This is a genomic window from Plantactinospora sp. B6F1 (assembly GCF_040120695.1).
GTDB lineage: Bacteria > Actinomycetota > Actinomycetes > Mycobacteriales > Micromonosporaceae > Plantactinospora.
In genome coordinates this window covers 1-57,671 of the sequence record NZ_JBEEAC010000011.1, presented here as the reverse complement: position 1 = coordinate 57,671, position 57,671 = coordinate 1, and the positions used below count along the sequence as shown (strand labels likewise).

General features: G+C 70.5%; 48 protein-coding genes and 1 pseudogene (1 of these 49 running past the window's edge). 21 read left to right on the top strand and 28 right to left on the bottom strand.

The features are described from left to right. The 5 genes from ABNF97_RS16455 to ABNF97_RS16435 all read left to right on the top strand — a co-directional run. Window positions 1-1,059 carry the 3' portion of an SGNH/GDSL hydrolase family protein gene (locus ABNF97_RS16455; RefSeq protein WP_349339038.1) on the top strand. Its footprint begins 222 nt before the window's first position, so only the last 1,059 of its 1,281 coding nucleotides appear in the window; its start codon lies beyond the left edge, outside the window; its stop codon occupies window positions 1,057-1,059. A 498-nt stretch (window positions 1,060-1,557) separates the two neighbouring features. Next, window positions 1,558-1,869, top strand: coding sequence for a hypothetical protein (locus ABNF97_RS16450; protein ID WP_349339037.1), 312 nt, complete (start codon window positions 1,558-1,560; stop codon window positions 1,867-1,869). A gap of 73 nt (window positions 1,870-1,942) precedes the next feature. Then, complete coding sequence (locus tag ABNF97_RS16445) at window positions 1,943-2,200, top strand: hypothetical protein (RefSeq protein WP_349339036.1); 258 nt, start codon at window positions 1,943-1,945, stop codon at window positions 2,198-2,200. A 24-nt stretch (window positions 2,201-2,224) separates the two neighbouring features. Then, window positions 2,225-3,037 (top strand): hypothetical protein, encoded by an 813-nt coding sequence (locus tag ABNF97_RS16440; protein ID WP_130463728.1) that lies wholly within the window; start codon window positions 2,225-2,227, stop codon window positions 3,035-3,037. Beyond that, complete coding sequence (locus ABNF97_RS16435) at window positions 3,034-3,804, top strand: hypothetical protein (protein WP_349339035.1); 771 nt, start codon at window positions 3,034-3,036, stop codon at window positions 3,802-3,804. The genes ABNF97_RS16440 and ABNF97_RS16435 overlap by 4 nt, the downstream gene beginning before the upstream one ends. 526 nt (window positions 3,805-4,330) lie before the next feature. On the opposite strand, the gene ABNF97_RS16430 is transcribed toward ABNF97_RS16435, so the two are convergent. Next, window positions 4,331-7,156, bottom strand: a complete 2,826-nt coding sequence (locus ABNF97_RS16430) for an AfsR/SARP family transcriptional regulator (protein WP_349339034.1) — start codon at window positions 7,154-7,156, stop codon at window positions 4,331-4,333. Between the two features lie 143 nt (window positions 7,157-7,299). On the opposite strand from ABNF97_RS16430, the gene ABNF97_RS16425 reads away from it, so the two are divergent. From ABNF97_RS16425 to ABNF97_RS16395, 6 genes are all read left to right on the top strand, one after another. Beyond that, window positions 7,300-7,491, top strand: a complete 192-nt coding sequence (locus ABNF97_RS16425) for a hypothetical protein (protein WP_349339033.1) — start codon at window positions 7,300-7,302, stop codon at window positions 7,489-7,491. 4 nt (window positions 7,492-7,495) lie between these two features. Beyond that, window positions 7,496-8,206 (top strand): MauE/DoxX family redox-associated membrane protein, encoded by a 711-nt coding sequence (locus ABNF97_RS16420; protein WP_130463724.1) that lies wholly within the window; start codon window positions 7,496-7,498, stop codon window positions 8,204-8,206. Continuing rightward, window positions 8,139-8,453 (top strand): hypothetical protein, encoded by a 315-nt coding sequence (locus tag ABNF97_RS16415; protein ID WP_349339032.1) that lies wholly within the window; start codon window positions 8,139-8,141, stop codon window positions 8,451-8,453. Before ABNF97_RS16420 ends, ABNF97_RS16415 begins: the two co-directional genes overlap by 68 nt. 547 nt (window positions 8,454-9,000) lie before the next feature. Then, a complete protein-coding gene (locus tag ABNF97_RS34175; RefSeq protein ID WP_502930494.1) occupies window positions 9,001-9,462 on the top strand; it encodes a transposase in 462 nt (153 codons plus the stop codon). Window positions 9,463-9,727: 265 nt separating this feature from the next. Beyond that, complete coding sequence (locus tag ABNF97_RS16400; RefSeq protein ID WP_349339031.1) at window positions 9,728-12,604, top strand: ATP-binding protein; 2,877 nt, start codon at window positions 9,728-9,730, stop codon at window positions 12,602-12,604. Window positions 12,605-12,936: 332 nt separating this feature from the next. Next, window positions 12,937-13,755 carry an AfsR/SARP family transcriptional regulator gene (locus tag ABNF97_RS16395; RefSeq protein WP_349339030.1) on the top strand — a complete coding sequence of 273 codons (819 nt, stop codon included), beginning with the start codon at window positions 12,937-12,939 and terminating at the stop codon, window positions 13,753-13,755. 16 nt (window positions 13,756-13,771) lie between these two features. Here the strand turns inward: ABNF97_RS16395 and ABNF97_RS16390 are convergent, their stop codons facing one another. The 9 genes from ABNF97_RS16390 to ABNF97_RS16350 all read right to left on the bottom strand — a co-directional run bounded on the left by ABNF97_RS16390 (window position 13,772) and on the right by ABNF97_RS16350 (window position 21,852). Further along, the gene (locus ABNF97_RS16390) at window positions 13,772-14,554 is read right to left on the bottom strand and encodes an NADase-type glycan-binding domain-containing protein (RefSeq protein ID WP_349339029.1); all 783 of its coding nucleotides are present in this window, start codon (window positions 14,552-14,554) and stop codon (window positions 13,772-13,774) included. Window positions 14,555-14,948: 394 nt separating this feature from the next. After that, complete coding sequence (locus ABNF97_RS16385; RefSeq protein WP_349339028.1) at window positions 14,949-15,527, bottom strand: phage tail protein; 579 nt, start codon at window positions 15,525-15,527, stop codon at window positions 14,949-14,951. A gap of 53 nt (window positions 15,528-15,580) precedes the next feature. Then, a complete protein-coding gene (locus tag ABNF97_RS16380; RefSeq protein WP_349339027.1) occupies window positions 15,581-17,530 on the bottom strand; it encodes a putative baseplate assembly protein in 1,950 nt (649 codons plus the stop codon). Then, a complete protein-coding gene (locus ABNF97_RS16375; RefSeq protein ID WP_130463715.1) occupies window positions 17,530-17,952 on the bottom strand; it encodes a GPW/gp25 family protein in 423 nt (140 codons plus the stop codon). The genes ABNF97_RS16380 and ABNF97_RS16375 overlap by 1 nt, the downstream gene beginning before the upstream one ends. Before the next feature lie 5 nt (window positions 17,953-17,957). Continuing rightward, window positions 17,958-18,302: a PAAR domain-containing protein gene (locus ABNF97_RS16370; protein WP_349339026.1), complete on the bottom strand. Its 345-nt coding sequence runs from the start codon at window positions 18,300-18,302 to the stop codon at window positions 17,958-17,960. A gap of 82 nt (window positions 18,303-18,384) precedes the next feature. After that, window positions 18,385-20,202 (bottom strand): VgrG-related protein, encoded by a 1,818-nt coding sequence (locus ABNF97_RS16365; RefSeq protein WP_349339025.1) that lies wholly within the window; start codon window positions 20,200-20,202, stop codon window positions 18,385-18,387. Window positions 20,203-20,207: 5 nt separating this feature from the next. Next, entirely contained in the window at window positions 20,208-20,975 is a 768-nt protein-coding gene (locus ABNF97_RS16360; RefSeq protein WP_349339024.1) for a CIS tube protein, read from the bottom strand. Between the two features lie 41 nt (window positions 20,976-21,016). Beyond that, window positions 21,017-21,445: a phage tail protein gene (locus ABNF97_RS16355; RefSeq protein ID WP_130463712.1), complete on the bottom strand. Its 429-nt coding sequence runs from the start codon at window positions 21,443-21,445 to the stop codon at window positions 21,017-21,019. Further along, complete coding sequence (locus tag ABNF97_RS16350; protein ID WP_349339023.1) at window positions 21,442-21,852, bottom strand: hypothetical protein; 411 nt, start codon at window positions 21,850-21,852, stop codon at window positions 21,442-21,444. The genes ABNF97_RS16355 and ABNF97_RS16350 overlap by 4 nt, the downstream gene beginning before the upstream one ends. Before the next feature lie 217 nt (window positions 21,853-22,069). On the opposite strand from ABNF97_RS16350, the gene ABNF97_RS16345 reads away from it, so the two are divergent. Beyond that, a complete protein-coding gene (locus tag ABNF97_RS16345; protein ID WP_349339022.1) occupies window positions 22,070-22,288 on the top strand; it encodes a hypothetical protein in 219 nt (72 codons plus the stop codon). Window positions 22,289-24,248: 1,960 nt separating this feature from the next. Here ABNF97_RS16345 and ABNF97_RS16340 read toward each other — a convergent pair. From ABNF97_RS16340 to ABNF97_RS16325, 4 genes are all read right to left on the bottom strand, one after another. Beyond that, entirely contained in the window at window positions 24,249-24,407 is a 159-nt protein-coding gene (locus ABNF97_RS16340; protein ID WP_165436801.1) for a DUF6760 family protein, read from the bottom strand. Continuing rightward, a complete protein-coding gene (locus ABNF97_RS16335) occupies window positions 24,404-24,874 on the bottom strand; it encodes a hypothetical protein (protein WP_349339021.1) in 471 nt (156 codons plus the stop codon). Before ABNF97_RS16335 ends, ABNF97_RS16340 begins: the two co-directional genes overlap by 4 nt. A gap of 109 nt (window positions 24,875-24,983) precedes the next feature. Beyond that, the gene (locus ABNF97_RS16330; protein WP_130463709.1) at window positions 24,984-25,427 is read right to left on the bottom strand and encodes a phage tail protein; all 444 of its coding nucleotides are present in this window, start codon (window positions 25,425-25,427) and stop codon (window positions 24,984-24,986) included. A 62-nt stretch (window positions 25,428-25,489) separates the two neighbouring features. Further along, window positions 25,490-27,037, bottom strand: coding sequence for a phage tail sheath subtilisin-like domain-containing protein (locus tag ABNF97_RS16325; RefSeq protein ID WP_130463708.1), 1,548 nt, complete (start codon window positions 27,035-27,037; stop codon window positions 25,490-25,492). A gap of 240 nt (window positions 27,038-27,277) precedes the next feature. Between ABNF97_RS16325 and ABNF97_RS16320 the strand changes: the two genes are divergently transcribed. Continuing rightward, the gene (locus ABNF97_RS16320) at window positions 27,278-28,222 is read left to right on the top strand and encodes an alpha/beta hydrolase fold domain-containing protein (RefSeq protein ID WP_130463707.1); all 945 of its coding nucleotides are present in this window, start codon (window positions 27,278-27,280) and stop codon (window positions 28,220-28,222) included. Window positions 28,223-28,495: 273 nt separating this feature from the next. Here the strand turns inward: ABNF97_RS16320 and ABNF97_RS16315 are convergent, their stop codons facing one another. The 5 genes from ABNF97_RS16315 to ABNF97_RS16295 all read right to left on the bottom strand — a co-directional run bounded on the left by ABNF97_RS16315 (window position 28,496) and on the right by ABNF97_RS16295 (window position 37,637). After that, the gene (locus tag ABNF97_RS16315) at window positions 28,496-30,937 is read right to left on the bottom strand and encodes an eCIS core domain-containing protein (protein WP_349339020.1); all 2,442 of its coding nucleotides are present in this window, start codon (window positions 30,935-30,937) and stop codon (window positions 28,496-28,498) included. After that, a complete protein-coding gene (locus ABNF97_RS16310; RefSeq protein WP_349339019.1) occupies window positions 30,938-33,088 on the bottom strand; it encodes an ATP-binding protein in 2,151 nt (716 codons plus the stop codon). Further along, window positions 33,085-33,768: a Pvc16 family protein gene (locus ABNF97_RS16305; protein ID WP_130463705.1), complete on the bottom strand. Its 684-nt coding sequence runs from the start codon at window positions 33,766-33,768 to the stop codon at window positions 33,085-33,087. Before ABNF97_RS16305 ends, ABNF97_RS16310 begins: the two co-directional genes overlap by 4 nt. A gap of 20 nt (window positions 33,769-33,788) precedes the next feature. Then, window positions 33,789-36,830: a hypothetical protein gene (locus ABNF97_RS16300; protein WP_349339018.1), complete on the bottom strand. Its 3,042-nt coding sequence runs from the start codon at window positions 36,828-36,830 to the stop codon at window positions 33,789-33,791. 183 nt (window positions 36,831-37,013) lie between these two features. Next, complete coding sequence (locus ABNF97_RS16295; RefSeq protein WP_349339017.1) at window positions 37,014-37,637, bottom strand: helix-turn-helix transcriptional regulator; 624 nt, start codon at window positions 37,635-37,637, stop codon at window positions 37,014-37,016. A 205-nt stretch (window positions 37,638-37,842) separates the two neighbouring features. On the opposite strand from ABNF97_RS16295, the gene ABNF97_RS16290 reads away from it, so the two are divergent. After that, window positions 37,843-39,135: a hydrolytic protein gene (locus ABNF97_RS16290; protein ID WP_130463702.1), complete on the top strand. Its 1,293-nt coding sequence runs from the start codon at window positions 37,843-37,845 to the stop codon at window positions 39,133-39,135. Window positions 39,136-39,328: 193 nt separating this feature from the next. Here the strand turns inward: ABNF97_RS16290 and ABNF97_RS16285 are convergent, their stop codons facing one another. After that, window positions 39,329-40,804, bottom strand: a complete 1,476-nt coding sequence (locus ABNF97_RS16285; protein WP_349339016.1) for an arabinofuranosidase catalytic domain-containing protein — start codon at window positions 40,802-40,804, stop codon at window positions 39,329-39,331. 274 nt (window positions 40,805-41,078) lie between these two features. Between ABNF97_RS16285 and ABNF97_RS16280 the strand changes: the two genes are divergently transcribed. Beyond that, on the top strand, window positions 41,079-42,116 hold the full coding sequence (locus tag ABNF97_RS16280; protein WP_130463700.1) for a substrate-binding domain-containing protein: 1,038 nt from the start codon (window positions 41,079-41,081) through the stop codon (window positions 42,114-42,116). On the opposite strand, the gene ABNF97_RS16275 is transcribed toward ABNF97_RS16280, so the two are convergent. The 4 genes from ABNF97_RS16275 to ABNF97_RS16260 form a co-directional block, all read right to left on the bottom strand. Then, window positions 42,103-43,815 (bottom strand): amylo-alpha-1,6-glucosidase, encoded by a 1,713-nt coding sequence (locus ABNF97_RS16275; RefSeq protein WP_349339015.1) that lies wholly within the window; start codon window positions 43,813-43,815, stop codon window positions 42,103-42,105. The two genes, ABNF97_RS16280 and ABNF97_RS16275, sit on opposite strands and share 14 nt — an antisense overlap. 32 nt (window positions 43,816-43,847) lie before the next feature. Further along, on the bottom strand, window positions 43,848-44,672 hold the full coding sequence (locus tag ABNF97_RS16270) for an ABC transporter permease subunit (protein ID WP_130463698.1): 825 nt from the start codon (window positions 44,670-44,672) through the stop codon (window positions 43,848-43,850). Then, window positions 44,669-45,508: a carbohydrate ABC transporter permease gene (locus ABNF97_RS16265; protein WP_349339014.1), complete on the bottom strand. Its 840-nt coding sequence runs from the start codon at window positions 45,506-45,508 to the stop codon at window positions 44,669-44,671. Before ABNF97_RS16265 ends, ABNF97_RS16270 begins: the two co-directional genes overlap by 4 nt. A 146-nt stretch (window positions 45,509-45,654) precedes the next feature. Then, a complete protein-coding gene (locus tag ABNF97_RS16260) occupies window positions 45,655-46,893 on the bottom strand; it encodes a sugar ABC transporter substrate-binding protein (protein WP_349339013.1) in 1,239 nt (412 codons plus the stop codon). Window positions 46,894-47,195: 302 nt separating this feature from the next. Here ABNF97_RS16260 and ABNF97_RS16255 point away from each other — a divergent pair, with 302 nt between their 5' ends. The 5 genes from ABNF97_RS16255 to ABNF97_RS16235 all read left to right on the top strand — a co-directional run bounded on the left by ABNF97_RS16255 (window position 47,196) and on the right by ABNF97_RS16235 (window position 54,334). Further along, window positions 47,196-49,028 carry an RICIN domain-containing protein gene (locus ABNF97_RS16255; protein WP_349339012.1) on the top strand — a complete coding sequence of 611 codons (1,833 nt, stop codon included), beginning with the start codon at window positions 47,196-47,198 and terminating at the stop codon, window positions 49,026-49,028. 178 nt (window positions 49,029-49,206) lie between these two features. Further along, complete coding sequence (locus tag ABNF97_RS16250) at window positions 49,207-50,763, top strand: arabinofuranosidase catalytic domain-containing protein (protein WP_207230572.1); 1,557 nt, start codon at window positions 49,207-49,209, stop codon at window positions 50,761-50,763. Window positions 50,764-51,414: 651 nt separating this feature from the next. Then, window positions 51,415-53,424 (top strand): DUF8224 domain-containing phage-derived protein, encoded by a 2,010-nt coding sequence (locus tag ABNF97_RS16245; RefSeq protein ID WP_130463696.1) that lies wholly within the window; start codon window positions 51,415-51,417, stop codon window positions 53,422-53,424. A 32-nt stretch (window positions 53,425-53,456) separates the two neighbouring features. Next, a complete protein-coding gene (locus ABNF97_RS16240; protein WP_130463695.1) occupies window positions 53,457-53,852 on the top strand; it encodes a hypothetical protein in 396 nt (131 codons plus the stop codon). Window positions 53,853-54,022: 170 nt separating this feature from the next. Continuing rightward, window positions 54,023-54,334: a Rossmann-fold NAD(P)-binding domain-containing protein gene (locus ABNF97_RS16235; protein WP_130463694.1), complete on the top strand. Its 312-nt coding sequence runs from the start codon at window positions 54,023-54,025 to the stop codon at window positions 54,332-54,334. Window positions 54,335-54,616: 282 nt separating this feature from the next. On the opposite strand, the gene ABNF97_RS16230 is transcribed toward ABNF97_RS16235, so the two are convergent. Genes ABNF97_RS16230 through ABNF97_RS16220 form a run of 3 tightly spaced genes read right to left on the bottom strand, consistent with a single transcriptional unit; the run spans window position 54,617 to window position 56,438 of the window. Then, window positions 54,617-55,306 carry a class I SAM-dependent methyltransferase gene (locus tag ABNF97_RS16230; protein WP_349339011.1) on the bottom strand — a complete coding sequence of 230 codons (690 nt, stop codon included), beginning with the start codon at window positions 55,304-55,306 and terminating at the stop codon, window positions 54,617-54,619. Continuing rightward, window positions 55,303-55,983, bottom strand: a complete 681-nt coding sequence (locus tag ABNF97_RS16225; protein ID WP_130463692.1) for a UCP032817 domain-containing protein — start codon at window positions 55,981-55,983, stop codon at window positions 55,303-55,305. The genes ABNF97_RS16230 and ABNF97_RS16225 overlap by 4 nt, the downstream gene beginning before the upstream one ends. After that, a complete protein-coding gene (locus ABNF97_RS16220) occupies window positions 55,980-56,438 on the bottom strand; it encodes a hypothetical protein (RefSeq protein WP_130463691.1) in 459 nt (152 codons plus the stop codon). The genes ABNF97_RS16225 and ABNF97_RS16220 overlap by 4 nt, the downstream gene beginning before the upstream one ends. 251 nt (window positions 56,439-56,689) lie before the next feature. Between ABNF97_RS16220 and ABNF97_RS16215 the strand changes: the two genes are divergently transcribed. Next, complete coding sequence (locus ABNF97_RS16215; protein WP_130463690.1) at window positions 56,690-57,067, top strand: VOC family protein; 378 nt, start codon at window positions 56,690-56,692, stop codon at window positions 57,065-57,067. A 230-nt stretch (window positions 57,068-57,297) separates the two neighbouring features. On the opposite strand, the pseudogene ABNF97_RS16210 reads toward ABNF97_RS16215, so the two are convergent. Further along, window positions 57,298-57,394 (bottom strand): annotated as a pseudogene (locus ABNF97_RS16210) (IS5/IS1182 family transposase); the annotation flags it as partial. Window positions 57,395-57,671 lie beyond the last annotated feature (277 nt).

Genomic DNA, 57,671 nt, shown 5'->3' with positions numbered 1-57,671 from the left:
CAGGTCGTCCGGATCAGCGTCGGTGGGCCCGCGGTGCGGATCAGGATCTCCAACGTGTACGGCCAGGTGCCGCTCCGGCTGACCGGCGCGACGGTCGGCAGGGCCGCCGAGGGCGCGGCCGTGCAGCCCGGGACCCTGCGCCGGGTACGGTTCGACCACGCGTGGTCCACGGTCGTTCCGGTGGGGCGGGAGAGGTTCAGCGACGCGGTGCCGCTGCGGGTGGCACCGCTGGACAGGCTGGCGGTGACCCTGTACTTCGCCGAACCCACCGGACCGGCGACGTTCCACGAGTTCACCGCGGCGACGATGTACCGGGCCACCGGTGACCACCTCTTCGACGGGACCGCCGACGCCTACGCCCAGACGGGCCTGTCCTGGTACTACCTGTCCGGCATCGACGTGCCCCGGCGGAAGCGCCACGCCGAGCACGCCGTCGTCATCGCCGGTGACTCGATCACCGACGGGGTGGGTGCGAGTCGCGACACCGACAACCGGTGGCCGGACGAGCTGGCCGAACGCCTCGTCGCCGCCAACCGGCCGGTCGGTGTGCTCAACGCGGGCCTGTCCGGCAACCGGCTGCTGACCGACGCCGTCTGCTACGGCGAACGGCTTACGGCCCGCTTCGACCGGGATGTGCTCGACCAGTCCGGAGCGAGAACCGTCGTCGTGCTCATCGGCATCAACGACATCGGTGCCCCGCTCTGGGTCGACCCGTGCCTCGGATCCCGTCCGGTCGTCACCGCCGACCAGATGATCGAGGGGTACCGGACCCTGATCCGTGCCGCCCACGCCCGGAATATCAAGATCATCGGAGCGACCATTCTTCCGTTCAAGGGCGGCGGCTACTACAGCGACCAGGGAGAACAGACCCGGGTAGCGGTCAACCGGTGGATGCGGTCCAGTGGCGAGTTCGACGCGGTCGTCGATCTCGCCCAGGCGGTCGCCGACCCGGACGACCCGGCTCGGATGCGTACGGAGTACAACGGGGGCGACGGCATCCACCCGAACGACGCCGGCTTCCACGCGATGGCCGCGGCCTTCGACCTCGACACCCTGTAGCGGGCATCGCGGGTGGACCCGCCGATGGTCTGCTGGGTCAAGGAGTCGTCGGTTCGAATCCGGCCGTCCCGACAGGCAGAAAGCCCTGACCAGCAGAAACGCTGGTCAGGGCTTTTAATCTTTGTCCATGGAGTTTTGAACCTCCCCCTAGCCGAGAACCCGCTCCAACCGGTCACAAACCGCCAGACCTCGATGGTTGACACGGCCCCGCTCCTTCAGGGATGACACTCCCATCCCTTGGATGTGCTGGACAATGTCGCTGGACCCGGTCTACGCCGGGCCCAGCAGTGGCGTTTCCCGCCGCCACGTGTACCGCGCGCATCCGCCGATGCGCAATCGAGCAATGTTCGATAACGGGAAGATCACGGCCCGGCTCCTGAGGTGTGCCGTCGCTTGAATGGACCCGACTCGTCGACTGGGGAGTCGAAGGAGGTCCGGTGCACATGAGACTGAAATTGCTGTGTGCAATGGTGGCGGCGAGCTTGGCCCTGACGGTCGGTGTCGTCGCACCGGCCAAGCCGGCGGCTCGAAGCCGCCAAGCGGGAGATCATCAACGCGGGCGAAAACTCCAAGCAGGAGATCCTCAACCACATCGACGCCGTCGCCGCCCCCGATGTCGAAGCCTGCACCCAGGCCGCCGTCACCAAGTTCGCCCAGATCGACAGCATGCCGGGCAGCCTGCTCGGCCCGTTCATCAACGGGCCGTCGACTGCGCACACCTCTCCAGCCCCTACTTCAACACCGTGCAAAGCCTCCCGGCGGCTGACAACATCGGCAAGCTCATGGGAGTTATCTACGCGATCGCGATGACCGGCTTCGCCAAGTACGGCCTTTCCACCAAGGACTGCTCGACAACCTCATTACCGGGTACGACGCGGTCGCCGTGAAGACGAAACCGACGCATGGCGGCATGCAGGACGCGCTACAGGACAACGAGGTGCGCCCGCGACCCGGCGATCCCATGTACTGGATCGTCTGGTGCGACGCGTACAACGGCGCCTTCGGCAACATCGTCTACAACACGATCTTCCCCGTCGACCCCAGCGAGGCCGACTTCGACGCGGTACGGCTGCGAGCCGGCCGGAACACCTGCTACGCCACGACCGTCCGCGCCCTCCCGACGCTCCGCGCGGTGCGGTAGTCCACGAGATCCGAGGAGACGACAATGCGAAAAGCGGGACCACTGCGGCGCGGTATCACCGCCGCCCTGGTCGGCCTGGCCCTGACCGGGTCAGCCGTGGCCGTCAGACCGGCACCGGCACTGGCCGACGCCAACTACGAGGTGTTCGTCCAGTTCTTCATCAGCGCGTACGACAAGGGCCGCGACGGCAACTACTCGGTGGCCGAGGTCAACGAGTTGGTCCAGCAGGCGATCAGTGCCGTCAACGGGGCCAAGAGCGACGTGCTCATCCGTCTCGACCGGCAGCTCACCAGCGAACTGCGTGGCAAGGCCGAAGCCGCCGTCACGAAGGTCGAGCTGTTGAAGGTGCCGTGGCTCGCCGGCCCCGCGATCAACAGCACGCACGACGCGGCGTACTCGGCCAAGGCTCACATCGCCACGGTCGCCGGCCAAGACGCTGAACTGGACGCCGTGGGCCGGGCGATGATCGTGCTCTTCGCCGAGCTCAACGCCGCGTACATCATGGTGGACGCCGAGGAGGGCACCAACGCCGCGGCCGTCCAGCGTCCCTACCTTCGCCAGGGCCTCGAGCACCTCATCCGCGAGATGGAGCCCGAATGCGGCCGCAACACCCTCCCCAGCGCCGGCTACGTCTCGTACGTGTGCACCTTCAACGGGCGGACCGTACGGGCGGAGTACTGGTCGGGCAGCAACTCGTACCGCATCGACGGCGGCGACGAGATCCCCGGGCAGATCAACCAGGACCTGGTCCAGGACTATCTCATGGCCAACACCGTCCTGCCGAACGCGGAGCGACTGCTCGCCGAGCTGATCCGTCAAGGGGTGCGGCTCCCGTGAAACGCAGACTAACCACAAGCATCGTGTCGGCAGTCGCCGCGATCGTCATCACCGTCGGCGGCACCGCACGACCCGTCCAGGCGGCTGTCCCGGCGTGGGTGCCGGTGGCCGTAAACGTGGTGCAGGCGCTTTACGGCGGCGGCGGTGGCGGTGGTGGGCTCGACCAGGCGAAGCGGGAGATCATCGCCGCGGTCGAAAACTCCAAGCAGGAGATCCTCAACCACATCGACGCCATCGCCGCCGCCGATGTGGAAGCCTGCACCCAGGCCGCCGTCACGAAGATCGCACAGATCGACAGCATGCCGGGCAGCCTGCTGGGGCCGTTCGTCAACGGGGCGGTCGACTGCGCATACCTGTCTACGTCCTACTTCAACGCCGTGCAGGGCCTTCCGGCGGCCGACAACATCGGCAAGCTGATGGGGGTCATCTACTCCATCGCGATGGTGGGTTTCGCCAAGTACGGCCTCTCCACCACCGCACTGCTCGATAGCCTGATCGGCGGCTACAACGCGGTCGTGGCACGGCTGGTGCCGAGTTGCTCGCATGACTGGATGTTCGACGACAATCCGCGGCACATCTACGAAGTCACCGTCACCTGCCAGCTCTACCCGGGCGTCATCGGCACCGACACTATGCTCAAGGGTTGGCTGCCGGGGCGGCCCGAGCCTGCGATCCCGTACACCCGAGCGATTGCCAATGTGGACGCTCAGACCAGTCGCGGTGTGGCGATCGACGCGCTGCCACAGCTCCGGGCGGCTCGCGGCTGACCTCAACCCAACCATAAAAGGCACGGCCCGCCGCACGCCTCCGGTGCGGCGGGCCGTGTCGTGCAGTCAAGTTCAGTGCTCGCACAGCCGGGATCAACGGCTTCGCCTCGGCCTCAAACACCTGCTCACCCACCCCGACGCCGGCGGACCGACCTTGCCGCTGCTCTACGGCGGCGTCGCCCTTTACCTGGCCGCGCTCGTGGCCATCGAAGCCCGCGCCCTGCACCACCTCAACTGGGCTTGGGCGGGGCGGGAACGGGGGCACGACGTAGCCACGCGCCGGCAGCCCGGCCCAGCCGAGCACCAGCGCGGCGTCGACGGCCGCGACCGCCGCCCACACCTGCGCGCAGACACTCGCCGCCGAGACGCTGCTCCTCGCCGGCTTTGAGCCCCAAACCACCCGGCAACGCCGCCCCGCCACGTCAACCCCTTGGCGTTGTTGTCGAGCTGGAAGCTATGGCCGGGCTGCCAAGCCACAGCCACGCACCGACCGCCCCGACCAGGTGCGGTGTCGGGCCGCACCTGGTCAGGAGGTGAGACGAGGGCGTAGTGTCTCGGCGTCCGGGTGGTCGAGCTCGTCGAGGATCGCCACCGCCTGGGACCAGGCATCCCGCGCGTCGCGGGCCGCGCCGTGGGCATGTTGGGTGTCGCCGAGCTTGGTCAGGACCCCCGCCTCGTTGTAGCGGTCGCCGAGCTCGCGGCACAGGACGAGCGCCCGCCGATAGCACGCGACCGCCTGGTCGTACTGGCCAAGGTGTTGGTGGGCGTGGCCGAGGCTGTCCCAGCCCGCCGCCTCGCCATGCCGGTCGCCGATCTCCTGGTGCAGCGCGAGCGCCAGTTCGCAGTACGTCACCGCCTCGCCGTGCCGGCCCAGCAGTGAGTGGTACCAGCCGATCGTGGCCAGCGTGTTGGCCTGGCCGAGGCGGTGGCCGCTGGCCCGGCACAGCTCCAGTGACGCCTGCGCATGCCGGAGCGCCTCTTCGTATCGGCCGCGGCGTTCGGACACCTGGGCGCGGTTGTAGTGCACGCGCGCACGACCAGCGTCCTCACCGAGCTCACCGAAGATGTCGAGGGCCCGGCGCAGGTGCGCGTCGGCGTCGTCGTAACGGGTGAGCTTCTGGTAGACCCGGCCGAGGCTGGTGTGTGCGTGGGCCTGGCCGGGCAGATTGGCGAGCGACCGCGCGGCGGCGAGGGCCGTCTCCTGGCTGTTGGCCTGATCGGCCCAGTGGCCCCGGCGGTCCAGGAAGTCGTCGAGGGTCCAGGCGAGTTGCCAGGCGTGGGTGTCGAACCCGGCCCGCGCGGCGAATCGGATCATCGCCAGCAGCGCCGGTCGTTCGGCCGTGAGCCAACCGAGCGCCGCATCGTGGTCGGCCGGGGCGTCGAGGCTCGTACCGGACGCGGGCGGGCCGACGGCGATCGGGTCGCGTGGTGGGTTCAGGCGCAGCGCGGCGGCACGCGACGTGTGCAGGTAGTGGTCGAGCAGCCGCCGCAGCGCCGCCCGCCGTTCGTCGTCGGTGTCCTCCTTGTGTGTCAGTTCGATGGCATACACGTGCAGTAGGTCGTGTGTCGTGTACCGCCCGTGGTTCTGCACGGTGGCGAGGTTGGCCGTGGTCAACTCGGCCAGCAGCGGCCGGACCTGGTTGGCAGGCAGCCCGGCGAGGCTGGCGGCGGCCTGCGGGCCGACATGCGGGCCGGGATGCAGGCCCAGCAGTCGGAACAGTCGCGCCGCCTCGGCTCCGAGGAGGTGGTACGACCAGGAGAAGACCTCGCGGGCGTCGACCGCGCGGTCGTCGCCGGCCAGGGCGTCGAGCCGGTCGCGGGCGTCGCTGGTGTGCAGGTCGGCGGCGAGGCTGTCCAGCGACAGATGGGTACTCGTCGCCGCGCGTGCCGCCACGACCGAGAGCGCCAGCGGCAGGTGGGCGCAGCCGGCGATGATCATGTCGAGTGGCTGGCGGTCGGCGATCCGTTGCTCGCCGAGGCGCCCGGCGAGCAGCTCGCGGGCCTCCGAGTCGCTCATTACGTCCAGGACCAGCGCGTGCGCGCCCTCGGCGGCGACCAGGCTCGGCAGTTGGTTGCGACTGGTCACGACGACGACGCAGCCCGGCGCCCCGGGCAGCAGCGGGCGGACCTGCTCGGCGTCGCGGGCGTTGTCGAGCAGCACGAGCATCCGGCGGCCGGCCAGCAGGCTGCGGAACAACCCGGTACGGGCATCGAGGCGGGCCGGGACGCGGCGCGGCGCCACCCCCAGCGCATCGAGGAACCCGTGCAGGGCGTCCTCCGGCGAGACCGCGGCGCCACCCGGGTCGTAACCGCGCAGGTTCACGTAGAGCTGGCCGTCCGGGAAGGCACCGGCCATCCGGTGGGCCCAGTGCACGGCGAGGGCGGTCTTGCCGATGCCCGCGATGCCCGAGACGGCGGCGATCATCACCGCTGTGGGGTGACTGGTCGCGCCCGTCAGGAGCGCGTCGAGGCGGGCGATCTCGGTGGCGCGACCGCTGAACCCGTACACGTCCGGCGGTAGTTGGGCCGGAACCTCGATCGGTGGCGGTTGGGCCGGAACCTCGACCTCCGCTGCCGCCGCAGCAGCCGGCGCCGCGCGCGCCGCCGGCTGCGCCAGCTCGCCGCGGAGGATGGCGCCCTCCAGCTCGGTCAGCGCCGGCCCAGGATCCAGGCCATGCTGCTCAGCCAGGGCCGCGCGCAGGCGCCGGAACCGGTCCAGCGCCTCGGCGGTACGCCCCGCGCGGTGCAGCGCCCGCATGAGCAGGCCGCAGAACGCCTCGTGTAGCGGGTACTCGTCCATCGGCGGTGCGAGTTCGCTGAGGACCTCGATGTCGTTGCCGAGCGCCAACTCCGCCTCGGCCAAGGTCTCCAGGATGGCTCGGCGGCGCTCGTGCAGGTGTTCGCGGGCGGCCGGGACGAAGGCGCCCCGGGCGTCGCCGAGCGGCTCGCCCCGCCACAGTCGCAGGCCGGCTCGTGCGGTGCTGGCAGCGTCGGCGAATCGCCGCCCCGCCAGGTGTCCCTTCGCCTGCGCCAGGTGGCTGGCGAGGAGGGTGGCGTCGAGCTGACCCGGTTCGATGCGGACGGTATAGCCGCCGGCGGACCAGGGGATCGTTTCCTCGCAGCCGGCGTCGAGCAGCTGCGCGCGTAGCGCGTAGACGGCGGAGTGGATCTGCGCTCGCGCCGTCTTCGGCGCGGCTGGCCCCCACAGCGCCTCGGCGGCCGCGTCGGGGCTCACCGTGCGGTTGGCGTTGAGCAGCAACAGGGCGAGTAGCGCCCGCCGCTGCGGGCGGGCGATGACCACTGGCCGCCCGTGCGTTGACACCTCTACCGTGCCCAGGATCGTGTACCGCATGGTCCCGCCCTCGTGGATCTTGCGATCACCCGCCCCAACGCGTGTAGCAAATGTATCGCCGACGTGTAGCCGGTGTAACTGCCACCCCAGAAAAGATCGTTGACGGCCGGGACGCCCGTCCCGGTCGAGGAAGGGAGTTGCGCATGGCTCGATCATTGCGGGCGTTCGGCGACCGGATGCTCCAGGCGATGCTGCCCCGAGCCGAGGCCAGGGCGGCCGAGAGGTGCCGCATGGTCGGCGCGCAGTGCTGGGTGAACTGTCGGACCGGCTGCCAGGGCTGCAACTACAGCGGTGGCCCGTACTGCGGCTGCACCACCTGGGTCAGCAGCTGCTGATCGCATGCTCCGGCGGCGGCCGCCCCCCAATGGCCGTCGCCGGTTCACCTGCCGTCGAAGGTCACCTTTGTTGCCGTATCTGGTACTCGCCTGCCGGATCATGGTGGGCGGGGTGCTGCTCTACGCCGCCGCCGGCAAGGTGCGGCACCGGACCGCCTTCGCGGCGTTCACGGTCTCGGTGCGGCGCCTCAGCGGCGTACCGGCGCGGCTGGCCGGTCCGGTCGCGGCCGGTGTCGTGGCGACGGAGCTGGCCCTCGGCGGCGCGCTGCTGGTGGGAGTGAGACCGGTGGTGACGTTCTCGGCGGCGGCCGCGCTGCTGCTCGCGTTCACCGCTGTGCTCGTGCGCGCCATGCGGCGGCCGGCAGCTGCCTCGTGTGGCTGCCTGGGCGCGGGCACCGAGCCGGTGTCATGGCGGCATGTCGTCCGCAACGTCGCGCTTCTCGCCGTCACGGCGGTGGGCACGGCGGGCACGGCGACGGGGGATGCCGCCCCGATCAATCCGGCCGGTGCCGCGTTCAGCGTCGCGGGCGCGCTCTTCGCCGTACTGATGATCGTCATGCTCGACGACCTGGCGGCGGTGTTCCGCATGAGCGGGCGATGTGGAGGAAGTACACGTCATGAACGAGCCGCGGGAAGGACTGGCTGGCATGACCGCGGAGGAGGCCGCCGCGTACGCGATGGACCACGACCTCGGACCCATGTTCGATCAGGCTGAGGTGGTGCGGGAGCGCCGGCCGGCGAAGATGGTGACCGCGCTGCGCATCGACATGGACATCCATGCGGAGATCGAGGCAGCCGCGGCGGCTCGGGGTGTCGGCGCTTCGACGCTGATGCGGCAGATCATCGAGGAGTGGGTGGCGGCGCATCGGGATTCCGTCGCGCCCGATCAGCTCGGCGAGTTGGTGCGGCATCTGGACGCTGCCCGACGTGCCGCCGCGTCGCTGGCGCGGCCGGCCGCATGAGCCCGGACGGGCCGCCTGGAGCCGTCGGCGTATGACTCCTTTACTCGGCCGGTCTATGCTCTGGGCGACCTGGACAAACGTGCGTAAGCATGCCGCTGGGCCACCGGACTACTGGGGGTCAAGGGGTCGTCGGTTCGAATCCGGCCGTCCCGACGGACAAAGCCCTGACCAGCAGAAACGGCTGGCCTGGCTTTAATCTTTGTCTATGGAGTTCTGAACCTCCCCCCGACAACCCCCCATTTATCCCCGCAAGGGCGAGGTCCCCATCGCGCAGATCGCGAAGGACTTCGGATCTCCGAGGCGTGTCTGCGCCGCTGGCTCAAGCTCGTCGACGTTGAGGACGGCGTCCGACCGGGCGGTGCCGGCAGTAGCGAGTCGGCCGAACTGCGGGAGCTGCGCAGGCGCAACAAGGTCTTGGAGCGGGAGAACGAGATCCCGCGCCGGGCCGCGCGTACTACTTCGCTAAGTGAGCGTTTCAGATGTGTGTTGGTCGGGCGTGTCGCACAGTGGGTCCGATCGTTGAGGCCGGATGGCTCGGTAGTCGGGTATGGAGCGTGTGCGGCGGTACCCGTCCGACCTGACTGATGCCCAGTGGGAGATCGTGGAGGTGATGCTGCCTGGCCAGAAGTGGATGGGCAGGCCGGAGAAGCATCCTCGCAGGCGATCGTTGATGCGATCTTGTACGTGGTGCGGACCGGTTGTCTTCGCCGACCAGGGGTTCGCCAGCCGGTTCGTTGACTGGGCCAAGAACGTCTTGAACACCACGATTGAGATCGTGTGTAAGCCGGCTGACCAGCGGGGATTCGTCGTGCATCCGCGCAGGTGGGTGGTGGAGAGGACCCTGGGCTGGTTGATGCTGCACCGCCGCCTGGTCCGCGACTACGAAACCGACCCTGTCACCGCTGAACACATGATCCGCTGGGCCGCGATCACCGGCATGCTGAACCGCCTCACCCGCGGCGGACCCGCCACCCGCCAACCCCGCCGTACCTTCAACACACCCGAGTAACCCACATCTGAAACGCTCACTAAGGAGATCTCCCCACAATGACGTACCCGCTGATCGGCGACCTGGCCGCGGACGGGGACACCGCCGCTACCCGCGAATCATCGAGGTTGATGCGGAACGACTCCGAATAGTCGCGTACTACATCTCGGAACATCCATAACTGTTGATGGATGTGTTCGGGGTCGTCGGCTAACATGTGCTCGTGACTGTCGCTCCTATTTCCATTTTGGACGTGCGTCGTCGTCATGTTCCCAGTTGAGGCGTCATGTTCCCAGTTGAGCTGCCGACCGTCTGGGTCGGCCGGGAGAAGGAACTGGCGGCACTCCACACGGCCGTCGAGGCCACCCGTCAGGGGCGGGGATCGGTGCTCTGGGTGGAGGGCGAGGCCGGCATCGGCAAGTCCTCCCTGGTGGCCGCCGGGCTCACCAGCGCCGGGTTTCGGCCCCGCGAGCTGCTCTGGGGCACTGCGGACCAGTTGTCCTACCGTTTTCCGCTGCGGGTGATGCTGGACTGCCTCCAGGTGCGGCCGCGCTCACCAGACCCCCGCCGGGCGCGGATCGCCGATTTCCTGCAGGACCGCCGACCGGGGCTGTTCGCCGCGGACGACGTCGCCTACGCTGCCACCGAGATGCTCGTGTCGCTGGTCGACGAGCTCTCCACCGACACGCCCACCGTGCTGGTTCTCGACGATCTGCAATGGGCCGACGAAGCGTCGTTGATGTTGTGGCACCGGCTCGCCCTCGCCGCCGAGGAACTCCCGCTTCTGCTGGTCAGCGCTACCCGTCCGGTACCCGCACGTCAGGACGTGCAGACGCTGCGGGCGGCGACGCTGCGCCGTGGCGGCACCCTGCTTCCGCTCGCCGCGCTCGACGCGGACGACGTCCGTACCCTGGTCACCGGAATGCTCGGGGTGCCGCCGGGACCCGCACTCAACCGCCTGCTCGGGCGGGCCATGGGCAACCCGCTGTACCTGCGTGAACTGCTCGACGCTCTGACCCGGGAGCAGACGGCCGGCCCCGCGCTGGCCGAGGGTGAACTCTCCGACGACGCGTTCGAGCGGGTCCCGGCCTCCTTCACGGCCGCGCTGAGCGACCGGCTCAGTGCGGTCTCGGCGGCGACCGCCCAGATGCTGCGCACCGCATCACTGCTCGGCGGCGAGTTCGCGGTCACCGACCTCGCTGCGCTGCTGCGTCGCACGGCCTCTGACCTGGCAGAGGGCTTGCAGGACGCGGTCGCGGCCGGCATCGTCGTGGGCGTCGGCGATCAGCTCGCCTTCCGGCACCCGTTGATCCGGCAGGCCCTCTACGACAGCGTGCCGGCCGCGCTGCGGGCGGCGCTGCACTGCGAGGCGGCGAAGGCACTGGTGTCCGCCGGTGCCGAACCGCTGCGGGTGGCCCAGCAACTGCTGGCGGCCGGCCGCCCGGGTGACGAGTGGACACGTACCTGGGTTATCGAGGCGGCACCGGTACTGGCCGCCCGGGCCCCGGACATCGTGATGGAACTCCTGCACCGGGAACTGGAGGCGAGCCAACTCGACCGGACCGACCGGGCCGACCTGACCGTCGAACTCGCTCGGGTACTGCTCGGCGCCGGGCGCCATCCGGAGGCCGCCGAACGGGCCCGGCAGGCGCTCGCCGTGGCGACCCGGCCCGAGCACCGGGTCGAGATGTCCTCGATACTGGCCCGCACACTGTTCCACCAGGGCCGCAACGAGGAGGCCGTGGCCGTCGTCCGGGGTGCCCTCGGCCGCCCGGACGTACCGGCGGTGTGGCGAGCCCGCCTGCTGGCCTCGCTATCGATGTTCGAGCGGGCCAGCACCGGCGATCTTGACACCGCCGACGGCACCGCGCGTGAGGCGCTGCGGGTGGGGGAGGACGCCGGGGACGCCTTCGCCACCGCCTACGCGTTGACCGACCTGTGGCTGACGCACTCGATCCGGCGCGACCACGACGCCGCTCTCGGTTACGTCGACCGGGCGCTGATGGTGCTGGGCGACGCACCGGAGCACACCGACCTGCGAACCTTCGCCTTGGACGGCCGGATCTTCAGCCTGCAGAATCTCGATCGGTGGCCGGATGCGGAGGCGACCCTACGCCGGGCCCGCGACCTGGGTCAGCAGGCCGCCGGATCCGGCCCGGGCGTCTCGGCGCTCACCGCGGCCGTGTTGCTGTACTGGCTCGGTCGGTGGGACGACGCCTTGGCCGAACTCGACGCCGTCGACCGCGACACCACCGATATCACGTACTCCGGGCTCCGTGAACGGGGACCGGCGTTGCTCTGGCACGGTGTCGCCTCGTTCATCGCCGGACACCGGGGTAAGAACGGCACCGCGGCCGAGCACCTCCGGGCGGGTCTCGCGCTTCCCGTCCGGACCGTCGCCGACCGGGAGAACCGTGACTTCCTGCTCGCCGCCCACGCGCTCGTCGCCGAGCAGGAGGGGGAGCCGGCACGGGCGCTGTCGTTGCTGGCGGCGCTCCTGGACCGCGCACCCGGCGAAATGACCCTGCTCCACCAGTGGATGCCCGAGCTGGTGCGACTCGCGGTGGCGGTGGACGACCGGCCGGCGGCGCGGGCGGCGTTGCAGGCATGCCAGGCGGAGGCTGCGGCGGAGTCCCGGCCGGGTCGGGCCGCCGCGGCGGCACGCCGGTGTCAGGGCCTGCTCGACGAGGATCCGGCGCCGCTGCACGAGGCTATCGCGTACTACCGGTCGGTCGGTTCACCAGTGGAGTTGACCGAGACACTGGAGGATCTGGCCGCAGTGCTCGCCGTAGGCGGGCAGCAGGCCGAGGCGAGGACGCTGCTGAACGAGGCGGTCGACCGGTACGACGCCCTCGGGGCGCTCTGGGACATCCGTCGGGCCGAGGGACGGCTCCGGCGCGCCGGCGTCCGCCGGGGTGTCCGTGGCCCCCGGCCGGCCCGTGCCCAGACCGGCTGGGAGGCGCTCACCCCGACCGAGACCCGGGTGGCTGTGCTGGTCGCCGAAGGACGGTCCACACCCGACATCGCCCGGGAGCTGTATCTTTCCCGGCGTACCGTACAGACCCATATCTCGCACGTCCTGGGCAAGCTTGGCGTACGGAGCCGGGTGGAGATCGCCCGTGAGGCGTTGCGCCGGGAGGCCGCCTCCGACGGTGGAGCCTGACGCCCGGACACGATCGGCCGGTCGGGGCGACGCCGCATGGCTCCGGCGGGAACATCCGTCATCTGACGTGGGGTCGATGACGCCGGACGGGCGGTCCGGCCGGTGTCGTGGGGCTCGGGCACGCTGCCCGGCACGTCCGTCGGTCAGGTCGCCGACGCAGGGCTGCGACTGGCCCGAGGTGACGGCTGGACGTGATCGGGCCGCGGTCGAGTCGGGGATCCGGCTACCGCCGGAGCCGGTCGGTTCACGTCAACTAACCGATGTCCGCAGCGGCCCGCTGATCCAGGCTGGACTACGCGAGGCGGCCGACGGAGCACGGAGGAGTTCCGAGGATGGGACATTCGACTCACCAGACGATCCGGAGTCGGGCGACCGAGCAGCCGGAGCCGGAGGTTGGACCACCGTCGGCGTACGCCGGTCCGCCGCTCGTGGTGCGCTGTCTGGGCGGGTTCGAGCTGAAGATCCCGGGGCGGCAGTTGGACTGGACGACGATACGGCCGAGGGTCCGGACGCTGCTGCGCTTCCTGGCCGCCCATGGGGGGCGGCCGGTGCACCGCGAGATCATCCTGGCGGCGCTCTGGCCGGAACTACCGGTCCGGTCCGGCATTCGTAATCTGCACGTCGGCGTCTCCACGCTTCGGGCGTTCCTCGAACCCGGCGTGCGGCGCGGTGAATCGACGTTCGTACGGCGTGACGGCGAGTCCTACCGGCTGGCGCTGCCGCGCGCCACGCTCTGCGACGTGCGTTCGTTCGACGAGGCGGTCGCGACCTGGCGCCGGACCGTCGGTACGGGACAGCGGTGCGTCGAGGCGGCTGCCCTGCGGGAAGCGCTCGCCCAGTACGCGGGCGACCTGCTGCCGGAGGATGGGCCGGCCGAGTGGGTGGTAGCCGAACGGGACCGCTACCGCACGTTGGCGGCGGAGTCGGCGGCGACGCTCGCCGCGCTCGAACTGGAGGCGGGGCGACTCGCCGCGGCGGTCGCGGCGGCACGGCGCGGACTGGAGATCGACGGATTCCGTGACGACGCCTGGCGGGTACTGGCCGAGGCGCATCAGCGCTCCGGCGATGCGGCGGCGGCCGCGCGGACCCGCAGCGCGTACGGCCGGGTGTTGCGGGCACTCGGGGTGTCCGGACCGGCCTGGGCCGCGTGAGAGCGGCCCTGCGTCGTCAGGCGGAACGGCGGAAGATCTCCACCTCGGCGATCGCGGTGCGGCGGTCGGCCGCGCTGCCGTAGCTCTGGCGGACGGTCAACCGGATCCGCACCACGTCGGGGAAGACCCGGCGGAAGGTCTGCGGACCAGCCTGGTCGGCAAGCCGCAACATGCTGGTCGCCGGCCCGTTCTGACTGGTCCAGACGGTCAGTTCCAGTTGCGCCGGTCGGGCCTGCCGCAGGAACACGTCGCGCTGGGCCGACACACCGGGATGGATGATCAGGTCGAGCAGCCGGATCGGCGTGCCGAAGGTCAGTTCCACGTACTCGCCGTGCCCCGCGCCGTTCTCAGCCGGTGCCCAGTAACTGTTGCTGAGTCCGTCCACGACCAACCCTGCCCAGTGGCTCCGCGCCTGGCTCGACGCGTGCACCGACACCGGACTCACCGGCTCCGGATCGGCGAGCCGGTCACGTACGGCGTCGCTGGCGCTGGCGCCGAGCCGGACCACGCCGTAGCCGAGGCCGGCGAGCAGGGCGACGGCGAGCAGCAGGGTGCCGATCCGGTGGACCAGACCCCAGCCGCCCGAGCGGCGCCGGACCAACCATCGCGCCGCACGGAACAGGGCCCGGCAGAGTCGACGCCACCACGAGACCGGGGCCGCCGGTCCGGGCCGGGCGGCGTCGAGGGCCGTGCCGCACCGCCGGCAGAACCTCCGGTCCCGTGGGTTGCCGGTCGCACAGGCTGGGCAGACGACGTCGCCGGAACCCTCGTCCGGCTCGGGCGGACGCTGTCGTACCACGGGTCGGCGGACCTGCGGCCGAGCGGGCTGGACAGCCTGCACGGCCGAGCCCGCCGGTTGGTCCGCCGCAGGCCCGACCCTCGCCGCGGTTCCCGTTCCCGGCGGCCGGGCCGTCGCCGCGTCGGTGGCGCGGTCGGCGACGCTTGCCACCTCCTGCGAGCCGCGGGCCGCGGCGTCCGGCCGGTCGCCGTCTCCGTCCGCCGCCGGTGGTGCCGGTCGGGTCGCCCCGGTCAGCCGCACGTCCGGCGGAGAAACCGTCGCGACCGAGGGCCGGACGGCAGAGGTCGGCGTCGACGGCCGGCCCGGAGGCAGAGCGTCCCCGGCCTGTTCCCACTCCAGGAAGGATCCGCAGACCGCGCAGAAGGCACCGCCGGGTTCGGCCGGCGCGCACCGGTCACAACGTTCCATCGTCGTCGCCCCCGCGCACCCCGTCATTCTCGATGACCACCCGGACCGTGCACGGCACGTGCGCAGGTCGATTGGCCTCCACCAGAGCCCGCAGCCGGGCCAGCGGGACCAGGTCGGGTTCGGGCACCCGCACCGTCACCGTCAGGGCGGGCGCCGCCGTGCCCGGAAGCGGCCCGCCCGGCGTCGACGACCAGACCGTACCGCCGTTCTCGGTCACCTCCGGCAGTACCCCGAAGACCGTCCGTACCTGCTCGGCCAGGCCCCGCGCCGTACCGCGTACCCGGTGTAGGGCCACCGCACCGGCGACCGCCTCGCGACGCTGCCGCAGCGTCCACCCAGGCGCCGTCTCGGCCGCCACCCAGCCGGCAAGCCAGTCGACGAAGTCGGCCGGGGCCAGCCGGGGGTCCAGATAGACGGCGAAATTGTCCAGCGTCGTGTGCACCGGGGCCAGCACCTCGTCGAAGGCGGCGAGCAGCCGTCCGGCCAGCTCGTCGGCACCGTAGATCGTCGGCAGCCGGCTGCCGAACGGATGTGGTGTGCCGAGGCCTGGCACTGCGCCACGCATGGGACGCTCCTCTCTCCGGCCGAGCCGGTCTCAGCGTTCCTCCACTCGGACTATCAGCGTTCCTCCACCCGGACCTGGTGCTCGTAGGAGAAGACCAACGCGTGCGGGTCGAGTGCGATCCGGGTCGTCGCCGCACCACGCCGTCCGGAGACCGGGTCGGCGGTGAAGAGCAGCACCTCCTCCACCAACGCGACGCCGGGCAGCTGCTGGAGCACTCCGAAGATCTCGCCGGACTGCACCGGCCGGCCGAACGGCCAGCCCGAGCCGTCCGGGCCGCCGCGTAGCGGGTTGAGATAACCGTAGAGCGCGTCGACAGCGGCGGTCCGGAGCCGCTCGACGGCCGTCCCGGGCCGGGCGGTCAGCCGGGCCGCCACGGTGACGCCCTGGTAGAAGGGGGGCTCCACGGCCAGGCGTACTCCGATGGGCCGGCGCGCGTCCAGGTGCTCGGCGACGGCCGCGAGCATGTCGTCGGGCGGGATCAGCTGCTCGAAGCGCAGTCGGTCACCCAGGTCCGGGACCGCCTCGGGCACGACGAGGACACGTACCCCGCCGGCGTCGGCGCCGCCCCCGGCGGGCAGGCAGCGGATCCGGGCCGCGGCCGGCACCGCCTCTCCGGCGATCAGCTCGTAGTCGCGCGCGGTGACCGCCCGGTCCTGGGCCCGTAGCTGCACCGGACCCCGCTGGCGTGCGCTCTGTACCGACTCGCCGTCCACCCCGCCGGCGGCGGCCTCCCGGTTCTCCACCCGGCTCACGTACGGTACCGAGCTGCGCAGCATCGAAATCGTGCCCCGGGCCACGTTTCCGCGTCGCCCGCCGCCGGTGCGGTACCGGCGGACCCGCAACCGGGCGCCGGTGCGCGGCACCGCGCCGTACCGGCGTAGCGTCCCGTCGGGTTCGCGGACGGCCGGGCCGAATGCCACCTCGCCGACGGTCCGGTCCACCGTCACGCACCGCTCGTCCGGACCCGTGCCGCCGAACGCGTCCACCTCGGTCCACTCCTGCCAGCCGGTGCCGTCGGAGACCTCGACCACGAACGGCTCGTCGTCCGGGATCACCGGCGGACGGAGCACCCGGAATCGTTGCCCCGGCACCCCCGCGGATTCGCCGAGGAGCTCGCCGACCACCGTCTCGGCGTGCACCGCCGCGACCGTGCCGCCGATGGTGAAGGCCGACGCGGCCCGGATCGTCGGCGATGCCGAGTAGAACGGCTGTCCGGGCTCGGCGGCCACCAGCCGGCACCGCAGCCAGCCGGCGCGCTGGCCGCCGACGGTGGAGGCGGTGTGTCCGGCCGGGACGTGCAGCACCACGTCGCCGGGCCGGTTGAGTCCACCGGTGGAGTCGCGGTCGACGTCGCACTCCACCCAGCCGGCGCCGTTCCACGCCTCCCAGCGCAGCGGCGGCTGCCGGGGGTCGACCCCGATGCCCTGGACCCGGCTCTCCAGGCGCAGCACCACCGCGCAGGACGGGACCGCCGAGTCCAGGCCGAGCAGCAGGGCGTCGCCGACCGCGGGCGGGTCGGCGAAACAGGGTACGTCCCGGCCGTCCCACACCTGGTCGGTACGGTCCACCGCCGGCCCGTCGGCGGGGTGGACGCGCAGTCCGACCAGCTCGCACGGCACGATCGCCAGGTCGGAGGCGGTGGCGAAGACGATGGCCTCCTCCGTCTCGGTACGGACCGTGCCGGCCTCGGTGCCGGCCCGCAGCAGCACCGTCTCGGCCTGCGGGGCGGCGAGCCAGAACGTGAGGTCAGCCCGGGCGGCGGTCGGCGGGAAGAGTCGGACGCCGATCAGGTCGAGGAACGCGAGGTAGTTCTTCTCCGGCACCCGGTTCAACCGGTACAGCAGCTCGTCCGTCATCTGAGCGAACGCCTCGATCAGGGTGACTCCCGGGTCGGACACGTTGTGGTCCGTCCACTCCGGACAACGTTGCTGGATGAAGCGCTTGGCGTCGTCGACGAGGTGCTGGAAGCGGCGGTCGTCGAGGTTGGGCGCGGGCAGGGCCATCAGTTCGCCGCCTCCGCCTCGGGCCCGTCGTGTGACGGGATCACGTAGAACGGGAAGACCAGGTTGCGCGGATCGTTGGTGCCCCGGACCAGATAACGGATGTCGATGTAAAGGGTGCCGACGTGCACCTCGTCGAAGCCCACCAGCACGTCCGTGACCTCGATCCGCGGCTCCCAGCGGTCCAGCGCGGCCCGCACCTCGAAGGCGATCTGCCCGGCGGTGTTCTCGTCCGCGGGTGCGAAGACGTAGTCATGCACCCCGCAGCCGAACTCGGGACGCATCGGCCGCTCGCCGGGGGCGGTACCGAGGATCAGCCGGATCGCCTCCACGATCTCCCGTTCCCGGTTGACCAGGGCGATGCCGCCACCGGCGTCCAGCCGCAGTGGGAACGCCCAACCGGCGCCGATGAACTGCTCCGCCACCGCGCTCAGCCCCCGATGATGACGTTGCCGGCGCCGGTCAGGATCGTCGCCGAGCAGCTGGTCCGGTCGCCCATCCGGGCGGCGGGGAAGCCGCCGATCAACACCTGCCCCCGCATCGACGGCGGGCCGGGCAGCACGACGTTGCCCGGTCCGAGCGCCAGATGCGGCGGCGGAACCGGACAGGTGCAGAGCGTGCCGACCACCGCGGCCGGCAGGCCGCCGATCAGCACGCTGGAGACGCCGAGCGTGGGTCCGCCGGTCGGCACCGGTGCGCCGGCGCCGGGCGGTCCGACCGTACCGGTGGGTGCGCCGTGGCCCACCCTGTCCCCGATCCGGGCTGCTGGTGGCATCGCGTCTCTCCTCCCTCCTGGCCGGGCGGTGGCATCCACCCGGCGTGCGGTGCCGCCCGGTCACCTCCGGCGGCCCTCGTGCTCAGTTGATCCGGACGACCCGGCCGGAGACGGAGACGCTGGCCCCGGTGAGCTTCAGCTCGCCGGCGCCGGCGTCCACCGACACGCCCCGGCCCTGGACCGAGACCGGTCCACCCGACTCGACCCGCACCCCCTGACTCCCCTCGACGGTGACCTCGGTCTTGGCCTCGATCACCACGCTGCCGTCGCTGCGGACCACCACCGAGGTGCCGGCCCGGTCCAGGTGCAGCAGTAGGTTGTCGGTGCCGCTGCGGGTGCGTAACCGCACTCCCTGCGGGGCGGTGGCGGTGGGCCCGTCGAGCAACTCCATCCAGTTGCCGGTGCTTCGGCGGCCGGCTGCCCGGCCCTGCCGGGAGGCGAACGAGAGCCGGTTCACCGTCCCGCCCGTCGGGTCGACCAGCGGTACGTCGTGTGGCGACGGCTGGTCGAGGCCGTTGTACAACCCGCCGACCACGTACGGCCGGTCGAGCATGCCCTGCTCGAACCCGACCAGCACCTCGTCGCCGACCTCGGGGCAGCAGACCCCGCCGCCGCCGAACCCGCCCAGTTGCACCGTCCGGACCCAATCGGTCTCGTACTTGTCGTCCAGCCACGGGAACCGGAGCTTGACCCAACCCCGGTCCCGGCGTTCCGGGTGGTTGCGGTCCAGCGCGGCGTTGACGTCGGTGACCACGCCGATGGCCAGCCCTGGCATCCGGGCCGACCGGGCCGGGGCCAGATCGTTCGCGGCCAGCCCGGCCAGCGACCGGTCCCGGCCACCGCTGACCGTCAGCCAGGTCTGGTAGAACCGCGCCGGGCCGAAGACGTGCCGGCTGGCGGTCACGGTGTACTTGCCGGCGAACGGCCGACCCACCCCGGTCAGCGCGAACGGCACGCCGGCGCGGAGTCGGGGGTTGCCGCGGACGGCTACCTCGAGTTCGGCGAGACCGGCCGCCACCTGGGCAGCCAGGGCGCGGGACACCGTACCGACCTCGGCCAGGGTTTCGTACGGCACGTCGGCGACCAGCATCTCGGCGGTGCCGAACGGGGCCGCCACCTGCCCGGCGGTCACCGGGATGCCGACCTCGTCGCTGTCGCGCACCGGGGTGCGCCCGATCACCGGCTCGCGGGTACGGCGATCCCAGCCCCGCACCTCCACGTCGGTGAACTGGCCGACCGAGGTGACGGTGGCGCGCATGGTGAGCACGTTCCCGTCCACCTCCGCCACGAAGTCGCTGCGCTCGGCGGTCGTCTGGGGGCCCGGGGCGGAGGCGGCGCGGACGGGTCGACGGAACTCGAACCGGCCGTCGACCACTGCCACCTCGGCGCCGTTGTCGGCCGCCAGCATGGTGAGGAACTCCCAGTCGCTGACGTTCGGTTGCGACACCACCTCGTAGACGACGGTCGTGGGATCTATCCGGCCGATCGGCAGGCCGGCGGAGCGGGCGAGTTGTCTGGCGAGGTCGGAAGCCTTCTGGTTGCGGTAGCTGGCGACCCGTCGGCCGCGCATGAGCCGGTGCGACAGGTCCATGGCTCGGATGGTGGTGTAGGTGCCGGTGCCGTCGAACTCTGTCTCGACGGTGACCACCTCCCCGGTGAACAGCGCCGTCTCGCCGTGCCGGTCCCCGGCGCGCACCGCCACGGTCAGCTTGCGGCCGATCGCGACCCCGGTCTGTTGCAGCAGCAGTGAGCCGGGGTCGCGGTAGCGCAGGGTCGCCACCGCCGGCACGCCTGCTCCGTCGTCGACGGAGCCGTACACCAACTCGTCCGGCCACGGATCGGGGAGCCCGTCCACCGGCAGGCCGACCTTGAGCAGATTGGTGAGGTTTCCCTCGGACACGCGATCTACCTACCTTCGCCAGCGGAGGCGGCCGTTCCGGCCGGCAGGCCGGGGTCGCGGGACGGCACGGGCGGGAACTCGTCGGCGGCGGGCAGCAGCAGTTCGGAGCCGGGGCGCAGCCGGGTCGGGTCGTCGAGATCGTTCGCCTCGGCGATCACCCGCCACACCGTCGGATCGCCGTACTCCCGATGGGCCAGCAGCGGCAGCGAGTCGCCGTCCACCACCCGGTGCACCCGTCGGGCAGAGCGACTGCCGGAGGTGGGGTTCTGGCCGGGCTTGCTGCCGCTGATCTCGGTCAGGTTGAGGTCGCAGGTCGCCCGCAGCGGGGTACCGGAGCTGTTGAACAGGGTGTACGTCGCGGTGACCTGGCTGACGTACGAGTAGAACGAGACGGTCTGGAACTGGCCCCAGGTGAACTTCACCCACGGTGGCGACGGTGCCTTGGCCGCGATGCTGGCCGTGGTCGGCGTGCAGCAGGCCAACAGGCTCTCGACCCGTTGCTGCACCGTGCGGCCGTGCGTGTCGGTCACGTCGAGGAACACGGTCAGGGCGAGGGCGCGCGGTTCCGAACCGCTGAACTCCGGGATCCCGACCTGCTCCGCGCCGCGGACCACGTGCGGAATCCAGGCCGCCGACTTGGTCAGGGTCAACTGGTTCGGGTTGAACATGAAGGCGATCGGGCCGCCGAGCGGACCGCCGGGACGGTTGCCGCCGCCCGGTGGTGGCTGATAGCGCTGGAGGAACGCGGAGACCTTGCCGGTCGGTCTCGTCATGGCGCCACCGCCCCGTCGGTCCGGCACCGTGGTCGTGGCATCTAGCCCACCTCCAGGAAACCGTTGTACGCGAGTTCGATACTCTCCGTCGCCGCCTCGGAGCGGCTGGGCCCGAAGGAAGGACCGGTCCAGCGGACGAGTACGACGTCGGCCAGGCCCCACTGCACCAGCAGCGCCCGGTCGGGCCGCAGCGCCGCGATCTGGGCGGTGCCCCGGGTGATCCCCTGCGGGAGGGCGGAGAGCAGTCGGGCCACCTTGGCCGTGTCCGGAATCAGCGGGCGGGTGAGGGTGACGTTGGTGTAGCGCACCCGGGACGGCAGTTGCCAGACGAAGCCGTTGTTGCCGCCCTCCTGGTGCTGCTCCACCTCGACCTCGCAGCCGAGCCCGTCGCACGAGCTCCAGTCGCCGAGGTCGATCCCGTCGATGCGGAGCCGGAAGTGGATGCTGGTGCCCGGATCGGTACCGGTCATCGTGCACCGTCCAGCCATCGACCGTTACGCTCACGGCCCAGCCGGAGTTCGGCCCGCAGCAGCCGGGAGATCGGCTCGACGAGTCGGTGTGCGAGTTCGTCCAGGGCCCGGCGGTCGAGATGGTGGAACCGTTCGGCGCTGTCCCGCTCGTCGCGTGCCGGGCCCGAGGAGCCGCGCGGGCGACCACCCGTCGAGTCGGAACCTGCCGTCCAACCGGCGCCCCCGGCGGTTCCCGTACGGCTGGCGGTCGGTGGGTTGGCCGCCGCCGATCGCTTCTGGACGATCGGTCCGGACCGGGTCGGCGCCGTCGTCGCGGTACTGACGGTGGTGGCAGCGCGCGAGGTCCGCTGCACCGGCAGCGCGGCTCCGGCCGCTCGGGGCGGAGTGGCACCGCGCGGACTTGTCACCACCCTGGACCCGGCGGCGCCGGCCAGCGCCGGCCGCGCCCGGGCCCTGGCACCCGGATCCGGGCCGGGCGGCGGGGGGACCGACACGGCGACGGCGGACGCCGGCCGCGCCGGGCCGGCGACCCGCCGGGGGAGTGGTCGCGCGTGCGCCCGGCGAGGGTCCGGGGCCGGTGCGATCCGGCTTCCGGAATCGGAGGAAACTGCTTCGGATCCCATCATGGTGGGCGCCTCCTCGCTGGTCGCCGGAGTTCGGCCGGTCGTCGTGGCGGTGTTGGCCGACGGGTCCGACCCGCTGCCGGCGGGTGGGGTCCAGCGGATCGGCACCGCCGGTCCGGTCGGGCCGCGGGTGCCGGCGGGCATCCTCGTTCGGGAGTCCGCGCGGAGTGCCGCCGGGGTCGCGGCGGTCCGTTGCAGGATCGGCAGCCCGGGCCGTTGACCGAGCAGCGGCAGCAGGTTCGGCCGTCCGCCGGCCGGTTCGGTCCCGGCGGCGTGCCGGTGCGGAGCCGCTTCGCCCGACCGCGTCGCGGCCGGCCCGGCCCCTCGCCGCCAGTCCGCCGGGATGGCCGACCCGACCGTGGCCAGCGCCGCCCCGCCCGGTGGCCTGGCGGTCGGCGGTGGCGTGGCGGTGTTCGGCGGCGGGGACTGCGGTCGGGGGGCCGGCACCCGGCTGCGGGGTTGCCCGGCGGGCACCTCGGGGTGCGGCCGTCCGACCAGTGTCCGAGGCTGCGGTTCGACAGGATCTCGGCCCGGTCGGGCCGCGTGGCCCCGAGTCTCGGACCCCGCGGTGGCCGCGCCGTCCCCGGGGGTCGGACGCCTTCCCGGCAGCGGGCGCGGCGTAACCGGATCCGGCGGCTCGGGCGCGGTGGCGGGAGGGCTGGGCGGGTCGGCGGACGGCCGGGGCGGGTCGATCCGGGCGGGGCCGGGGGTGACCGGCGGTCGGGGCCGGATCACGAGCCGGGGCTGGACCTCCGGGCCGAGCGGGGCACCGAGGCCGACGCGCGGCCCGGACGGCGGGCCTGGCCGGTGAGCGGGCGGAGCGCCCGGGCCCGTCGGGACACCCGGGGACGGTTCGCCGCCAGGGCCGGCGGATCCCGCTCCGGCGGTCGGGCCGGGGGCGGTCGGGCCGGGGTGCGGCGTCGTACCGCCGGGGCCGGGTGTGCCGGGACGGACCAGCGGGACCGGGCCGTGGGCGGGGACGGTGGGACCACCCGGGTTTGCGGGGGCGCCGGGGTGGTGAACCGGTGCCGTCCCGCTCCCCTCCGACGTGCCGGCGGTCGACGGGCCGCGACCCCGCTCCACACTGGACCGTTGTAGTGGTGTCCCGGGGCTGCCGGACGTCTCGGCACCGGGTTCCGGACGCGTCGACCGGGGCATGGACCGGCTCGCGGCCGGCCGGAGCACCGTCGGCACCGTGGCCGGAGCGGACGGGTCGGGGGCCGGCAACACGATGGGTTCGCCGAGACCGAGCCGGGGCGCCGAGGCGCCGGTTCGGTGGGGCCGTGAGACCGGCGCGGGCGCGCCCCCCGGTGCGTCGGGCACCTCGCCTCGCCCGGTCGGCCCGGCCGGAGCGGCGACGACCGGGGGCGGGGTGGCCGTGCCGGGCCCGGGCGGGGGCGGGGTGACGGGAGAAAACGGAGGCGGCGCGGGGGAGACCGGGGCGGCGGGCGACCTGCTGCTCTGGGACGTCGCTCGGGAGGGCGCCGACGAGGCATTGCCGGAATTGCCGGTGTTCGCGGGGAAGCCAGTGTGGTCCGCACCGGGCCGGGCGGCGGAGGCCGGCGGCCGGAGGGGACGACCGGTGGCCTCGGGCAAGACCGCCGGAAGTCGCCGAGGCGCAGCGGCGACCCGGGCGACCGTCAGCGGCGTGCCGGTCCGACGAGCCGGAGAGGGGCGTACCGGCGTCGCCCCGGCGGCCGGCGTCGTGGCGGCACCGGTCAGGGGTGCACCTCCGGCCTCGGCCGTCGGACCGGCGTCGGATTCGGGCGGTTCACCGGGAGCCGGGGACGGCGACCCCGGGTCGGGCCGGCGGCGCACCGGCGGGACCCGCCGGGCCCGCGCCGCCGGTGGCGGTGCCGCTGGTGCCGGTGGCAGCGGACGGAGCAGGTCGTACGCCAGCCCTCCGGGCGCGTCGGGGCTGACCAGGTGCGCCAGCGGACTCCGGAGGGCGGGGTTCTGCCAGGTGGCCAGCCGGCACCGGAACCCGACCGGGTCGCTGAGCGGCATCTCGGCACCGGTGAGCAGACCGGCCATCGACGGCACACCCCGCCAGCCTGGATCGGTGGGTCCTCGCCCCGGACCGGCGGCCGGTGCCGGTGTCGGTGTCGGTGTCTGGTCCACCCTGGACCCGGTCGGTCCGCGCCACCGCCGGAGCAGGTCGCGTACGCCCATTGCTGATATCACCGGCCTTCGTTGACGCGGGTGTTGATGGCGGCGATCTCCGTGACGTAGCGCCGCCGTTCGTCGTGGCGCAGGTCGAGAATCTCGTCCCGGGACCAGTGGAAGTGGTAGGCGACGTACGCGACCTCCTCGTAGAGCCGGTCGGTCGCGTACGTCACGATTCCCCCGGGCGACCACCGGCGAGGTCCACCTCGAAGCCTGATGCGCAGTGCGGGCAGGTGACCGCCGCGCGACTGTGCCCCTCCGCGTTGATCCGCCGGTAGAAGTCCTGCAGGAAGGCCAGGTCCGAGGCGAACAACCGTTCCACCTGCTCGGCCCGTATCTCGGTGACCGTGCCCAGCCGGGTGATGACCATGCTGAGCAGCACGACCGACAGGTACGCGGGATTGTCCTTGACTCTCAGGTCGACCAGCGGGGCGAGTTCGTCGCGGGCGGTGGCCAGCCGCATGGTGCCGTTGCGGTGCACGGTGCCCGTCTCGTCGACGTACCCCCGGGGAAGTTCGAAGGAGAACTCGGTCTGCAGCCTGGGCGGCCCGGACGGGGCGGTGGAGACGACCGCCGGGACGGCGTCCGCGCCGTCCGGCGGCTCGTCCAGGGCGGTGTGCGAAACGGTACGTCGCCTCATCGACCTCGCGGCGTGCGGACCCGGCCGCCGGGGCCGGGGAGGAACGCCGCTGCCTCCCTTCAGATAGTCGGTGCGGGTGCACCGGGGGACGTCACGGACCTCCGTCGCCTCAGGAGCTGGTGATGCCCTCGAAGACGATCGTGATCTTCTCGGTGGCCGGGGACGTGTCGCCGGCCCGCAGGCTGGGGCCCTCCCACCGGCTCACCCAGGCGTTGGTCAGGTCCCACCGGCGCTGCTCCGCGTTCTCGGCGTCCACGATGATCACGCTGATGTTCTGTCGGGCGGTGTTGATCGCGCCCTTCTCGTAGGTGTCCTTGATCCACTCGGTGAACGCGCTGCTCTTGTCCAGGCCGCGGGTGATGGTCACCTCGCCGCCCTTCCGCGCCCCGGGTATCTTGCGGAGGATGTACTCCCCGGTCGGGGTGACCTGGGTGACCTCGATCGCGTCGAGCTCCACGGTGAGGCCGCTGACCTCCTGCACCGACTCGACGCGGGCCTTGCCCAGCTCCACCTGGAACCGGTGGGTTACGAAGGTGTCGCCCGTCTCCGCCATCGCTGGCTACCGTCCTCTCCCTGTCGCCGCACTGCTGTCCACCGTGGAAAATGTCCTTTGGGTCATTCCGAGACGAGGCTGCTGCTGTCGGAGTACTGGGACAGCCGGAAGACGACGAACTCGGCCGGCTTCACCGGGGAGACCCCGACCTCGCAGACCACCCGACCGCGGTCGACGGACTCCGGCGGGTTGGTCTCCCGGTCGCACTTGACGTAGAAGGCCTCGGCGGCGGTGCCGCCGAACAGCGCCCCGCCGCGCCACTCCTCGGTGAGAAACGCGGCGATGTTGCGCCGGATCGTGCCCCAGAGCCGTTCGTCGTTCGGTTCGAAGACCGCCCACTGGGTACCGAGCAGGATCGACTCCTCAAGGTAGTTGAACAGCCGGCGGACGTTGATGTAGCGCCAGGAGGGGTCCGAGGAGAGAGTCCGGGCACCCCACACCCGGATTCCCCGGCCCGGAAAGGCGCGGATGCAGTTCACCCCCACCGGGTTGAGCAGGTCCTGCTCGCCCTTCGTCACCGTGTTCTGCACCTCGACCACCCCCCGGAGCACGTCGTTCGCGGGTGCCTTGTGGACCCCGCGCTCCGCGTCGGTGCGCGACCACAGCCCGGCGACGTGTCCGCTCGGCGGGAGGAACCGGTGCTGCCCGCTCGTCGGGTCGAACACCTTGATCCACGGGTAGTAGAGGGCGGCGAACCGCGAGTCGTATCCCGCCTCCTGCTGCCGCCAGGTCAGCACCTGGCGTGCGGTCAGCTCCGGCGGCGGATCGAGGATCGCCATCCGGTCGCCCAACTGCTCGCAATGCGAGACGACCGCCAACTGGACCGCCTTGACGTCGTCGAGGCCGATCCGCCCCTGCTGGTACGCGCTCATCAGATCGGGCACCGCGACCATGGTGATCTCGTCGATCACCTCCAGCCCGCCGAAGCCGGTCCGGGCATCCGGGTCGCCGACGTAGTCGTCGGCGGAGACCCGGGCGGGCAGGCCGGTGCCGTCGGCCGGTGCCGGCGGTACGGCCACCGACTGCTTCTCCGGCCGGGCCAGCGCGTTCGCCGGTGCCGCCTCCTCGACTGCGATCAGCCGCGACCGCTCCCGTACCTGGTTGACCACGTACGCCTTGGTGTTCCGCTTCGCGGAGACGTCGAACGTCTCCCGTTCCGTGCGACCCTGCCGAACCACCAGCCTGAACCGGTCCTCCGGCACGGAGTCACCCTCGATGTCGGCCACCTCCACGGTGAGGTCGCCGGTGTCGCCGGAGTCGGGCAGCGCCCGGACGGTGAAGGTGCCGAGCGGCACCGGCGGCCCGGTGAGCGTCCGCTCCGCCGCGCTCCCGCCGTTCGGCGCGTCCGGGGCACCGACCCGGACCACGTAGCAGGCGCCGCCACCGTTGGCGAAGTAGCCGTACACCGCGTGGGCCAGATAGGCGTCTTCGACCATCTCTCCGAACGTCTGGACGAACTGGCTCCAGTTGGTCACCAGGGTCGCGGTGTTGAACGGACCCCTGGCGGCGAAGCCCACGAAGGCGGCGACGGCGGTACCCACCCCCTCGATCGGGCGTGAGCCGCTCGGCACCTCCTCCACGTACACCCCGGGTGACAGGTACGACGGCATGGAAAGACTCCCTCGGGCACGACAGCGATCCGTGAGAACAGTCTGTGGCGGTGCGGGACCGGGAACCACGACCCGACGGGCGGGCACGGGGGAAGCCGTTGCTACCCGATGGGGCAGTTCCGGGCGGGCACCGTCAAATGGCGGATGTCTGTGTGGACCGGTGCCGGAAGACTCCGCGTACCCGAGGGACACCTCGGCCTTTCCCGCCGCGCTCGCGGCCCGGATTCCCGGAGTGCTCGGATGATCGTGCTGGAGCCCGCCGCCCGGCGGTTCGTCGAGGCGACCGCGAGCCCGCCGTACCTGCACCAGTTGGGCCCGGAGCGGGGCCGGCGGTTCCTCGCCGAACTCCAGTCCGGAAACCTCGCCAGGCCCGACGCGGATCTGGAGGATCGGACCGTAGGTGCGGATCCGGCCCGTGCGGTGCCGATCCGGATCGTCCGGCCGGCGGGCGCCATCGGCCGGTTGCCGGTGATCCTCTACCTGCACGGCGCCGGTTGGGTCTTCGGCGACTGCCACACCCACGACCGGCTGATCCGGGAGCTGGCCGTCGGCACCGGCGCGGCGGTGGTCTTTCCGCACTACAGCCTCTCGCCCGAGGCGCGTTATCCGCTGGCGGTGCAGGAGTGCTACGCGGTGCTGTGCTGGCTCGCCGGGTCCGGGGCGGCGGACCTCGACGGCCAACTGGTGGTCGTGGCCGGCGACTCGGTGGGCGCCAACCTGGCCGCCGCGGTGACCCTGCTGGCGAAGCGGCACGCCGGCCCGAGACCGGTCGGGCAGGTGCTCTTCTACCCGGTTACCGACGCGCGGTTCGAGACCCCGTCGTACCGCACCTTTGCCGAGGGCTTCCATCTGCGCCGCGACACGATGCGCTGGTACTGGGACCAGTACGCGCCGGACGAGGCGGTCCGGGCCGAGGTGACCGCCTCGCCGCTGCGGGCGGATCTCGGGCAGCTCGCCGGGCTGCCGCCGGCACTCGTGATCACGGCCGAGGCCGACGTGCTCCGCGACGAGGGCGAGGCGTACGCCCACCGGCTGCGGGCGGCCGGGGTCCCGGTCTCGGCGACCCGGTACCAGGGCATCGTCCACGACTTCGTGATGCTCGACGGGCTGCGCGGCACCGAGGCGGCCGAGGCGGCCATCACCCAGGCGGTCATCTTCCTCAAGCGGGCACTGAGGGTGGCCTGAGCCTGATTCGCGTCGTGGCCGCCGGCAATGCCTGAGCAGCAGTCCCTTCAACCGGGTCCGGTTTGACCTTCGAGTCGGCCGTTGGGCAGGCGTTCCTGCGGGACGTCGCCGCGCTGATCGCGAGTATGGCAACGCCCCGGGCCGGAACGCCCGGGGTGTTCCCTTACCCGAAAGCGGCATCCACCCTCGGCAGTTCGGCTCCCGAACATTCGCCGGCCCTTGGGCGAGAGGCGAAGCGAGCCGCCTCAGTCACGCTGCGCCGCTGACGCGGGCTTATCCGAATCTCTTCTTCCACGATTCCTTGAAGCGTTGCCGCTTGCCCGTCTTGGGTGGCGGGTCGCTGTCATGACCCGGTGCGGGGCCACCGGTCGGGGGGCCTGATGGGGGGCCCGACGGGGCGCTCGGCGCGGGTGCTGGGGGCGCCACGTAGCTGGGGTCGTAGTTCAGCGCCTCGTTGGCGTTGAGCGCCCTGACCAAATCAAAGACAGCCAGCGCCACCGTCGGCCATTCGGCGACGTGTGCGAGGTCGCGCATCCTGCGTAGTTCCAGGATCGGGGCACGTAGATCCGCCGAGGGCCCGACCCGATCCATCCGTTCACCGAATGCCCCCATCGACTCAAGATCAGTGTACCTGGCCTGTCCGACTTCGGGCTCCGGGAAGATTTCCTGGTAGCCATGGGGAGAAAGGATGTCGGTGGAGTCCGTGAGCTCGCGGAGCCAAAGGTCCCTGGTGACGTGGTCGAAGGCTCTTGCCGGCCGGTTGGCCTGGCTGATGCCGCCCTTGATGACCGGCTCGTCGGGACCCCCGCCGATGCGACCTCCACTGAACACAAGGTCGACGAATTCCTGGCCGTACTCCGCGCTGAGGAATGTCTTCTCGGCCGGCGGCAGGGTTTGGAAGATCGCTGCCAGGTCGGTGCGGGCGAGCATCGGCGCGATCGACTTCGCGAACGGCATCGAGACCCCTCGCCCGGCCTCGATGAGGTAGGACACCACCAGATTGAGCAGACCGCGCAACTCTGGGCTGCCGAAATCGTTCGGAACGTCTGGCCGGGCACGGAGGCTTGCGATCGCGGCGGCGGTGTGCGCGACGGTCTTATTCATGATCCGGTTAATGTCGTCCATGCTGTTCAGGTCGACGAAAGCGCGCTGCTGCGCGTTGGCAGCGGACGCCACGGTGGGGGCGGGTTGCCCGGACGGTACGGGATTGGCGATGTAGCCCATCAGCTCATCCAGCCGGTCAAGCCGCAGACCGGCCGTGACCTGTGGCTTCGCCCCTAGCTGCCCGACGCGGCCCACCACCGCGTAACCACCGGTGAAGGATGCGGCCGTGGTACCGCCCACAGCCACGTCGGTTGCCCGATGGATGCCCTCGGGAACCAGGAGATTGGCGATGGCCAGGATGTTGTTCATGACTTGCACCAGCTGTTCCCGCCCGGCGTCGGTTTCGGGCACGTGCCCAACCACGAACTCCAGATCGGAGCCAGCCAACGACTCATCGGCCTCGACGTGGAAGCCCTGCCCCGTCAGGATTCTCTCGTGCTTGCGTAGGGCGCGCATCCGGTCATGCTCGGCAGGGGGATGACGCGGCTCGAACTGGGTCGTACGGCCGCGGGGCGGGGGCCCCTGTCGGGCCGGTGGCGGAACGTCGCCCAGTGGTCCTAACTCGGCATCGGTAGGCAGGGCATCGGAAGAAGAAGACGACGGTGGATTATCGTACGTCGGGATGTCCCCCACTCCTGCTAAATCAGCGGTTGTGATCGGAGTGTTGTACACCGATGTGCTCGTTTCATTACCACCAGCCTCGAACTCGAAGCCGACATCGCGCTGGACGGCGATCCGTTGGGCTGGCACCGCCGGCTCGGTAGCCGGCGCAGTCCCGTCCACAACGCGTTGAGCGGGCATCGAATCAGCTGCCTTTACCGCGGCCCGCTCGTGGCGGTCCGAGGGATGGCTGACCGATATACCGTTGCCCATGTCGGTGCCTTCCACCGAACCGCGGCTTTGCTGGTTGACGTGCTCCAGTTCGTGCCGCAGCATCCGGCGTCCCTCGCCGGACGTGGGATCGTAGCGCCCTTGCTGGAACGCGATGTGCGTACCGGTGGTGAACGCGTTTGCCCCCAACGACTTTGCGGCATGGTGCGCCGCGGCGTCCCGGTGGATGCGGACCGCAGACTGATCGTGGCCGGTCACCGCCTCCATGTCGGCCCGCACGGCCGGCGCCAGCGGCTCACCCGCACTGCGCACGACGGCATCCACCGAGGCCCGAGTCGCATCGGCGGCCGGATCATGGCTTTGGTCCCGCTGCACGCTGCCGCCCGTCCACGACGCGACGAGCCGTCCGACCGCGGAGTTACCGGCCAACCGCTGCAACGCCAGCAGCCGACCCGGATCCGCCGGGTGGGCGGGGGAAAGTCGATCGGCGTCGGCACGGTGCACAGTCCGCCCCGGTGGGGTCGGGCGCTGCCGTGCACCGGGTTGATCGTGCGCGTGCATGGACCCTCCCCAGCTCGGTGAACAGGCACCCATCAGATTTTCCTCCGGATTCGACCAGTCCATAAGAGCCTTAAGGGCAACGCCTGTTGCCCGGAGGCCGGCCAACCGGGCAACGAAGTGATCTCGCAAGACCTCGACGAGGAAGCGTTGTGCCAGCCCGGGGATGGCGTCGGCACCGACGAGGACATTCGAGCGGAGCCGCTGCTGGAAGCTGCTCATTCAGCGGACGTGTAGGGGCTCCCCGCGCGGTCGGTGCCCGCCGAACTCGCTCTCCAGCAGCAGCCGGCCGAGCTTGCGGTACTCCCGCTGCACCGCGCCGACCAGGTCCGCCATCCGTACCGGTCGACCCGCCTCCGCCGCCAGGTAAGCCGCGGTCACCACGCAGGCCCGGATGCTGCCACCGGACAACTCGAAGTTGCCGGCGCAGAAATCCAGGTCCAGGTCATCGTCGCGGGGCAGTTCGGTGCCGAGGCAGTGGTCCCAGAGCGCCCGCCGCTGCGCCGCGTCCGGCATCGCGAAGTCGACGATCAGGTCGAGTCGCCGGGTGAACGCCTCGTCCAGGTTGGCCCGCAGGTTCGTGGTCAGCACCGCGACGCCGTCGAAGGACTCCATCCGTTGCAGCAGGTAGGCGCTCTCCAGGTTGGCATAGCGGTCGTGCGCGTCGTTGACCTCGGACCGCTTGCCGAAGATCGCGTCCGCCTCGTCGAACAGGAGCAGGCCGTTGATCCCGGCCGCCTCGGTGAAGATCCGTTCGAGGTTCTTCTCCGTCTGGCCGACGTACTTGTCCACGACCGTGGAGAGGTCCACGACGTACAGGTCCAGACCGAGGTCGGCGGCGACCACCTCCGCCGACATGGTCTTGCCGGTGCCGGAGTCGCCGGCGAACAGCGCCAGCACGCCCCGGCCCCGCCCGCCGCCGGGGCGCATCCGCCAGTGGCCCAGCACCCGGTCCCGGTACCGCACCCGGAGTGCCAGCTCGCGCAGCTGGTCGTGGACCGGACCGGGGAGCACCAGGTCGGCCCAGCCGACGCCGGGTTCGATCCGCCGGGCCAGCCGGGCCAGGCCGCCGGCGTTCTGCCCGCGTACCCCGGCGCGCAGGTGGCCGGAGTCGACCCGGTCGGCGCCGGCGAAGAGGGCCAGCTGGTCGGCGGCCTGCGCGGCCCGCCGCACCTGGTCCGGGCCGAGCAGGTACGGCGCCAACTCGCGCGTCGGGTCCACGCCCTCGAACCAACCGGCGGGGCGGTCCGCGTCCCGTGCCCCACCGGCCGTTCGCCACAGCCGGGCCCGGCCCCGCTCGTCCAGCGGCGGGGCGGTGACCAGCAGCGGTGCCCGCCACGTCCAGTGTGGATCCCACTCGGCCGACCCGGTGAGCAGCACCGGCACCGGCTGGTCGGCGACCCGGCGCAGCAGCCGGGCGTGCTCCGGCCGCCCGACCGGATCGAGCGCCTGCACCGGGCCGGCGACCAGGCCGGCACCACGCAGTCGGGCCTCCCGTACCGTCGCGGCCAGCGCCTCGGCGGGGGCGGGGTCGGCGGCCAGCGCCTCCAGGTCGAGCCGGAGCACCGACCAGCCGGCCCGGACCAGCGCCGTCACGGCCAGGTCTTCGGCGGCGCCGCCGGGGCGCTCCCGCAGGTAGCCCAGGCGCACCCCGGAGCGCAGCGCGGCGCCGAGCCGCTCGGCGGTCCGGCTCCGCTCCGACCCGTCCGGCACGCCGCCGGGCGGTTCCGCGGCGGCGTGGTCCTCCGCCGGCCAGGACACTCCGGCCAGCCGGGCGTCCAGGGTGTCGTCGCCGAGCAGGTGCGCGGCCACCCGGTCGGGCACCCGCAGCGAACGGGACAGGTACGGCTGATCCGGCTGCTCGACCAGCAGCAGCCCGTCGGCGACCAGCGGCGCGGATCCGGTGAACCGGGACCGGCCGGCGGCGTCGCCCGGCGGTCTTCCGCACAACTCCAGGACCAGCCCCACGGTCGCCCGGCGCCGGCTGACGTCGTCGTTGAGGTAGCCGTAGAGCCGCTCGTACCGGGGTTCGACGTCGGGGAGCATCGCGACGAGCAGCACCTCCACGTCCAGTCCGGTGAGCCCGAAGGCGTCTGCCAACCGTCGCAGCCTCGGCTCGGTCCCGGCTTCGGTGGCCCGGTCCGCCCGTTCCTCCGCCGCTGCCCGCGCCCGCGCCTCGGCCGGATCCACCGGCTCCGGTCCGGGCGACCGGGCCAGCAGACGGTCGACGTCGTCCGCCGCGAGGTACAGGCCCCGGAACGGGTCGTCCGGCCGGGGATCGTCCCGGCGGCGTTCGGCGACCAGTCGATCCATCCGGGCCGCGACCAGCCCGAGCCGGTCCCACAGGTACGCCATGCCGTCCGCGTCGCTCACCGCCGGTCGTCCTGTCCGGCGCCCGGACCGGCACCGACCCGCTCCGCCCCGTCCCGGTCGTCGTCCCGGCGGCGCGGTGCGGCGGTGCGGCTGCGAAGGCTCGCCAGGCGCCCGGCGGTGTCGCTGACCAGGACCATCCGTTCCCGCACCGGCGGCGCGGCCACGATCCGGCGGGTCGACACCGGTGCGACGACCACCAGGTCCAACGAGGGTTTGAGTTCTCCACCGAGCGCGGTCCACACGTCGGCCAGCGCCCGCCCCTCGCCGGGTGGCGCGGCGACCGCCATCGGCACCGCCAGGCGCAGCGCCGCCAGCGAGCCGGTCAGCCGTGCGGCCGGCAGTTCGTCGTACCGGACCAGCCCGGCCAGCAGTGCGGCGAGTAGCCGGTGCTCGTCCGTGGGCCGATTGGTCCAGACGGTGACCAGGTAGGACAGCGCGAAGAAGTGCGGCGACTCGTGCCAGGCAACCGTCCGGTCCGCGGCGTCGCGCTCGGCGATCCGACCCTGGAAGTTCCGCGACCGGTCCTCCCGGATGTCGTAGAGAAACAGGTTCACCGTCGGTGCGTTGCGCCGGGCAGCCCACTGCCGGGTGGGCGGGTCGAACGACACGTCCACCCCGGTGTCCGCCAGCATCTCGTCCACGACCAGACCGCGCAGTCCCTCGTCGATTTCGTGTATCACGCGTCCGCCCCCATTTCTCGTCACCAACGCCGGTGCAGCAGTCCGGGTGGTTGCTGGGCCGGCAACACCACCAGGAACGGTGTGCGCACCGGACGGAATCCGGTGCCGGTGGCCACCGCCTGCCGGCCGCCCAGCCGGTCCTTCGGCAGCACCAGCAACTGGGCCGTGAAACTGCCGTCGGCCGCCGGCCGCACCGGCGGGGCGGCGGCGGTGATCCCAAGGTCCCAGGAGAGCCGCAGCGGCCGGCCGGGCGGAAAGTCCACGCCCCGGATCGAGGCGACGAACCCGGGCGGCCCGATCGGCGGCACCGCCACGATCCGTGGCGCGAGCACCCGCAGCGGCCCGCGCGCGGTGTCGTTGTCCGGGTCGGCGTTGCCGCCGGTGGTGCTGACGGTGCCCTGGACGGTCGTGCGCAGCGCCGTGCCCGGGGCGAGCGTTCCGGTGACGGTGGCGGCAGCGCCCGGGGCGAGGTCCGGCACCGGGCAGCCGTCGGTCGGGCAGCTGGCCAGGGCGCCGCCGACCGGTACCCCGCCGGGCAGTCCGGGCCGGACCCGCAGACCGGTCGCGGTTGTCCCGCCCGCGTTGCGCACCGTGTACCTGACGGTGACGGTGCCGCCGACGTACCCCGGCTGCGGGTCGAGGGAGAGGGTCAACGCCGGGTCGGCCGGGCTGCCCGGCGGCGCGGGAACGATCCGTACCGTGGTCGCCGCGCGGTTGTCCGACGGATCCGTGTCGATCGGGTCGGCCTCGACCGACCAGTTCAGTGCGAAGTCACCCGGGGCGGTGCCCACCAGGTCGACCCCGATCTCGACGGTGCGCCCCACGCCGAGGCGGCCCAGCGCGCAGCTCAGGGTGGCGAGTACGCACTCGCCGACCGGGGTGTCGAGGCCGGTCACGGAGAGCCCGGGCGGAACGTCGAGGCTGCCCCGGACGTCGTCGGCGGGCGTCGGCCCCTGGTCGGTGACGGCGAGCCGCAGCGAGGTCCGGCCGCCCACCGTGGTGCCGGGCGCGGGTGCCGACACGGCGGTGGCGATGTCGAAGCGGCGCTGCCAACTCGGTTCCTTCTGCCGTCCCGGCAGGTGCCCGGTCAGCGGCCGGACGCTGCCGTCGCCGAGGTCGTAGCTCCACAGCGCCTCGGGCGAGTTGTTGTCCTCGGCCCGCCGCGCCGAGAAGGCGAGCCGCTCGCCGTCCGGCGACCAGGCGACGTCCCGCGGCTGGTGCGGACCGTCCTCGCGGTCCGGCACCGGAAGGGCGCAGGAACCGCCGCCGGGCAGCACCAGCCGGCACCGGTTGCCGTCCAGGTCGACCAGGACCAGTCCGTCGGCTTCCCGGTTGAAGACCAGCCGGGTGCCGTCCGGGGAGAAGGCGGCGCTGTCGTCGACGACCGGGCAGCCGCTGCCGCAGATCGCGGCGGTCAGGTCCGCCTGGTCGAGCCCGTCCGTGGCGTTGGCGGTCCAGATGTGGGTCGACACGTCGCCCCGGTAGGTGCCCCGGGTGAAGGCCAGCCGGGTGCCGTCGGGCGACCAGGCCGGCTGGGTGTCGTCGAGTCCGGCCAGGGCGTCCGGGACCGGCAGGTCCAGCAGCCGCCGCCCGGTGTCGACGTCGACCACCTCGATCCGGGAAGGTGTGCGCGGCGCCTCGGGCCCGTCACCGGGCGAGCTGCGGACCAGCGCGAGCCGGGTGCCGTCCGGCGACCAGGCCGGGTCCGTCTCTCGATCACCGCGCGCCCGCCCGGCGATCGGCAGCGGCCGTGGCCCGCCGCCGTCGGCGTCCACGATCCAGATCCGTTCGGTCCGGACGCCGTCGACCGTCTCGAACCGGCTGACCGCGATCCGCTGCCCGTCGGGCGAGTACGCCTGCCGCTCGAACCACGGATCGCCGTCGACCGGCTCCCAGAGTAGTCGGGAGTCGGTGGTGGCCCCGGGATCCTCGCGCAGCACCGGCACGCGCAGGTCGCGGGGATCCACCCCGTCCGGACGGATGTCCTGCAGGGTGGCGGTGGTCCGGTCCGGGGCGCTGGTCCGGGCGACCAGCAGCGATTCGGTGCCCGCGCCCGGGGCGGCATACCAGGTGGGATGGCTGACGTCGCGGTCCTCGGCGAGCCGCGGCACCACCACGCACGCGCACGGATCCTCCCGGACCAGCACCGAGTAGATCCGGTCGACGCTCCCGACCGTTTCGCCGTCCGGCAGGGTACGACTCACGAACGCCACGGTCGCCCCGTCGGCCGTCCACGCCGGCTCCCGGGCCTGCCAGCCGGGCCGCAGCATCCGGACCCGGCCGGCGCCGTCCGGCGCGGCGAGCCACACCTCGGGATGTGGCTCGGCCGGACCGACGGTGTAGGCGATGCGTCGGTGCGTCGGGTTCGGGTCCCATGCCGGTTCGGCGGCCCCGGTGGGTTCGGCGGTGACCCTGGTGATCGGCCCGCCGTCGACGGGCACCCGGTGGATCTGCGGAAGCGCGTCGCCGCCGCGCCGACCGGCGAAGGCCAGCGTGTTGCCGTCCGGTGCCCAGGTCGGCCAGGTGTTGTCGCCGGTCCCGTCGGTTACCCGTCGGCTGCCGCCGCCGTCGATGTCGACCACGTAGATGTCGTGCCCGCCGTCGTCCCGGCCGGCCGGCGAGCTGTACGCGATCCGCGCGCCGTCCGGGGAGAGCACCGGCCGGGACTCGTCGGTCGAGTTCCGGGTGACCCGGAGCACCGGGGCCGTGCCCCGGCGCAGGTACACCTCGGTGGTGCGTTCGTCGCGTCGACTTACCCAGGTCATCGCCGACCCGCGAGCCGAAACCTCGTCGTCGAAATGGTCGGGCCCGGACTCGAAGAGAGGCGCCGCAGTCGCCGCTGATCCCGTACCCCGAACGATTCCGAGGCTGCGGTGCCCGGTGCCGGCGTACGCGATCCGCTGACTCACCGCAGGGTTCGGCGCCGGGCCGGGCGCTGCCGTCGGAGCCGGCGCGGACGCGGCCCGGCCCTGGCCGACGAACCCGGCGACGGGCGGCAGCGCGCCGACGAGCAGCACGGCCAGCACGGTCAGTACGGCGGGGAATCCGATCGGACGTCGCAAGTGGACCTCATCGGGCGTGCGGTGGGATGGAGGTGACCAGCGGGCCAGCCACCACCATCGTCCGACGGTCTCCGGCCGACCGGTGCGGACCGGAAGGCAGAGTCGGGGGCAACGGTGCCGGCCCGTTCAGGCAACCGGCGTCCGGCGGCGCCGCTCGGTTGTCAGATCAAGTTGGGCGGGTTGTCAGATCAACCCGTTGCGCAGGGCGTAGGCGACGGCGTGCGCCCGGTTGCGCAGTTGCAGCCGGCTGGTGACGCCGTGCAGTACGTTCTTCACGGTCCGCTCGGAATAGGAGAGCTTGCTGGCGATCTCCCGGGTGTCGAACCCGTCCGCGACCAGCCGCAGCACGTCCACCTCGCGAGTGCTCAAGCCCAGCAGGGTGAGGCCGCGCGGTTCGAGTATCTGCCGCTGGAGTCGGCCCACCTGGGCCATGAGCCGACCGAGCAGGTCGGCGGGGAGCGCGCCCTCGCCGCGGGCGACGGCCAGGACGGTGTGGCTGAGCCGTTCCGCGCTTGCCTCGGTCCGGCGGACCACTCCCACCACGCCGTGCTCCACCGCGAGAGACAACCCGGCATCGTCGATGCTGGCCGGCACCAGCACCAGTTTGGCTCGGCAGGCCCGGTGCAGTTGGCGTAGCAGCCGGGCGGCCGACTCGTCGAGAGAGTCGATGACCACCAGCGCGACGCTCTCGGATGTCTCCCGGCCCGGCTCGACCACCAACAGGTCCGGCCGGAAACGGAGCTGAGTCTCCACCCCGAGCCGCGAGATCGGGTCCTCCGCGTGGACGCTAACCGTGACACGGTGCACTCCAGCCTCCCAGCACTGCTCGACGCCCTGTCCGGGGCGTCCGGTCCGGACGGTGCCGCCGCGCCGATGCGTACGGCGATACGGCTGAGGATGCCGGACGGGACTTCGCGGGCACCTAACGTGGACCTAACGGGCAGCGGATCTGCCCGCGCCGGTACCCCGGCGGCCGGTCCGGGCCGGTCCCGTCCCGCCTACGGTCGGGGACATGAGCATCTCGTTGGGCCTGGTGGAGACTCCGACGGTGGTCGTGCCGGGCGAAAGCGTCGACATCCCGGTGATGGTCCGGAACTCGGGTGACGTCGTCGAGGGGTACGACCTCGACGTGGTCGGCATGCCGAGCACCTGGGCGACGTTCGACCCACCGAGGGTCTCCCTCTATCCCGGCGCGAGCGAGACCGTCACGCTCACCGTTCGGCCGCCCCGGTCCTCGGAGGTCCGTGCGGGGGAGCTGCCGTACGGCGTACGGGTGGTGCCGTCCGAGACGCCGCAGACCGCCACGGTCGAGGAAGCCGTGCTGACCATCGCGCCGTTCTCCGAGGTGAGCGCGGAACTACGGCCGCAGGTGCGCCGGGCGCGGCTCGGCGCTCGCTACCATCTCGCCGGAGTCAACGGCGGCAACGTCGAAGAGACGCTGACCGTCACCGCGGTCGACGGTGCCGAAGAGCTACGCTTCGCGCCCCGGCCGAGGACGACGACCCTGGCGGCGGGCGAGCGGTACGCGGCCGTCCTCGGCGTACGGGCACGGCGGCTGCTCTGGCGGGGCACTCCAAGGCATCTGCCGTTCCGGGCAGTGCTGGGCGATGCGTCGGGCCGGGCCGTCACCCTGGACGGCACACTGGTGCAGCAGCCTGTCCTCTCCGCCTGGCTGCTCAAAATGCTGGCGGTGCTGCTGGCGTTGCTGCTGCTTCTGCTCGCCCTCTGGTTCGGGCTGCTGCGTCCGGCGGTGACGTCTGCGGCCCGGGAGGCCGTCGACGAGGGCGTGGCGCAGGTCGCGACCGAAGCGGAGGAGGCGGCGAGCGAGGCCGCCGGTGCGGCGGCGCGGGACGCGATTGAACAGGAACGGGCGGCGGCCCCTGCCGCACCGACGCCGCCACCGTCGACCGCCGGCAGTAGCGACGCCACCAGCCGGGGCGGAGAGTTCGCCACCTCGCTGGTGCTGCGGACCAACCGCGGAGGTACGGCGTCGCGCAGCTACACCGTGCCCCGCGGCCGGGTGCTCCTGATCACCGATTTCCTGGTCGACAACCCGCAGGGAGACACCGGGACCCTGACCGTCACCGCCGACGACGTCCGGGTGGTCACCTACGGGCTGGAGAACTTCCGTAACCAGGACTACCACTCGGTCACCCCGATCAGGGTTACGGCCGGGGCCCGGGTGACCCTCACCGTCGTCTGCCGGCGACCGGGCACCCCGGTCGGCGCTCCCGCGCCGAGGACCTGCCAGGAAGGGCTCTACCTCAACGGCACCCTCGCACGGTCCGCCGGGACGGGCTCCTGACGAGGCGTACCGGCCGACGCTTGCGGCGCGGCCACTCCGATCCGGCACGTCTTCGCCGATCAGGGCTTCGCCGGCCGGTTCGTCGACTGGCCCAAGAACGTCCTGAGCACCATGGTCGAGATCGTCATGTCCCCGTTGCGGCGTCCGGTCCTGGCGGCTCGGCCATTCCTATCAACCTGCTGGTGCCATCTGATCAGTTTCGGATCGACCACTGCTGGTTCTGCTGCCCGTTGCACGCCCAAAGGATGAGCTTGGTGCCGTTCGCTGCCGAGGCGCCGTTGGCGTCCAAACAGAGTCCGGACTCCGCGCTGGTGATGGTGCCGTTGGTGTTGATGTTCCACCTTTGGTTCGTGCCGCCGTGGCAGTCCCAGATGATCGCCTGGGTGCCGTTGCTGGTGCCTGCACCGCTGGCGTCGAGGCATTTGTTGCCGTACACCTGCAGTTGCCCGGCGGCGGTGTAGGTCCAGCGCTGGGGCGTGCCGCCGGTGCAGTCCCACAGCTGCGTCTGGGTGCCGTTGGTGGTGCTGCCGTTCGGTACATCGATGCAGCGGCCGGACTGACCGCCGACGATCTGGACGTTCTGTTGCGGGTTGCCGCCGGCTGCCGGCGCGTATCCGGCGGCGACGATGTTGGCCTGTACGGCGTTCTCGGTGGCCTCCGACGGGTAACCGGAGGTCAACACACCTTCGAAGAAGGTGCCGCGGCCCGAGACGCTGTTGTCGCCGCCGATACCGAGCAGGATGGCCCCTTCCTTCTTCATCGGGTGGTAGCCGTTGGGGCGCGGCCCGTCGAACATGGTCGTCAGGCCGCCCGACTGTGCATTTCCGCCCCGGATCGCCCAGTGGTTCGGCTCGCCCTTGACAATGGCCGTAACGAAACGGTGGTTGACGGGCGGGAGGTTGTTGTATCCCGCGTTCACTCCGGAGAACAGTCCCCACTCCAGGTCGGCCATGATCCAGGGGCCGTTGCCGGCCCCGTAGCCCCACTGCTTGTTGGCGCCGAAGTAGACGGTCTCCATGATGGCGGGGGAGTCGGCCTGGCCATCCGTCTGCGCGTTGCCGTAGTCGAAGCAGCACCACTCGTTGTGGTGGGTGCCATCGACGACGGCGTAGATGCCCTCGGGTTGGTCGCCGGTCGCGACGCCGTTGGTGTTGTTGTTGCGGTAGCCGGTGCCGGGCGCGATGTAGACGCCGTACGCCTTCTGACCCCCGATCGTGATCGGGGCCGCCTTCGCGTCGGCGAGGTTGTCCCATCCGCCGGGGGCGGGACCGGGCCAGTAGCCGGGGGGCGCCTGGGTGAGGCGGTTGTTCCGGCCGGACTGGTCGTAGATGACGGTGATGACGCAGCTGGTGTTGGCGCAGAACGAGTCCTGGGTTGCGGCGTCGGCGTAGGCCCCGGCGCTCAGCACGCCGACGTCGCGGGTGGTGTTGTCCGAGGAGCGTCGGACCTGGTAGAGCGGGCCGTTGTACGCGCCGTAGAGTGCCCGGGTGGTGCTGTGGGCGGCCACGCACGGTGTACCACCCGAGGCGTAGATGTCACACGGTCCCGTGCCGGCGGCGCGGGCGCGCCCCGGCGCGTCCGAGACCACGTAGGCCCCAGCGCCGACGACGAGGATCAACAGGGCCCCCGCAGCCGCCATGAGGCGGCTCGGCCTTCTCTTCACATTCATTGGATCCGTCCGGTCCGTTGGGGGTCTGGTATGGCGGTGGCGGGTCCAACTATGGTGATACGTCATACCTATGACATTAACAGTCGTCTATGTTTACGCGCTACCTGTCGCGCATGCGTCTTCGGCTCGAAGCTCGCCAGGGGCCGGTTGTGCATGAGCAAGCAATGGCAGGGCCAGTACTGGTCCGAGGGCCAGATCCAGGACGGATATGCTCGTCAGCGAAGCATGGTGCGCCCGCCCCGTGCCGGGAAAAGAATCGATTCGAGGGCGGTGTATGAACATCGGGGAGATCGCCCGCCGGGCGGGCGTGTCCCGCAGCACCGTGTCCTACGTGCTGAGCGGGAAGCGGGCCGTGTCGGAGGCGACCCGGCAGCGGATCCAGGCGGTCATCGATGAGCTGGACTACCGGCCGAACGCCAGCGCCCGCGCGTTGAAGGAGGGCCGTACCCGCACCCTCGGGTTGGTGATTCCTCCGGCGAGCCAACGGTTGACTGACATGCAGTTGGGCTTCGTCGCCAGCGTCGTCGAGGCGGCTGCTCGGCATGACCTCGATGTGCTGCTGTCGCCGTCCGGTGGCGACCATGACCGGTCGTTCGAGCGGATCGTCACCGGGCGCCGGGTGGACGGTGTGGTCCTGATGGAGATCCGACTGGAGGACGACCGGGTGACTCGGTTGTCCAGGGCCGGTCTGCCGTTCGTCACGATCGGGCGGACCGCCGAGCCGCACGGCATGAGCTGGATCGACATCGACTACGCTGGGCTGATCGCCCGGTGCGTGCACCACCTGGCCGATTTGGGGCACCGGCATGTGGCACTCGTGAACCGCTCCGCCGAGTTGGTGGCCGCGGGTTACGGCCCCAGCCATCGAGCGCTTGCTGGTTTCCGGGCGGCTGCGGCGGAGCGAGGGCTGACCGGTGTGGAGGTCTGCTGCGGTGACGACACGGCCTCCGGCGAGGCGTGCGTGGAACAGTTGCTCGCGATGCATCCGGACGTCACGGCGGTGGCGACAATCAACGAGGCCGCGCTGCCCGGGATGCAGCGTGCACTGACCGGCGCCGGACTGTCCGTGCCGGGTGACTTCTCCGTCACCGGGGTCGCCGCCCAGCACTGGGCGGAGGATTTCCGCCCGCCGTTGACCGCCGCGGATGTCCCGATGGTCGAGATGGGTGCCGAGGCGGTGTCGCTGCTGCTGGGGATCATCGCCGCGCCCGGCGCCGTGCCCCGCCACCGCCTGTACAGCCCGCCCATCTCGTTGCGCTCCAGCACCGGTCCGGTCCGGGTCCGCCGAGTCGATCCGGCTACCCACCCGTGACTCGCCGTTCCTCCTGCGCGGCCGCGAGGATGAGGTAGCTGCTGGCGGTCCAGGTGTACGCGCGATCCCTGAGCCCGGCACCGGTTTCGGCGTCGAAGTTCTCCGCGAACCCGGACTTCTCACACAGCGCGAGGAACCGTCGACTGATGTTGTCGGCCATCCGGCTCTGGCCGGCCCGCCGCAGGCCGTCCTCGACCAGGACGGTGGAGGGCGCCCAGATCGGACCACGCCAGTAGCCGTCGGCAACGTAGTGGGCCGAGTCCGTCGGCTCGGTGGCCAGTCCATGCGTGGTCAGGTGGGTTTCGACGCCCCGAGCCAGTGCGGCGGCGACCGGGGCGGGCAGGTCGGCCCCGAGTGCGACCGGCATCAGATCGAGCAGGCTGCGGCTGACCCTCCGCCGCCCGGTGTGGGGGTTGCGGGCGGTGAAGCGTTCGCCGTCCCACAGGTCCCGCAGCATGGCGCCATTGATCCGGTCGGCCTCCCGAGACCACTGGTCGGCGGGCTCACCCAGCTCGGTGGCGAGGTCCGCGAGGCAGCGAAGCTGCGAGACCAGGAACGCGGCGAGGTCGGCCGTCTGGAGGACCCGGTCGACGTCGAAGGTGGTCGCGTTGTCCCAGCCGCTGTCGTTGCCGTGCTGGTAGTGGGGCAGGTTGTGGCCGGGGCTTCGGCGCGCGTCGAGCCAGAACCGGGTCCAGCGGGCAAGCCGGTCGTACGTCTGCGCCAGCGCCGCCCGGTCTGGTGTCTGGGGAAGGCGTTGGCGCAGGTGTCGTAGGGCCCAGCCGTGGATGGGGGGCTTGACGTAGTTGTGTAGGACCTCGGAGTGAGTGATCGAGTCGGGTAGGGCGCCGGCCTCGTCCTGGTGGTCGAAGGGCAGCTGGAACTGGTGCCAGGCCAGCTCCGGTTCGCCGGCGGCCAGGGCGATCGCGTTGAAGCAGTGGTCCCAGCTCCACACCTTGTCCATCCAGTGCTTGGACATCAGCACGGCCGGGCGGGTGACGAAGCCCGCCGGAGCGACGGTGGCAGACCACAGTACGTACGCGGCCAGCTCGGCGGCCGGGGTGTCCGCGCCGCGCCATGGTGCGATCGCGTCGACGAACGCGGTGAACTCCGCGCTCCGGTGGCGGCACAGCTGGTCGAAGGTGACGGAGCCGGCGTACGGGCGGCGCGCGGTGGTGAACTCTTCGATCGCGATTTCCCATGGCTGGTCGCCGCCGAGTTCCACGGCCCGGTCAACGGTGCCCAGGGCCTCCACGCCGTCGGTCCGCTGGAGAGGACCGGTGAGCACCGTGATGCGGTAGCGGCGACCGGTCTCGTACGAGGTGAACACGTGTGACCCGTCGACCGGGTCGAGGTACAGGTAGGTGCCGCTGAACGGGGTGAGGGTGCTCGCGACCGCGGCTACCCGCAGGCCGAGCCGTCGGCCCCGGATCCGCAGGGTGTCCGTCCCGTCGTAGACGGCTTCGATCCGGTCTACTCCGTTGCGCCAGGTCAGCAGCGCGGGCGTGGCGACGACCGTGGTGCCGGCGACCGCGGGTGTGAGGCGCAGTACGGGGTGCATCCCGGTCTGGTGGGAGACCAGGTGCAGGTCGTCGGCGTACGTCTTCTCGGCTACCACCGGGGAGATGTTGAACCAGGATCCGCGGTAGCTGAAGGGGATGTCCTGGATGGGGAACTCGGGACCGGACGGGGCGACGGTCATGGGTGGCGGGTGCCTTTCTGTGGTGCGGGTGGTCAGTCCTTGACGGCGCCGGCGGTCACGCCCGTCGAGACGTAACGCTGGGCCAGGACCAGCAGCACTGCGGCGGGGATGGAGGCGACGACGGCGGTGGCCATGATGGCGTTCCACTGCTGGTTGTTGTTGCCGATGTAGTGGTAGATGCCGAGGGTTATCGGCTGGTGGTCGCCACCGCTGACGAGGGTCGAGGCGAAGATGAAGTCCGACCAGGACCACAGGAACGCGAAGAGTGACACCGAAATGATCGAGTTGCGGCTGACCGGCAGCACGACCGACCAGAAAGTGCGCAGCCGACCAGCGCCGTCGACCAGGGCGGCCTGGAGCAACTCGTCGGGGATTCCGGACATGAAGGCCGTGAAGATCAACACGCCGAACGGCACTGCCAGGGTCGAATCCGCCAGTATCAGGCCGGGCAGCGTGTTCAGGACGCCGAGATTGAGATAGATGGCGTAGAAGCCCATCGCCATGATGACTCCCGGGATCATCTGCGCGATCAGCAGTACGAAGCTCAGCGCCGGGCCGCCGGGCGGCCGGAGCTTTGCCAGCGCGTATCCGGCGGGGGCGGCCAGCGCCACGGTCAGCGCCACCGTGCCGAGGCCGACCAGGAGGCTGGTGCCGAGATAGGGCAGTTGTTGATCGAGCACCGCCCGGTAGCCGTCCAACGTGCCGTTGGTCGGGATCAGGTGTGGAGGGCTGGCCCGCATGTCCTGGTCCCGGGTGAACGACACGTTGATCATCCAGTAGACCGGGAAGAGCATCAGCCCGGTAAGCACCAGGCCGACGCCGGTCTTCCACCAGGTCCGAGGTGTTGAGGTGGTCATCGTAGGTGCTGCCGCCGCTCGATCCGGAGGTAGCCGAGCCCGGCGATCAGGGCCATCACGATGAGGAGGTTGCCGACGGCCGCACCCGGTCCGAACTCGGGCAGCAGATTGCCGAAGCCGAGTCGGTACGACCAGGTGGCGAGGGTGGCCGAGGAGCCGGTCGGGCCACCCCTGGTCATGATCCAGATGATGTCGAAGACCTTCAGCGTGTAGATCAACCCCAGCAGCAGCGTGATCGCGGAGACGGGGCGCAGCAACGGAAAGGTGATCGACCAGAACCGTTGCCATCCCGTCGCGCCGTCGAGTGCGGACGCCTCGTACATCTCGGCCGGGATCGCCTGTAGGCCGCTGTAGAGCACCACCAGGTTGAATGGAATGCCAATCCAGACGTTGGCCATGATCACCGAGGTGAGCGACCAGTCCGGCGAGGTGAGCCAGTTGACCGGGTCGATGCCGACGACGGCGAGCGCCGCGTTGACCAGCCCTGAGTCGCTGTTGAGCAGCCACGACCAGGTCGACGCCGAGACGATCAGTGGCAGCAGCCACGGAACGAGCATCAACGCCCGCAGCGTGCGCGACAGCGGGAAGTGCTGGTAGAAGAAGAGCGCCAGGGCCATCCCGACGGTGAACTGGAAGGCGAGCGACACGGTGGTGAAGACCAGGGTGTGCGCCAACGTCGGCCCGAAGGCCGGGTCGGTCAGGACCGTCCGGTAGTTGTCGAGGCCGGCGAAGGGCGCGCCGCCCTGCACGAAGGAGCGGACGGTGTACTCGCGCAGGCTCAACTCGAGGTTGCGGTATAGCGGGTAGGCGTAGAACGCCGTCAGGTAGACGGTCACGGGTGCCAGGAAGCCCCACGCCAGCCCTCGGTTGGGCCGGCGGACGCGGGACCGGGAAGGTCCGGGTGGGGCGGTCGTCGCCGCCCCACCCTGGTCTCGTGCGGCGGTGGAGCTGTGTGTCGTGGGGAGCATTCGGTTCGGCGCGCTTACCTGGTCGTGGCCGCGGCCTGCGCGGCGGTCAGCGCCTCGCGCGGCGACTTCCCGCCGCTGAGGGCCGCCTGCACCGCGGTCCACAGGGATTCGGAAATCCTGGGGTACTTCGTGCCGAGGTTGTCCCCGGTGCGGCCCTTGGCCGCCCGGACCGCCTCCACCCAAACCTTGAGCTTGGGGTCCGCAGCCGCCTGTCGCTCCTGGACGGCGGCGACGGGTGCGACGTAGGAGAGCGTGGTGTCGGTGGTGAGGAGGTTGTCGGCGCTGGTCAGGCAGACGACGAGTTTCCGCGAGGTCTCGTACCGGCCGGTGTTCTTCTGTACCGGGATGGAGACGAACTCACCGCCGGTGGGCGCCGGCGCCGGGCCGCCCGCGCTGGCCGGGATCGCGATGATGCCGTACGAGAAGTCGAGTTTCTCCGCGTTAGCCAGCTGCCAGGTGCCGTTCTCGGCGAACGCGTAGTCACCGGTGGCGAACTCCTGCCAGCTCGTGGTCTGAGTGTTGTTGATGACGGAGTTCGGGGCGTGGCCCTGCTTGAGCCACTCCGTCCAGAGCGTCAGCGCGGACACCGCCTGCGGCGAGTCCAAACTGGTCAGTTGGGCTCCCGATCCCCAGAACCAGGGCAGGAACTGGAAGCTGCCCTCCTCGGTGCCGATCGCGGCGAAGGTGATGCCCTTTTTCCCCTCGGCCTTGACCTTGGTCAGCGCTTCGGTCAGTGACGTCCAGTCCTTGACCGTGGCCGGATCGACGCCGGCGGCGGTGAGCAGATCCTTGTTGTAGTAGAGGGCGAGGGTGTTCGCCCCGATCGGCACGCCGTACGTCTTGCCGTCGCTCTGGCCGGCGCCGAGCAGGTTCGGCTCCATGGCCGAGACGTCCAGCTTGTTGTCGTCGGTGGTGGTGAGCGCGCCGGCCTCGGCCAGTGTGGAGATGACCGGGTTGTCCACGATCAGCACGTCCGGGGAATTGCCCTGCTGGGCGGCGAGCAGCGCCTTGTTGGTGAGGTCGGTGGTGTCGTGGCCGGTCCGCTCGACCGTCACCCCCGCGGAGGTGCCGCACTTCTTGAGCAGCGCGACCCATTCAGAGTCGTCGGCGAACTGCGGATACGGATCCCAGACGAGGTGGGCGCCACCGTCGGTGGGGCCGTCGGCGGGCGACGAGCAGGCGCCGCTTGCCGCTGCGGCGAGCGCTATCACGGCGACGGCGGCCAGGCGCCGCCGACGACTGAATCCTGTCATCTGTGTCCTCACTCCAAGTCGATCGTCAGGTGGGATCCGCGGATTGACCGTCGCGGGCCGGACCACAGCCCGCCCACTTGACGAATCGGTTCGAGGAATCGGTTCGCCCGAAGATAGGTCTGGCCATGCCCAGCGGTCAAGAGATGGGCGGCCGGCGACGAGAATTTTGCTGGCAACCAAGTTCTTCGTCCGGTCGCCTCTTCATTGACATGGTTCAGTTTCTGGTCCTACGATCCGTGCGAACCGATTCGCAAGTGCAGCCCTCCGGAGCGCGTCCCTCACGCCCCACCAAGGAGCCGCCCGTGAAAACCCCGTCTCGCGGCAGGTCAGGACGAGCCCAGGCGTCTGTCGCCCGTGTCGTGGTCGGCCTACTCGCCGCCGCCGCCCCAACCGTCGCCGCGTCTCCGGCCCACGCGGCCGACGAGTCGATCAGTGTCAACTTCTCCACGACCAGCGGTACGCCGACCTACCGCGCGTCCGGCTGGATCTACGGCATGACCGAGAACGCCAGCGGTCCGGCCGACCACTTCTACCGAGACGTCAAGTTCCAGTACATGCGGGCCGGCGGCGCGCAGCTGCCCGGGAGTGGCTGGGTCGGCGGAACCTACGACCGTCGCTGGAACTCCACCCTCGCCCAGGCGCGTCGGACCATCGCCCTCGGCGGAGAGTTCATCATCCTGCCGCATGACCTGTGGGGTGCGGACGGCGCGGGGATCTCCCGCTTCCCCGGCGACAACGGCGACTGGACCGACTATGACAACTTCCTGACCCGCCTCGTCAACGACGTCCGGGCGTCCGGGCTGTCCGTGCAGTGGGACATCTGGAACGAGCCCAACATCACCCTGTTCTGGAACCGTCCGATCTCGCAGTACTTCGAACTGTGGCGCCGCACCCACCAGCGCATCAGGGCGGAGTTCCCCCACCAGCTCATCGTCGGGCCGAGCTGCGCCTGCGTACCGTCGACCACGCACACCTTCTGGAACCAGTACCTGGACTTCGTCCGCTCGACCAACACGGTGCCGGACATCTTCAGCTGGCACTCGCTGCCGGGCGATCCGGTCGCCAACGTCGCCGCCGCCAACGCCACCCTCGACCCGCGGGGTATAGCCCACCCGCGCCCGTACCAGATCAACGAGTACGGTGCGCCCGACGAGCAGAACCCGGCCGACGGTGCCTGGTACATCGCGCGTCTGGAACGGGCCCGCGCGGACGGCCTCAGGGCGAACTGGGCCGGCGGCGGCAACCTGCACAACGACCTCGGCAACCTGCTGGTCCGCAACTCGGCCGGCCAGCACCAGCCCAAGGGCGAGTGGTGGGCCTACCACTACTACGCCTCCCAGACCGGGGAGGTCGTCGCGGTGACCGCCAGCCCGTCCTACGACGCGCACGCCACAAAGGCGACCGGCGTGGCGAAGGTCCTGGTCGGTGGCGGTCGTACCACCGGGAACCTGACCGTCAACCTGCAGCGCCTGGACACGACCAACGGCATCGTGCAGAACAGCCAGGTGCGGGTCCTCACCCAACGCATCCCACACAACGGCGGCGGCGCGGTGCAGGGGCCGATCACGATCTCGAACACCGTGGTCGGCGTCTCCAACAACAACGCCACCGTGACCCTGCCGTACACCAACCAGACCGACACCTACACCGTCACCCTGCTGCCACCCTCGGACGGTGGCTTCCAGTCGGTGGCGGTGGCCCAGCACTCCCGGCAGTGCCTGGACAACGCCGGCCTGAGCACTGCCGACGGCAACGTCCAACAGCAGAACTACTGCGACGGTGGTGCGCAGCAGCTCTGGAACTTCCGCCCGGTCGCCGGCGTGACCGGCACCTACACGGTGGTCAACCAGCAGAGCGGCAAGTGCCTCGACGTCAGCGGCGTGTCGACCGCGGACGGCGCGGCCGTGCACCAGTGGACCTGCCTGAACGGCCTCAACCAGCAGTTCACGCTCCGCAGAGTGACCTACCCGGGCAACGACTCGCACGACTATCAACTCGTCGCCCGACACAGCGGCAAGTGCGTCGATGTCAGCAGGGTCTCCACGGCGGCACGGGCGCCGATCCACCAGTGGACCTGCAACCCGGCCGGCCAGGGCAGCCCGTTGAACCAGACGTGGCGAATCCTGGGGCGGTAGGCGTCCCGAGAGTCGAGGCGCCGGCCCGTCTGCCCCGACGGCCAGGGCCGATCTCCCACCGACGATCTATTGATACCAGTTGCGATCACACGACCGCCGTGAATCGATTCGCCTTCGCCACCATCGCCCACGGCGCGTCGACAAGCCCCGCGCTTCCACGAGTCCGAGGAGCTACCTCGTGCGAACTCCGTCCCGAAGTGGGCCAGGAAAGGCCCGCGATCTCATTCCGAGACGCCGTCGCGTCCGACTGACCCTCCTGGCCGGCGTCCTGACTGGCGTTCTCGTCGGCGCCACCCCCGGTACCCCGCCTCTCGCCGGCGAGGCCACCGCCGCCGCACCGTCGTCGTCGGCTGCCATCGAGCCGGGGCAGAGCGCCCCGATCGTCGGCACCCCGTCCGGTCGCTGTCTCGATGTACCCAACTCCAGCACCGTCGACGGCACCCAGACACAACTGTGGGACTGCCAGGGAAGCGCCGGCCAGACCTGGACCTGGACCTCGAGCAAGCAGCTCACGGTATACGGCAACAAGTGCCTGGACGCCTCCGGCCAGGGCACCGCCAACGGAACACCGGTGATCATCTGGAACTGCAACGGCCAGACCAACCAGCAGTGGAACGTCAACACGAACGGCACCATCACCGGGATGCACTCCGGGCTGTGTCTCGACGCCAGCGGCTACGGCACCGCGAACGGCACCAAGATCCACCTGTGGGCGTGCCACGGTGGCGCGAACCAGCAGTGGAGCTCGCCGACCACCGAGCCGCCGACCGGTACCCGCCCGTGCGACATCTACGCCTCCGGCGGCACTCCCTGCATAGCAGCGCACAGCACGACGCGGGCACTCTACGCGGCGTACGCCGGCAACCTTTACCAGGTCCGGCGCTCCTCGGACAACACGACCCGCGACATCGGGCTTTCCAGCGCGGGCGGCACCGCCAACGCGGCGACGCAGGACTCCTTCTGCGCGGGCACGACCTGCGTGATCACCGTCGTCTTCGACCAGTCCGGGCGTGGAAACGACCTCTGGTACCAGGGGTCGAGCGTGGTTCCGGGCTCCCCGCAGAGCAGGCCCGCGATCGCGACGTCGGAGTCGCTGACCGTGGGAGGCGCGAAAGCGTACTCGCTCTACATCAATCCTGGTAACAGTTACTGGCGGGACGGGCACCTCACCGGAGTACCGACCGGTGCCGCTCCCGAGGGCATGTACATGGTCACCAGCGGCACTCACGTCAACAACGGCTGCTGCTTCGACTACGGCAACAGCGAGACGACCAGGAAGGCCGACGCCGCCGGGGCGATGGACGCCATCAACTTCAGCACACAGTGCTGGTTCGGCGGCTGCTCCGGCACCGGCCCCTGGGTGCAGGCAGACCTTGAGTGGGGCCTCTTCCCCGGCGGCAGCCAGACGTGGAACCCGAACCAGCGCTCCTTCACCAGCAAGTTCGTCACCGCGACCCTCAAGAACAACGGCACGACGCGCTTCGCCATCAAGGGCAGCAACGCCCAGTCCGGCAGCCTCTACACGCTGTGGGACGGCGCGCTTCCGCCGGGATACAGCCCGATGAAGAAGCAGGGCGCGATCATCCTGGGCAGTGGCGGTGACTGCTGCAAGCCCGACGGCGGTGCGAACCTGAGCGCCGGCACCTTCTACGAGGGAGCCATGGTCGCCGGCTATCCGTCCGACGCGACCGAGAACGCCGTGCAGGCCAACGTGGTGAGCGCCGGTTATCGCTGACGCCGGCAACGGCGCCTGAACGACTCGTGCGCCGGCCACCACCGTGTGGTGGCCGGCGCACACCTTCGTCGATGCCGACCTGGTTCGGACGGCCACGCTCCATGTTCATCCCCAGACTGAACCTTTTTCAACCTCCCCTTGCGGTCCGTCGGAGCGCAAGGTCGGACGCGGTGTGTGAGCGCCACGTGGTTCAGGTTGAAAAAGGTTCACTGTGCGGCCCGGTTCCCACAGCCGTCCGCGGGCGGACGGGGGCTCGTCGCGGAACCGGCCGCCAGGAGTGACAGGCCTGCGCGTCAGCCCAGGTACTTCTCCCACGGGCCGGTGACGGCCATGCGCCGGCGCGGCCGTCCGTACCGCTCGGACGTCTGGTGGCTCAACTTCCCCCTCATCGGGGGCATCCGGCATCCGGGGCCAGACCAGCGGTGGCAACCAGTCGAACGCGGCTCTCCCTCAGACCCCAACTCGTCGCCACCCACCAGACCAACCGGGATGCTCATGCAACCCTGGGACCCCGGACTGATCAGGTACGGGAGCTCCTTACATGACCGCCGGCCACCGGCGCCCGTCCGTGACCGTGCGGACGGCGGGAAGGGCGTTTTCCCGATTGCAGGCACTCCTTAGGATCTTCGGGGATCAAGGAGGATGACAACGGTGGGCGATTTCCAGCAGTTCGTGACGGATGTGACTGAACGTCTGTCCGCGATGTCCAAGGGCGAGTTGTACGTCGTCGGCGACGGTCTCGATCGGGACTCACTCTGGCTCACCTTTCTCGATGCCTTCCCCGCCGGCACCAATCTTCGGTTCCGTGAGCGGTCCGAGTACGACTGCTCGACCTGCCGCGGGTTCATCAAGAACTTCGGTAACGTCGTCGAGATCCACAACGGACAGGTCCGCTCCGTCTGGTCCGGGGTGTCTGCATCCGACCCGGTCTTCTCCGTCGTCGCCGCCGCAATGGACGAATTCGTTGGCACGCTGCCGTTGTCCACCATTTTCCGGTCCTCCGAGGCGCAGTATGGGACGAGGACGACCCGGACGCTGCGCGACGGCCAGGTCGAGGTGTGGCACCACCTGCACGGCCGGGTGGAGAGGCGGCATCGCGTCAAAGACGTCGGCGTGGCACGGAGCACCTTCGACGCCGCGGTGCAGGTGTTCCAGCGTGGCCTGGCCGAGCTGACCCAGCACGCTCTGGACACCGTCGTCGACCTCATCGACGACAACGCCCTCTACCGCGGCACGGAGCATCGTCGTGCGGTGACCGAGTTCCGGTCACTGCAGAACCGATGGACGAAGGCGGCCGACGGACAGGCCTTCATCTTCGCCAACGCCATGAACCCGGCGGCCCGGTTCCGCAACACGGTGATCGGCACCCTCGTCCGGGATCTCTCCGCGGGCGTCGACCTGGCGCAGGCGGTCCGGTCGTTCGAGACGAAGGTGGCACCGCAGAATTACCAGCGCCCCACGGCGTTGATCACCCCGGCCATGGTCAAGGCTGCCATGAAGACCATCGGCGAGTTGGGCATCGAGGAGTCGTTGCAGCGACGGTTCGCCCGGCTGTCCGACGTGTCGGTCACCAACGTGCTATGGGTCGACAACGACACGCAGTCGCGGATGAAGGACGGCATCGAAGGGCTGCTCATGCAGGCGGCCACCATGAGGTCGGCAGGTGGGCGCCTTCGTGACGCGAAGCCGGAGGAGATTCCCGTGGTCACCTTCATGAAAGACATCCTGCCCGGCGCCGCGACCATCGACCTGTGGGTCGCCAACAGCCACGAACCGCACTTCGTCAGTCTCACCACCGGCCGGCACCCGGCCGCCCCGCGGCTGTTCACCTGGGACAACGATTTCGGCTGGTCCTACAACGGCAACGTCACCGACTCCATCAAGGAAAAGGTCAAGCGGGCCGGCGGCAACGTCAGCGGCAAGCTGCGGGTGAGCCTGTCCTGGTTCAACCACGACGACCTCGACCTGCACGTGTTCGAACCCAACGGCGACCACATCTGGTACAAGGACAAACGCAACAAGCTGGACGTCGACATGAACGCGGGCGGGACGTTCTCGCGCGAGCCGGTGGAGAACGTCACCTGGACCGACAACGTCCCCGACGGGGAGTATCGGATCGAGGTGAACCAGTTCAACAAGCGGGAAAGCACCGAGGTCGGCTTCGTGATCGAGACCGAGAGCAACGGGAAGATCGAGCATTACAGCCACGAGCGTGCGGTCGGCCACAAGGAGACCGTCGAGGTGGGCCGGATGACGGTCACCGACGAGGTGATCACCGCTTTCCGGCCGGGTAAGGACATGCAGCCGGGCAGCGCAGGCAAGGACCTGTGGGGAATCACCACCGAACAGTTCGTGCCGGTGTCCACCATCATGTACTCGCCGAACTACTTCGACGACAACGAGGTCGGCAACCGCCACTACCTCTTCATCCTGAAAGGGTGCGTGAACGACCAGCCGACCCGGGGCATCTACAACGAGTTCCTCCGCAGCGACCTGCAACCCCACCGCAAGGTGTTCGAGGTTCTCGGCGATCGCACCAAGTGCGAGCCGTCCCCGGATCAGCTGTCCGGCCTCGGCTTCAGCTCCACGGTCCGCAGCTCTGTGGTCGCCAAGGTGACCATGACCGACGGCCGGCGCCACCTCATCAGTATCCAGTTCTGATTGTCAACCCAGAAAATCCGAAAGAGGCCATCATGACCATCTTCGAAAAGGCCACGCGGGAAAAATTCCGCTACCCATCGACCAAGGGACTGCTGACCACGGAACAGCTGTGGGAGCTTCCGCTGACCGCCAAGTCCGGCTTCAGCCTCGATGACGTGGCCAAGGCGGTCAACGCCGAACTCAAGGCCATCGACACCGAGTCGTTCGTGGCCACCGAGCCCAATCCGGCCAAGGCGACCTTGGAGACCAAGTTGGAGGTCGTCAAGCACGTCATCGCCATCCGCCTCGCGGAGGACCAGTCGGCGAAGGCAGCGGCAGCCAAGAAGCTGGAGAAGGAAAAGCTGCTGGCAGTCCTGGGCCGCAAGCAGGACGCGGCCCTGGAGAACCTGACCGAGGCAGAGCTGCTGGCCCGAATCAACAACCTGTAGCCCGCCGACAAGCAGCGTCTGCCAGCAGGCCCGCACATCGCCGAGAAGTACGGTCGCTGTGCAAGACCTGCGCGGCCAGGCCGGCGCCCAAGGCCACTTCTCGGCGAACTCCCATCGGTACGACAGCGAGCGCGCCCTCTCATCGGCTGCTTGTTTACCGTTGGTCGAACGTGCACATCGACGACGTGGCCGCCCTCTACGCCCGCGTACTCACCGATCCGGCCGCACACGGCTTCTACTTCGTCGAAGGAGGCGAAGCGTCGCTCGGTGAGATCGGAGCCGCGATCGCCGACCGGCTCGGGCTGGGCCCGGCTCAACCCTGGAGTCCTGACCAGGCCGCCCTGGCCTGGGGGGAAGGTTTCGCCCGATTCGCTCTCGGTTCTAACAGCCGGGTGCGAGCGACCCGTGCCCGGCAACTCGGCTGGCTTCCCGGGCAGGTCTCGATCGAGGCATGGATCCGCGACGAGATGAAGGTCAACTGACGCACGGGTGCGGCGCGCGCCCCAACGCGGCGACAGGCACTCCTCGAGCAGTGCCTGTCGCCCAGGGGCGAGGCGTCGCCACCGGGATCGATGCTGGCTGCGGTGCGCTCGGATGCGGTCGGCGAGGTGGTTCAGGGTGCGGCTGGACAGCGGGATCGTGGAGGGGTAAGACAGCGCAGGCGAGGCTCCCGGTCGGGGCATCGGAATCTTGGTCGACCTCTGTCTTACCTGGAGCCTCGCCCTCATCGATCTCCGGGCCCAACCCCCCTCCGAGCTGCAACGTCAGCTTGGAAAAGGCTCACTGATTGCTGTGGCGGGCCTTGGCGGCGGTTCTGCATGTGCGTGCGTCCGCGCGGCGGCCAGCACAGCCAGCCACCGGCCGGGAGCGGGTCGTGGCCGGACGGTGAGGCTGATAATGGCGAAGCCCGCAGCCTTCAGCAGTCCCTCCAGCTCGGTTCGTTCGTAGAGCTGGAACCAGCGGCCGCTGCTGTCCAGCCCATGGGAGCTCCCGGCGCGCACGAGAATGAACAGAAGTCCCTCGTCGCTGAGGACACGACGGAACTCGCCGACGGCCAGCGCGGCCTGCTCCGGCGCCAGGTGCAGGAGCGAGGCGCAACACCATACGCCGCGGAACGACGCCCGCCGAAACGGCACTCGGAGCATGTCTCCCTGTACCAACGGCGAGGCGGTGCATCTTCTCGCCGCGCCCAGCAACCCCTGGGACAGATCGAGACCGATGGCAGCGACGCCGTTTCGACGGAAGCGGGCGAGGTCGCGCCCCGTTCCACAGCCGGCATCCAGGACGGGCTGGTGCCGGCGGGGCAGGCAGGCCGAGAAGAGATCCTGCTCTATCCTCATGTCGGCCACGGCGAACCGCCATGCGTACGCCCGAGGGCTCGCGTCGTACCTTCGGATCGTCTGCTTGAGCAGCTCTCCGTCACCCGCGCTTTTCACCTCGGTCTGGTGACTCACGATGCGAGGTCGAGCAACTTGTGCTCCACCAGGGTGGAGGTCAGGGCGATCTTCTGTACGTCGAGGAGTTCTCCGGGTAGCTCACGGACGAAGAAGGTTCCCGTGCGCGAGATGAAATCGAGAGCGTTGCGGCCGACCTGCTCGACAGCGAAGAGCGGGCGCCCGTCTTCGCCGAGCAGCTCGACCATGTCGTCATCGCTGTCCCGCAGGCTCAAGGTGCCGGCACGGGTGTTGACCAGCCGGCGATCCAGCGTCACACCCCTCTCGTCGAACCAGAGATCGGGAAGCGGCTCGCCGAAGAGTCGTTCGTACGCGTCGGCGAACTGATCGAAGGTGGACCGCGTGGGTGGGGCCAGGTTCTCGACCGGAGGGGCAGTGCTGGGCGCGTGCTGAATGTACCGTCCGAAATTCTCCAGACAGTAGTCGATGTACTGACGGGTGAACAGGATGAATTGGTGCCAGACCTGGTCGATCCGGAGCGAGTACATCGCCCAGGCGACCGTGTGATCGGCGGCTGCGAGCACCAGGTACCGCTTCACCTCGCGGAACAGTGCCTCAGCCTCCTCGGCGCTCTCGACGACGTGGTCCCTGGTCAGCTTCTCGATGAGGAAGGGAGCCTGGAAGGCGAGAGCATCGCGCCAAACCTCCGCCGCTACGGGTTCCGTCGTCGTGGTCATTGGGCCCGCGCCAGGCAGTTGGACGTGCATGGCATACACCCCGTCCCGTCGCAGTAGATCTCGCAGGTGCAGACGTCTCGGACGTGGGAACGGACCATCATCCGAAGTTCGCCGCGTCGAGCCGGCTCAAGCGCGCGGCCCGTGGTCCGCGCGGCATACGACTCAGCCCTCTCGACCACGTGATGATGGAGCTCGGCATCGCGCCGCACCCACAGCGCTATCGCGCCGAGACCGGACTTCGGCAGCTCCACCGATTCGACGATGTCACTCTGAGCAATCTCGATACTCTTCGACATGTCGGTGAGTCCGGGAAACAGTCGGACGTACCCCTCACGTGACCCTGGTCCGACATAACCCGTGAGTGTGACGGCATCTTCGCTCCCGGCCTCAAGCAGCCTGGCCACCAAAGAGTCGTTGTCTTGACGCACCCCTCCGGTGGCGCTGTTTTCGACCATTACCGATCTCCCGTCTCGTCGAGAACGCGGCCCTCTGCCAGGAGGAGGCTAAACCCTGATAAGGGGCACCTAACGTGATCCCGGCGCGTTAACGCGTTCGGGTGAATCTTCCCGCGACGACGATGTCCACTGGTTTGATCGAGTAAAGCGCGAGCCATAGTGCAGACGCCGGACGCTGGGGCTGCGAAGTGACGACTGCTGGTTGACGATGAACGCGGACGAGATGTTGGCGGCACAGGGCAGGAGCTGACGTGAAGATCATCAGGCGGGTCGTTGTGTTCGACGCCGGCGATATCGAGGCCGAAAGCAGGTTTTGGGCCGGCATTTTGGGCGGCGTAGTGCACCGCGACGCAGACTGGCACAGCATCGTGGTCGACGGCGACTGGGTCATGGGCGTGCAACGTGCCCCAAACCATGTGGCACCGGACTGGCCTACCGGCTCCCAGCAGCAGCAGGTGCACCTCGATCTGCACGTGGACGACGTGGAGGCGGCCGGTCGGCTGGCGGTCGAGCTCGGCGGACGCCAACTCCAGGCTGCTAGGAGACCTGCTGACAATCCCGATGGCGATGAGATGTTTGCCGTTTATGCCAGTCCAGCGGGCCACCCGTTCTGCTTCGGGATCCATTGACCCACTGCACCCTGGGGGTCTGCGTGGGGCCGGCAGAGTCAGTCACACTGTCATCGGCAGATCCGGTAGTTGGCGACGGCGACCGATGAGCATGTTCGTAACGGAAAGTGGCAGTTGAAAGTCTGGCTGGCGCCCGCCAATCCGGGTCCATCGAACCCTGTTCTCCGTCGGAGATTCTGACCCGACCACACCGCGCCGAAGGATCGGCTCGTCCATCTCCGCGTACTGGACGGGACGGCCGAACTCCATCGGGATCTGCGCTGGTGGCGGGCCGTGGCCGCAGATACGTTCGGCGATGTGGTTCAGGGTCCGGCTGGACGACGGGATCGTGGCGGGGGGTAGGACAGCATGGCGAGGCTCCCGGTCGGGGCATCGGGTTTTGGTCGATCTGCTGTCCTACCTGGAGGTTCGCTCTCATCGATCAGCACCCCCTGCCGACCCGCGGCTGACCTGCGAGATCAGGTTGGAAAAGGCTCACTAAAGGATGTCTCGTAACTCGGTGAAGGCGTTGCCTGGCAACGGTGCTGGTGTCACCCCGCCAGGATGATGTTGTGAAGGTGGGCGATCCCGGAAGCGGTGTCGGTCAATGTGCGGGCGGCGCGGC

What these genes read in the sequence shown, in the direction of transcription:
- ABNF97_RS16370 (WP_349339026.1), bottom strand. Translation starts at nt 18,302, where the DNA reads ATGCCACCAGCAGCCCGGATCGGGGACAGGGTGGGCCACGGCGCACCC.
- ABNF97_RS16385 (WP_349339028.1), bottom strand. Translation starts at nt 15,527, where the DNA reads ATGCGTGGCGCAGTGCCAGGCCTCGGCACACCACATCCGTTCGGCAGC.
- ABNF97_RS16360 (WP_349339024.1), bottom strand. Translation starts at nt 20,975, where the DNA reads ATGACGAGACCGACCGGCAAGGTCTCCGCGTTCCTCCAGCGCTATCAG.
- ABNF97_RS16415 (WP_349339032.1), top strand. Translation starts at nt 8,139, where the DNA reads ATGACCGCGGAGGAGGCCGCCGCGTACGCGATGGACCACGACCTCGGA.
- ABNF97_RS16275 (WP_349339015.1), bottom strand. Translation starts at nt 43,815, where the DNA reads ATGACCGTCGCCCCGTCCGGTCCCGAGTTCCCCATCCAGGACATCCCC.
- ABNF97_RS34175 (WP_502930494.1), top strand. Translation starts at nt 9,001, where the DNA reads ATGGAGCGTGTGCGGCGGTACCCGTCCGACCTGACTGATGCCCAGTGG.
- ABNF97_RS16285 (WP_349339016.1), bottom strand. Translation starts at nt 40,804, where the DNA reads ATGAATGTGAAGAGAAGGCCGAGCCGCCTCATGGCGGCTGCGGGGGCC.
- ABNF97_RS16225 (WP_130463692.1), bottom strand. Translation starts at nt 55,983, where the DNA reads ATGACCACGACGACGGAACCCGTAGCGGCGGAGGTTTGGCGCGATGCT.
- ABNF97_RS16380 (WP_349339027.1), bottom strand. Translation starts at nt 17,530, where the DNA reads ATGGCCCTGCCCGCGCCCAACCTCGACGACCGCCGCTTCCAGCACCTC.
- ABNF97_RS16320 (WP_130463707.1), top strand. Translation starts at nt 27,278, where the DNA reads ATGATCGTGCTGGAGCCCGCCGCCCGGCGGTTCGTCGAGGCGACCGCG.
- ABNF97_RS16335 (WP_349339021.1), bottom strand. Translation starts at nt 24,874, where the DNA reads ATGAGGCGACGTACCGTTTCGCACACCGCCCTGGACGAGCCGCCGGAC.
- ABNF97_RS16315 (WP_349339020.1), bottom strand. Translation starts at nt 30,937, where the DNA reads ATGAGCAGCTTCCAGCAGCGGCTCCGCTCGAATGTCCTCGTCGGTGCC.
- ABNF97_RS16325 (WP_130463708.1), bottom strand. Translation starts at nt 27,037, where the DNA reads ATGCCGTCGTACCTGTCACCCGGGGTGTACGTGGAGGAGGTGCCGAGC.
- ABNF97_RS16220 (WP_130463691.1), bottom strand. Translation starts at nt 56,438, where the DNA reads ATGGTCGAAAACAGCGCCACCGGAGGGGTGCGTCAAGACAACGACTCT.
- ABNF97_RS16425 (WP_349339033.1), top strand. Translation starts at nt 7,300, where the DNA reads ATGGCTCGATCATTGCGGGCGTTCGGCGACCGGATGCTCCAGGCGATG.
- ABNF97_RS16345 (WP_349339022.1), top strand. Translation starts at nt 22,070, where the DNA reads ATGGTGGGCGCCTCCTCGCTGGTCGCCGGAGTTCGGCCGGTCGTCGTG.
- ABNF97_RS16395 (WP_349339030.1), top strand. Translation starts at nt 12,937, where the DNA reads ATGGGACATTCGACTCACCAGACGATCCGGAGTCGGGCGACCGAGCAG.
- ABNF97_RS16260 (WP_349339013.1), bottom strand. Translation starts at nt 46,893, where the DNA reads ATGACAGGATTCAGTCGTCGGCGGCGCCTGGCCGCCGTCGCCGTGATA.
- ABNF97_RS16440 (WP_130463728.1), top strand. Translation starts at nt 2,225, where the DNA reads ATGCGAAAAGCGGGACCACTGCGGCGCGGTATCACCGCCGCCCTGGTC.
- ABNF97_RS16330 (WP_130463709.1), bottom strand. Translation starts at nt 25,427, where the DNA reads ATGGCGGAGACGGGCGACACCTTCGTAACCCACCGGTTCCAGGTGGAG.
- ABNF97_RS16400 (WP_349339031.1), top strand. Translation starts at nt 9,728, where the DNA reads ATGTTCCCAGTTGAGCTGCCGACCGTCTGGGTCGGCCGGGAGAAGGAA.
- ABNF97_RS16290 (WP_130463702.1), top strand. Translation starts at nt 37,843, where the DNA reads ATGAGCATCTCGTTGGGCCTGGTGGAGACTCCGACGGTGGTCGTGCCG.
- ABNF97_RS16280 (WP_130463700.1), top strand. Translation starts at nt 41,079, where the DNA reads ATGAACATCGGGGAGATCGCCCGCCGGGCGGGCGTGTCCCGCAGCACC.
- ABNF97_RS16355 (WP_130463712.1), bottom strand. Translation starts at nt 21,445, where the DNA reads ATGACCGGTACCGATCCGGGCACCAGCATCCACTTCCGGCTCCGCATC.
- ABNF97_RS16430 (WP_349339034.1), bottom strand. Translation starts at nt 7,156, where the DNA reads ATGCGGTACACGATCCTGGGCACGGTAGAGGTGTCAACGCACGGGCGG.
- ABNF97_RS16420 (WP_130463724.1), top strand. Translation starts at nt 7,496, where the DNA reads ATGCTCCGGCGGCGGCCGCCCCCCAATGGCCGTCGCCGGTTCACCTGC.
- ABNF97_RS16270 (WP_130463698.1), bottom strand. Translation starts at nt 44,672, where the DNA reads ATGACCACCTCAACACCTCGGACCTGGTGGAAGACCGGCGTCGGCCTG.
- ABNF97_RS16240 (WP_130463695.1), top strand. Translation starts at nt 53,457, where the DNA reads ATGACCATCTTCGAAAAGGCCACGCGGGAAAAATTCCGCTACCCATCG.